At 51.2% G+C, this 55280-nt stretch carries 57 protein-coding genes and 2 pseudogenes (2 of these 59 running past the window's edge); 30 read left to right on the top strand and 29 right to left on the bottom strand.

Annotated features, from left to right (window positions below; genetic code table 11):
- The 8 genes from leuB to leuC all read right to left on the bottom strand — a co-directional run.
- Positions 1–603, bottom strand: partial view of a 3-isopropylmalate dehydrogenase gene (gene leuB, locus H3L95_RS05640; protein WP_003761586.1) — the 5' portion only. Its footprint begins 468 nt before the window's first position; 603 of the gene's 1071 nt are visible here — the first part of the coding sequence; its start codon is at positions 601–603; the stop codon falls past the left edge of the window.
- A gap of 10 nt (positions 604–613) precedes the next feature.
- Complete coding sequence (locus tag H3L95_RS13825) at positions 614–745, bottom strand: hypothetical protein (protein ID WP_003765453.1); 132 nt, start codon at positions 743–745, stop codon at positions 614–616.
- Between the two features lie 102 nt (positions 746–847).
- Positions 848–1309: a NanQ anomerase/TabA/YiaL family protein gene (locus H3L95_RS05635; protein ID WP_003761588.1), complete on the bottom strand. Its 462-nt coding sequence runs from the start codon at positions 1307–1309 to the stop codon at positions 848–850.
- Between the two features lie 35 nt (positions 1310–1344).
- Positions 1345–2070, bottom strand: coding sequence for an SH3 domain-containing protein (locus H3L95_RS05630; RefSeq protein WP_003761590.1), 726 nt, complete (start codon positions 2068–2070; stop codon positions 1345–1347).
- 132 nt (positions 2071–2202) lie between these two features.
- On the bottom strand, positions 2203–2844 hold the full coding sequence (gene leuD / locus H3L95_RS05625) for a 3-isopropylmalate dehydratase small subunit (RefSeq protein WP_003761592.1): 642 nt from the start codon (positions 2842–2844) through the stop codon (positions 2203–2205).
- A 56-nt stretch (positions 2845–2900) separates the two neighbouring features.
- Positions 2901–3266 (bottom strand): VOC family protein, encoded by a 366-nt coding sequence (locus tag H3L95_RS05620; protein WP_003761594.1) that lies wholly within the window; start codon positions 3264–3266, stop codon positions 2901–2903.
- A gap of 108 nt (positions 3267–3374) precedes the next feature.
- Complete coding sequence (locus H3L95_RS05615) at positions 3375–3596, bottom strand: hypothetical protein (RefSeq protein WP_003777842.1); 222 nt, start codon at positions 3594–3596, stop codon at positions 3375–3377.
- A 124-nt stretch (positions 3597–3720) separates the two neighbouring features.
- Entirely contained in the window at positions 3721–5130 is a 1410-nt protein-coding gene (gene leuC, locus H3L95_RS05610; protein ID WP_003761598.1) for a 3-isopropylmalate dehydratase large subunit, read from the bottom strand.
- A gap of 267 nt (positions 5131–5397) precedes the next feature.
- On the opposite strand from leuC, the gene gshA reads away from it, so the two are divergent.
- The 3 genes from gshA (at position 5398) to H3L95_RS05595 (ending at position 10905) form a co-directional block, all read left to right on the top strand.
- Positions 5398–6750: a glutamate--cysteine ligase gene (gshA, locus tag H3L95_RS05605; protein ID WP_003761601.1), complete on the top strand. Its 1353-nt coding sequence runs from the start codon at positions 5398–5400 to the stop codon at positions 6748–6750.
- Between the two features lie 264 nt (positions 6751–7014).
- On the top strand, positions 7015–9789 hold the full coding sequence (gyrA, locus tag H3L95_RS05600; protein WP_003761602.1) for a DNA gyrase subunit A: 2775 nt from the start codon (positions 7015–7017) through the stop codon (positions 9787–9789).
- A 396-nt stretch (positions 9790–10185) separates the two neighbouring features.
- Positions 10186–10905, top strand: coding sequence for an SDR family oxidoreductase (locus H3L95_RS05595; RefSeq protein ID WP_003761605.1), 720 nt, complete (start codon positions 10186–10188; stop codon positions 10903–10905).
- A 246-nt stretch (positions 10906–11151) separates the two neighbouring features.
- Here the strand turns inward: H3L95_RS05595 and hisH are convergent, their stop codons facing one another.
- The 3 genes from hisH to H3L95_RS05575 form a co-directional block, all read right to left on the bottom strand.
- Positions 11152–11796: an imidazole glycerol phosphate synthase subunit HisH gene (gene hisH / locus H3L95_RS05585; RefSeq protein ID WP_003761606.1), complete on the bottom strand. Its 645-nt coding sequence runs from the start codon at positions 11794–11796 to the stop codon at positions 11152–11154.
- A 234-nt stretch (positions 11797–12030) separates the two neighbouring features.
- Complete coding sequence (locus tag H3L95_RS05580) at positions 12031–14196, bottom strand: heavy metal translocating P-type ATPase (protein WP_003761608.1); 2166 nt, start codon at positions 14194–14196, stop codon at positions 12031–12033.
- Positions 14197–14295: 99 nt separating this feature from the next.
- Positions 14296–14505 (bottom strand): heavy-metal-associated domain-containing protein, encoded by a 210-nt coding sequence (locus H3L95_RS05575; protein WP_003674677.1) that lies wholly within the window; start codon positions 14503–14505, stop codon positions 14296–14298.
- Positions 14506–14652: 147 nt separating this feature from the next.
- On the opposite strand from H3L95_RS05575, the gene cueR reads away from it, so the two are divergent.
- From cueR to rpoH, 5 genes and pseudogenes are all read left to right on the top strand, one after another.
- On the top strand, positions 14653–15045 hold the full coding sequence (cueR, locus tag H3L95_RS05570; protein ID WP_003761609.1) for a Cu(I)-responsive transcriptional regulator: 393 nt from the start codon (positions 14653–14655) through the stop codon (positions 15043–15045).
- A 10-nt stretch (positions 15046–15055) separates the two neighbouring features.
- Positions 15056–15430 (top strand): annotated as a pseudogene (locus H3L95_RS05565) (transposase); the annotation flags it as partial.
- A gap of 442 nt (positions 15431–15872) precedes the next feature.
- Positions 15873–16739, top strand: coding sequence for a DUF808 domain-containing protein (locus H3L95_RS05560; RefSeq protein WP_003761613.1), 867 nt, complete (start codon positions 15873–15875; stop codon positions 16737–16739).
- Positions 16740–16820: 81 nt separating this feature from the next.
- Complete coding sequence (lnt, locus tag H3L95_RS05555; protein ID WP_003761616.1) at positions 16821–18362, top strand: apolipoprotein N-acyltransferase; 1542 nt, start codon at positions 16821–16823, stop codon at positions 18360–18362.
- 273 nt (positions 18363–18635) lie between these two features.
- Positions 18636–19499 (top strand): RNA polymerase sigma factor RpoH, encoded by an 864-nt coding sequence (gene rpoH / locus H3L95_RS05550; RefSeq protein ID WP_003744881.1) that lies wholly within the window; start codon positions 18636–18638, stop codon positions 19497–19499.
- An 84-nt stretch (positions 19500–19583) separates the two neighbouring features.
- Here the strand turns inward: rpoH and H3L95_RS05545 are convergent, their stop codons facing one another.
- Both H3L95_RS05545 and hemH read right to left on the bottom strand, forming a co-directional pair.
- Positions 19584–19985 carry a c-type cytochrome gene (locus H3L95_RS05545; RefSeq protein ID WP_182096231.1) on the bottom strand — a complete coding sequence of 134 codons (402 nt, stop codon included), beginning with the start codon at positions 19983–19985 and terminating at the stop codon, positions 19584–19586.
- 213 nt (positions 19986–20198) lie between these two features.
- A complete protein-coding gene (gene hemH / locus H3L95_RS05540) occupies positions 20199–21209 on the bottom strand; it encodes a ferrochelatase (protein WP_003761619.1) in 1011 nt (336 codons plus the stop codon).
- A gap of 150 nt (positions 21210–21359) precedes the next feature.
- Here hemH and H3L95_RS05535 point away from each other — a divergent pair, with 150 nt between their 5' ends.
- The 3 genes from H3L95_RS05535 to H3L95_RS05525 all read left to right on the top strand — a co-directional run bounded on the left by H3L95_RS05535 (position 21360) and on the right by H3L95_RS05525 (position 22443).
- Positions 21360–21635 carry a type B 50S ribosomal protein L31 gene (locus H3L95_RS05535; protein ID WP_009311404.1) on the top strand — a complete coding sequence of 92 codons (276 nt, stop codon included), beginning with the start codon at positions 21360–21362 and terminating at the stop codon, positions 21633–21635.
- Positions 21635–21760, top strand: coding sequence for a type B 50S ribosomal protein L36 (ykgO, locus tag H3L95_RS05530; protein WP_003685279.1), 126 nt, complete (start codon positions 21635–21637; stop codon positions 21758–21760). Before H3L95_RS05535 ends, ykgO begins: the two co-directional genes overlap by 1 nt.
- 272 nt (positions 21761–22032) lie before the next feature.
- Positions 22033–22443 (top strand): MliC family protein, encoded by a 411-nt coding sequence (locus H3L95_RS05525; RefSeq protein ID WP_003761628.1) that lies wholly within the window; start codon positions 22033–22035, stop codon positions 22441–22443.
- A gap of 261 nt (positions 22444–22704) precedes the next feature.
- On the opposite strand, the gene H3L95_RS05520 is transcribed toward H3L95_RS05525, so the two are convergent.
- From H3L95_RS05520 to H3L95_RS05480, 8 genes are all read right to left on the bottom strand, one after another.
- A protein-coding gene (locus H3L95_RS05520; RefSeq protein WP_182096230.1) for an IS630 family transposase occupies positions 22705–23552 on the bottom strand; the annotation gives its coding sequence in 2 pieces (ribosomal slippage) (positions 22705–23237 and positions 23237–23552; 849 coding nt in all).
- A gap of 92 nt (positions 23553–23644) precedes the next feature.
- Complete coding sequence (locus tag H3L95_RS05515; protein ID WP_003758655.1) at positions 23645–24913, bottom strand: DUF945 family protein; 1269 nt, start codon at positions 24911–24913, stop codon at positions 23645–23647.
- Between the two features lie 247 nt (positions 24914–25160).
- Positions 25161–25355: a YbdD/YjiX family protein gene (locus tag H3L95_RS05510; RefSeq protein ID WP_003744600.1), complete on the bottom strand. Its 195-nt coding sequence runs from the start codon at positions 25353–25355 to the stop codon at positions 25161–25163.
- Positions 25345–27426 (bottom strand): carbon starvation CstA family protein, encoded by a 2082-nt coding sequence (locus H3L95_RS05505; RefSeq protein WP_003758652.1) that lies wholly within the window; start codon positions 27424–27426, stop codon positions 25345–25347. Before H3L95_RS05505 ends, H3L95_RS05510 begins: the two co-directional genes overlap by 11 nt.
- A 490-nt stretch (positions 27427–27916) precedes the next feature.
- Positions 27917–28264, bottom strand: a complete 348-nt coding sequence (locus tag H3L95_RS05495; RefSeq protein ID WP_182096229.1) for a hypothetical protein — start codon at positions 28262–28264, stop codon at positions 27917–27919.
- 6 nt (positions 28265–28270) lie between these two features.
- Positions 28271–28702, bottom strand: coding sequence for a transcription antitermination factor NusB (gene nusB, locus H3L95_RS05490; RefSeq protein ID WP_003758641.1), 432 nt, complete (start codon positions 28700–28702; stop codon positions 28271–28273).
- A 145-nt stretch (positions 28703–28847) separates the two neighbouring features.
- Positions 28848–29327, bottom strand: coding sequence for a 6,7-dimethyl-8-ribityllumazine synthase (ribH, locus tag H3L95_RS05485; protein ID WP_003758639.1), 480 nt, complete (start codon positions 29325–29327; stop codon positions 28848–28850).
- A gap of 75 nt (positions 29328–29402) precedes the next feature.
- The gene (locus H3L95_RS05480) at positions 29403–29726 is read right to left on the bottom strand and encodes a DUF2185 domain-containing protein (RefSeq protein ID WP_003765484.1); all 324 of its coding nucleotides are present in this window, start codon (positions 29724–29726) and stop codon (positions 29403–29405) included.
- Between the two features lie 270 nt (positions 29727–29996).
- Here H3L95_RS05480 and rnc point away from each other — a divergent pair, with 270 nt between their 5' ends.
- Both rnc and era read left to right on the top strand, forming a co-directional pair.
- Positions 29997–30716, top strand: a complete 720-nt coding sequence (rnc, locus tag H3L95_RS05475; protein ID WP_003758637.1) for a ribonuclease III — start codon at positions 29997–29999, stop codon at positions 30714–30716.
- A gap of 175 nt (positions 30717–30891) precedes the next feature.
- The gene (era, locus tag H3L95_RS05470; protein WP_040668556.1) at positions 30892–31818 is read left to right on the top strand and encodes a GTPase Era; all 927 of its coding nucleotides are present in this window, start codon (positions 30892–30894) and stop codon (positions 31816–31818) included.
- An 89-nt stretch (positions 31819–31907) separates the two neighbouring features.
- Here era and H3L95_RS05465 read toward each other — a convergent pair whose 3' ends face one another.
- Entirely contained in the window at positions 31908–33263 is a 1356-nt protein-coding gene (locus tag H3L95_RS05465; RefSeq protein ID WP_003758627.1) for a PFL family protein, read from the bottom strand.
- 14 nt (positions 33264–33277) lie between these two features.
- Entirely contained in the window at positions 33278–33550 is a 273-nt protein-coding gene (locus tag H3L95_RS05460; protein ID WP_003758625.1) for an ACT domain-containing protein, read from the bottom strand.
- A 291-nt stretch (positions 33551–33841) separates the two neighbouring features.
- Here H3L95_RS05460 and grxD point away from each other — a divergent pair, with 291 nt between their 5' ends.
- On the top strand, positions 33842–34153 hold the full coding sequence (grxD, locus tag H3L95_RS05455) for a Grx4 family monothiol glutaredoxin (RefSeq protein ID WP_003758621.1): 312 nt from the start codon (positions 33842–33844) through the stop codon (positions 34151–34153).
- Between the two features lie 83 nt (positions 34154–34236).
- Here grxD and recA read toward each other — a convergent pair whose 3' ends face one another.
- Together recA and H3L95_RS05445 are read right to left on the bottom strand one after the other, a co-directional pair.
- A complete protein-coding gene (recA, locus tag H3L95_RS05450) occupies positions 34237–35283 on the bottom strand; it encodes a recombinase RecA (protein ID WP_003758619.1) in 1047 nt (348 codons plus the stop codon).
- Positions 35284–35545: 262 nt separating this feature from the next.
- Positions 35546–35896: a RidA family protein gene (locus H3L95_RS05445; RefSeq protein WP_040668569.1), complete on the bottom strand. Its 351-nt coding sequence runs from the start codon at positions 35894–35896 to the stop codon at positions 35546–35548.
- 237 nt (positions 35897–36133) lie between these two features.
- Between H3L95_RS05445 and ybaK the strand changes: the two genes are divergently transcribed.
- From ybaK to aspA, 4 genes are all read left to right on the top strand, one after another.
- Positions 36134–36616: a Cys-tRNA(Pro) deacylase gene (gene ybaK, locus H3L95_RS05440; RefSeq protein WP_003758611.1), complete on the top strand. Its 483-nt coding sequence runs from the start codon at positions 36134–36136 to the stop codon at positions 36614–36616.
- Positions 36617–36791: 175 nt separating this feature from the next.
- Positions 36792–37403, top strand: coding sequence for a DnaJ domain-containing protein (locus H3L95_RS05435; RefSeq protein WP_003758609.1), 612 nt, complete (start codon positions 36792–36794; stop codon positions 37401–37403).
- 160 nt (positions 37404–37563) lie between these two features.
- Positions 37564–38439: a DMT family transporter gene (locus H3L95_RS05430; protein WP_003758605.1), complete on the top strand. Its 876-nt coding sequence runs from the start codon at positions 37564–37566 to the stop codon at positions 38437–38439.
- Between the two features lie 179 nt (positions 38440–38618).
- A complete protein-coding gene (aspA, locus tag H3L95_RS05425; protein WP_003758603.1) occupies positions 38619–40016 on the top strand; it encodes an aspartate ammonia-lyase in 1398 nt (465 codons plus the stop codon).
- Positions 40017–40091: 75 nt separating this feature from the next.
- Here the strand turns inward: aspA and H3L95_RS05420 are convergent, their stop codons facing one another.
- Positions 40092–40751, bottom strand: coding sequence for a cytochrome b/b6 domain-containing protein (locus H3L95_RS05420; RefSeq protein ID WP_182096228.1), 660 nt, complete (start codon positions 40749–40751; stop codon positions 40092–40094).
- A gap of 233 nt (positions 40752–40984) precedes the next feature.
- Between H3L95_RS05420 and H3L95_RS05415 the strand changes: the two genes are divergently transcribed.
- The 5 genes from H3L95_RS05415 (at position 40985) to efp (ending at position 45213) form a co-directional block, all read left to right on the top strand.
- Positions 40985–41884, top strand: coding sequence for an NAD(P)H-hydrate dehydratase (locus H3L95_RS05415; protein WP_003758595.1), 900 nt, complete (start codon positions 40985–40987; stop codon positions 41882–41884).
- Positions 41885–41955: 71 nt separating this feature from the next.
- Complete coding sequence (locus H3L95_RS05410; RefSeq protein ID WP_003758594.1) at positions 41956–42996, top strand: PD-(D/E)XK nuclease family protein; 1041 nt, start codon at positions 41956–41958, stop codon at positions 42994–42996.
- A gap of 137 nt (positions 42997–43133) precedes the next feature.
- Positions 43134–43412 (top strand): hypothetical protein, encoded by a 279-nt coding sequence (locus tag H3L95_RS05405; RefSeq protein WP_003758590.1) that lies wholly within the window; start codon positions 43134–43136, stop codon positions 43410–43412.
- 48 nt (positions 43413–43460) lie between these two features.
- On the top strand, positions 43461–44612 hold the full coding sequence (gene earP, locus H3L95_RS05400; protein ID WP_040668552.1) for an elongation factor P maturation arginine rhamnosyltransferase EarP: 1152 nt from the start codon (positions 43461–43463) through the stop codon (positions 44610–44612).
- 40 nt (positions 44613–44652) lie between these two features.
- Complete coding sequence (gene efp / locus H3L95_RS05395) at positions 44653–45213, top strand: elongation factor P (protein ID WP_002219406.1); 561 nt, start codon at positions 44653–44655, stop codon at positions 45211–45213.
- A 91-nt stretch (positions 45214–45304) separates the two neighbouring features.
- Here efp and H3L95_RS05390 read toward each other — a convergent pair.
- Positions 45305–45424 (bottom strand): annotated as a pseudogene (locus H3L95_RS05390) (IS5/IS1182 family transposase); the annotation flags it as partial.
- A gap of 256 nt (positions 45425–45680) precedes the next feature.
- Here H3L95_RS05390 and H3L95_RS05385 point away from each other — a divergent pair.
- The 7 genes from H3L95_RS05385 (at position 45681) to H3L95_RS05355 (ending at position 52172) form a co-directional block, all read left to right on the top strand.
- The gene (locus tag H3L95_RS05385; protein WP_003765704.1) at positions 45681–46505 is read left to right on the top strand and encodes an amino acid ABC transporter substrate-binding protein; all 825 of its coding nucleotides are present in this window, start codon (positions 45681–45683) and stop codon (positions 46503–46505) included.
- Positions 46495–47211: an amino acid ABC transporter permease gene (locus H3L95_RS05380; protein WP_040668528.1), complete on the top strand. Its 717-nt coding sequence runs from the start codon at positions 46495–46497 to the stop codon at positions 47209–47211. Before H3L95_RS05385 ends, H3L95_RS05380 begins: the two co-directional genes overlap by 11 nt.
- 9 nt (positions 47212–47220) lie before the next feature.
- Entirely contained in the window at positions 47221–47988 is a 768-nt protein-coding gene (locus H3L95_RS05375) for an amino acid ABC transporter ATP-binding protein (RefSeq protein WP_003758577.1), read from the top strand.
- A 193-nt stretch (positions 47989–48181) separates the two neighbouring features.
- A complete protein-coding gene (locus H3L95_RS05370) occupies positions 48182–50104 on the top strand; it encodes an ATP-binding cassette domain-containing protein (RefSeq protein WP_003758575.1) in 1923 nt (640 codons plus the stop codon).
- A 290-nt stretch (positions 50105–50394) separates the two neighbouring features.
- The gene (locus H3L95_RS05365) at positions 50395–50763 is read left to right on the top strand and encodes a hypothetical protein (protein ID WP_003758572.1); all 369 of its coding nucleotides are present in this window, start codon (positions 50395–50397) and stop codon (positions 50761–50763) included.
- Positions 50764–50913: 150 nt separating this feature from the next.
- The gene (locus tag H3L95_RS05360) at positions 50914–51465 is read left to right on the top strand and encodes a hypothetical protein (RefSeq protein ID WP_039862900.1); all 552 of its coding nucleotides are present in this window, start codon (positions 50914–50916) and stop codon (positions 51463–51465) included.
- A 110-nt stretch (positions 51466–51575) separates the two neighbouring features.
- Entirely contained in the window at positions 51576–52172 is a 597-nt protein-coding gene (locus H3L95_RS05355) for an MlaC/ttg2D family ABC transporter substrate-binding protein (protein ID WP_003758567.1), read from the top strand.
- Between the two features lie 324 nt (positions 52173–52496).
- Here H3L95_RS05355 and H3L95_RS05350 read toward each other — a convergent pair whose 3' ends face one another.
- Entirely contained in the window at positions 52497–53096 is a 600-nt protein-coding gene (locus tag H3L95_RS05350) for a LemA family protein (protein ID WP_003758561.1), read from the bottom strand.
- A 422-nt stretch (positions 53097–53518) separates the two neighbouring features.
- Positions 53519–55280: the 3' portion of a 5-methyltetrahydropteroyltriglutamate--homocysteine S-methyltransferase gene (gene metE, locus H3L95_RS05345; protein WP_003758559.1), read on the bottom strand. 515 nt of this gene lie beyond the right edge of the window; 1762 of the gene's 2277 nt are visible here — the last part of the coding sequence; its start codon lies off the right edge, out of view — the gene reads right to left on this strand; its stop codon occupies positions 53519–53521.

The following is a 55280-nucleotide window of genomic DNA, read 5'->3' as shown; positions in this document are numbered from 1 at the left end:
CCAGAGTTCGGTGGTTTCCAAGACGTTGGCTTTGCCGACGGAGCAGACTTTTTTGCTGCGTTTTTGGGCGGATTGGAAGGCGACGTGGGCGATGCGGCGGATTTCGCTTTCGCTGTATTTCATGGTGTTGTAGCCTTCGCGTTCGCCGTTTTCCAAAACGCGGATGCCGCGCGGTTCGCCGAAGTAGATGTCGCCGGTGAGTTCGCGCACGATGAGGATGTCGAGGCCTGCGACGATTTCGGGTTTGAGCGTGGAGGCGTTGGCAAGCTCGGGATAGAGGATGGCGGGGCGCAGGTTGGCAAACAGGTTCAGGTCTTTGCGGATTGCCAATAGGCCGCGTTCGGGACGCAGCGGGCGGTCGAGATTGTCGTATTGCGGGCTGCCGACCGCGCCGAGCAGGACGGCATCGGCTTTGCGGCAGAGGTTTTGCGTGAATTCGGGATAGGGATGGCCGTATTCGTCGTAGGCTTCGCCGCCTAGTGGGGCGTATTCGTAGCTGGCGTCCAAGCCTTGGGCGATGAGTTTGTCGAGTACGCGGACGGTTTCGGCGACGATTTCGGGGCCGATGCCGTCGCCTCGGAGGATGGCGATATGTTTGGTCATGGCAAAATCCTTATGAGGGTTTGGAAAAGGGGAGGTCGTCTGAAAACGGCAAAGCGTTTTCCATTTGTAAGGATGGTGTTTTCAGACGACCTTTTGTGTCTGTTTGCAGGTCGGTTTGCTTGAACGAGGCTGATTGTACCATTGCGGCATCGAGAAAGCCGCTTGGAAATCATGCGGGCGGATTCTTCGGGAACGCGATGGGCGATGTAGCCGAGTTTTACAGTATTTGCGAAGGCGAAGGAAATCAGTAGCGTTCTGCTTCGATACGGATTTTAAAGACGGCTTTGCGTATGAACTTTTCTTCACCCACCAGCGGAGCATGCGCGTCGTTGGGAAAGAAGAGGGCAAACTCGCCCGGTTGGAGCGTGAGCCAGGTTTCCGGTTCGCAGTCGAAAAATTCGATGTCGCGCTTTTCGTCGTAGCCCAAACCGTTTTTCAGACGACCTCTGTCTATCCAGCCGTAGGTTTCCTCTCCGCTGATGGGGGCTTGGATGTCGATGTGTTTCAAATGCGCTTCGGGCTTGGCTTCGGCTTTGCCCCTCATCGGTTCGCTGCCGACAAAGAGGCGGATATTGGGGTTTGCGCATGGCACTTGTCCGTCGGGCAGGGCGGCGAAATCCAGCGTTTGCAGCAGGTGGACGGCGTCGGCGAAGTCGGGGTGCAACGCGGCGTAGCGTGCGGCGTTGGCGATGGTGTCGGTAATCATGTTTTGCAGAAAGAGATGAAAAGGCCGTCTGAAAATTAAACCTCAGGGTGTAGCGAAGCCAATACGTTCTTCAAGATGCCTTGCCGGAAGACAAATAAGACTTCGGTATAGGCGGCACCATCTCCGATGACGGTCGTTAAGAAAAGGGTGTCGTTTTTAGCGCGGTAGTAACAGTGGCTCAGTTGCGTATTATCGCTTGCCTTTTCAAAATATGGGTTGAACAGGTGGTCATATTGGGCTCGGGGAGCGATTTGTGTTTTACCGTTGCGGAAAAAGGCAATTTCACGATAGTGGCTGAATGGAATTGTACCGTCAGTGCCGAACATTTCTTTTCCGCGATAATGGGAAAGTCCGTATTGATCGTGTGTAAACAGATGTTTTTCTTTCTTATAGTTGAAACGTTCCGATTTAATGCGCACGCCCATGCCGTTTTTTTGGCAGGTAAAGCCGTCGGCAGTAGCCGTAACGGGGATGCTTTCATAACGCGACAACGGAATCAGTCGCGAAGTATGCACCCAGCCATCCAGGCTTTTTTTGCCGCGCAAATCGTAGGTCATCTGCCAACCGTGTTCTAAATGAAGCTTTCCCTCCATCTCGGGGGTATAAACATGGGTACCGTTTGGAATTTTGGTCAGGATTCGGCTTTGGGTGTTCGGTTTTTCGCGTAAGTTACTGTATCCGTCAGGATCTTGAATTTCTGAGAATTCCGCATGTGCGGCGAGGCTGATAAAAAGTATAGGGAGCAGGATAATTTTTTTCATGGTGTTGTGTGTGTGAAATTGTTGGGTATGTTTTTCAAATATGATGGTAAAGAGTAACGACCTGATTGTGTGTTAATAAAAGAGGTCGTCTGAAAATTCGCTACACTTGTTTTCAGACGACCTCATCGTTTATCAACCGTTAAACAGCCAAGGCTGGCTTCGGCGGCGTTTTTCTTCGAAATCGCGGATTTCGTCGGCGTGTTGCAGGGTTAAGCCGATTTCATCCAAACCGTTTAAGAGACAGTGTTTGCGGTGTTCGGTAATGTCGAATTTGAACGTCTCGCCGCTTGGTGTGGTCAGGGTTTGCTCGGCAAGGTCGATGGAGAGCTGATAGCCTTCGTTGGCTTCGACTTCTTTGAAAAGCTGGTCGACTTGTTCTTCGGTCAACACGATGGGAAGAAGACCGTTTTTGTAGCAGTTGTTGAAGAAGATGTCGGCGAAGCTGGGGGCGATGACGGCACGGAAGCCGTAGTCGTCCAATGCCCAAGGGGCGTGTTCGCGCGAGGAGCCGCAGCCGAAGTTTTTGCGCGTCAACAGGATTTGCGCGCCTTGGTAACGCGGCTGGTTCAGCGAGAAATCGGGGTTCAGCGGGCGTTTGCTGTTGTCCATGCCCGGTTCGCCGTGGTCGAGGTAACGCCATTCGTCAAAGGCATTGGGACCGAAGCCGCTCCGTTTGATGGATTTTAAAAATTGTTTGGGGATGATGGCGTCGGTATCGACGTTGCTGCGGTCGAGCGGGGCGACGATGGCGGTGATTTTGGTAAAGGCTTTCATGTCAGGTTCTTATAGGAATAATGTGAAAAAAAATGATGGTTGTTTGGCGGGTTGGATTAACGTGTGCTGTGCAAACCGATTCGGTTGCCCTCTGTATCTTCGATAAAGGCGGCAAAGCCGTTGGCGATGGGAAATTTCCCCTGCAACAATTTTCCGCCTGCCGAAACGGCTTTTTCTGCGGTCTCGGTACAATCCGGACAATTGAAGAAAATGGTCGTACCACCGTGGCCGGATTGGGCGTTGCTGTCGTGCCAAATCATGCCGGCAGTGCCGTGTTGCGTGTAATCGGCTGGGAAAATGATGAAACGGAAGCCGTTACCGCCGATATCTTGCAAAGGTTTGCCGAAGACGGATTCGTAAAACGCTTTGGCTCGATCCAAATCTTGGGCATGTATGCCAAACCAGCTTGACGGGTTACTCATGGTTCTTTCTTTGCATGGAATGCTGAAAATTTCGGTTGTATTGCCAATGTAGGGTTAGAGGTCGTCTGAAAAAAGGGTTTGGATTTTCAGACGACCTCGGCTGCCGGTTTATTCGGTAGCGGCTTCGATTTTGCTGCCTACATTGCTCATTCCGCGGCCTACGGCGTTGCCGCCTTTTTTAACGGCTTCCTCGGTCTTGTCGGCTACGTGCTCGGCAGTTTCTTTGGTTTTATCCCAGTTGCGGCTGGTGTCATCTTTCGCTCCGGACCAAGTGCTGGAACAGGCAGACAAGATGAAAGCTGCGGCAGCCAATGCAAAAAGTTTTTTCATAATGTATTCCTTTCAAGTGATAAATGATTGAAAAGGTTTCAGACGTTTTGCGCAACGATGGGGAGATTTGCTTGAGCAACGTATCGTTTTCAGACGACCTCTATTGATGAGGTCGTCTGAAAGATTATGCCATGGTGCGGATATCGGTAAATTTACCGTTTACCGCAGCGGCAGCAGCCATAGCAGGGCTGACAAGGTGCGTGCGTCCACCGTTGCCTTGGCGGCCTTCGAAGTTGCGGTTGGAGGTGGAGGCGCAGCGTTGACCCGGAGTGAGGCGGTCGGCGTTCATGGCGAGGCACATCGAGCAGCCCGGTTCACGCCATTCGAAACCAGCGTCGATGAAGATTTTGTCCAAACCTTCCTGTTCCGCCTGCCGTTTAACCAAGCCGGAGCCGGGAACGATTAACACGCGCTGTACGTTGTCGGCTTTTTTACGGCCTTTGGCGACGGCGGCGGCTTCGCGCAAATCTTCGATGCGGCTGTTGGTGCAGGAACCGATGAATACGATGTCGACGGGGATTTCGTTCAGCGGTGTGCCGGCTTCCAAGCCCATGTATTCGAGGGCGCGTTCCATGCCGCTGCGTTTGACGGGATCAGTTTCTTCGGCAGGATTCGGTACTTTGCCGCTGATGTCCAAAACCATTTCAGGTGATGTGCCCCATGTTACTTGCGGTTCGATATCTTCGGCTTTGAAACGGTATTCTTTGTCGAATACCGCGCCTTCGTCGGAAACCAGCGTGCGCCAGTATTCGACGGCTTTGTCCCACGCTTCGCCTTTGGGTGCGAAGGGTTTGTCTTTGACATAGTCGATGGTGGTTTGATCGACGGCAACCATGCCGGAGCGCGCACCTGCTTCAATCGCCATGTTGCACAGGGTCATGCGGCCTTCCATCGAAAGGCTGCGGATAGCTTCGCCGCCGAACTCGATGGCGTAGCCCGTACCGCCTGCCGTGCCGATTTGTCCGATGATGTAGAGGGCGACGTCTTTAGCGGTAACGCCCGGTTTCAGACGACCTTCAACGGTAATCAGCATGGATTTGGATTTTTTCGCGGTAATACACTGGGTCGCCATGGTGTGTTCGACTTCGGAAGTGCCGATACCGTGTGCCAGTGCGCCGAATGCGCCGTGGGTAGAGGTGTGCGAGTCGCCGCAGACGACGGTCATGCCGGGCAGGGTCGCGCCTTGTTCCGGTCCCATAACATGAACGATGCCCTGACCTTTATCCATGAACGGGAAGTAGGCGAGTGCGCCGAACTCTTTGATATTTTTGTCCAAAGTATCGACTTGCAACTTGGAAATCGGGTCTTGGATGCCTTTGTCCCAATCGCCGGTCGGGGTGTTGTGGTCGGCGGTGGAGACGACGCTGTCGATACGCCAAAGCTTGCGTCCCGCCATTTTCAGGCCCTCAAAAGCTTGCGGGCTGGTGACTTCGTGTACTAAATGGCGGTCGATATAGAGCAGGACAGTGCCGTCTTCTTCTTCGCGGACGACGTGGCTGTTCCAGAGTTTGTCGTAGAGGGTTTGTGCGCTCATGATGGGTTATCTTTGCTTATTAATAATAGGAGTAGATGGTTTGTTTTGATGGGCGGATTTTAGGCTTTTTGCAGGGGTAGCGCAATAGAAATTTGTCTAATTTCTACTTTTTCACATAAAAATCTAAAAATAACTTTTAAAAATTAGACAAATTGTAGAATTGTTGACAAAAAGAGGTATTTTATTTGAAACAATGCTTGTCGTACCGCCTAAAAAAGCACTATCATTTCCATCCGTATCCCACATCCGACAACAGAGGTATAGAGAATGAAATTACCGGTTATGGCTGCCGAACATCTGTCGCAACTTCAGGCGTTTGAAGCGAAAATCCTGTGCAACCACGCCAAAATCGAAGCATGGTTCCGTTCGCAATGGAACGCGCATCGCCCGCCGTTTTACGGTTCGGTCGACATCCGCAATGCCGGTTACAAAATTTCATCTATTGATATGAACCTGTTTCCCGGCGGTTTCAACAACCTGAATCCGAATTTCATCCCGCTGGCGGCAGTGGCGGCGCAAGACGCGGTACAGCGCGCTTGCGAAACGGCAAAATCCGTATTGATTATTCCCGAAAACCATACCCGCAACACATTCTACCTGCAAAACGTTTACGCACTCAGCGAGATTTTGCGCTCGGCAGGGTATGAAGTCCGTTTGGGCAGCCTGAATCCGGAAGTTACCGAGCCGACCGAGTTTGAAACTGCGCTGGGCGATAAAATCCTGCTGGAACCTTTATTGCGTACCCGCGAGCGCGTCCATCTTGCCGACGGCTTCTCGCCTTGCGTCGTCTTGTTGAACAACGACTTGTCCGCGGGCGTTCCCGACATTCTCAAAGGCATTAGCCAAACCGTATTGCCTCCGCTGCACGGCGGTTGGACGACGCGCCGTAAAACAGAACATTTCAGCGCATACAACCAAGTCGCCGCCGAATTTGCCAAGCTGATTGACATCGACGAATGGCAGATTAACCCGTATTTCGAAAAAATCGGCGGTTTGGACTTCCAAGAGCGCGAAGGCGAAGACGCGTTGGCGGAAGCGGTAGAGCGCGTGCTGGCGAAAATTCAAACCAAATACGACGAATTGGGCATTACCGACCAGCCTTTCGTGATTGTCAAAGCCGACGCAGGTACTTACGGCATGGGCGTAATGAGCGTCAAATCCGCCGACGAAGTGCGCGGGTTGAACCGCAAAAACCGCAACAAAATGGCGAAAGTCAAAGAAGGCTTGGAAGTCAGCGAAGTGATTGTCCAAGAAGGCATTTATACCTATGAAACCATGAACGGCGCCGTGTGCGAACCCGTCGTTTATATGATGGATCGTTTCGTTATCGGCGGCTTCTTCCGCGTACACGAAGGGCGTGGTGCGGACGAAAACCTCAACGCCGGCGGCATGGTGTTCGTCCCGCTGTCCAACAGCATCCCCACCGGCAGCGGCGACAATTCCCAAGAAGCCCCCGAAGCCTGCAAACGCGTATTTGAAGAATGGGACTCGCTCGGTATGCCGCGTTCCGAAAAAGACTGCGACGTGGACAACGAACACAACCGCCTCTACGTTTACGGTGTAATGGCGCGCCTGTCACTGCTTGCCGCCGCGCTTGAATTGGAGCAAACCGCGCCGTAAAGCGCGTTTGGTCTGATTATTTGAAATAGTAAAAGGTCGTCTGAAAACCATAGTTTAAGTTTTCAGACGACCTTTTTATGTGGGCAGGTAGGAATAGCAGGCAACCATTAAAGCAACAAGCCGCAGATGGTACGGACAGTGCGGTAGCTGTGGCGAAAAATCAGTTTATTCGCCATATGATTCAAAAGGGATGCAAAAAGCCCGAAAAGCGCGGTTTTATGCTAAAATTCCCATCTATTTTTGCCATACGAAATAAAGAAAACCATGACCGACGCAACTATCCGCAACGACCATAAATTCGCACTCGAAACCCTGCCCGTCAGCCTTGAAGACGAAATGCGCAAAAGCTATCTCGATTACGCCATGAGCGTGATTGTCGGCCGCGCGCTGCCCGATGTGCGCGACGGTTTGAAGCCGGTGCACCGCCGCGTGCTTTACGCCATGCACGAGCTGAAAAACAACTGGAATGCCGCCTACAAAAAATCGGCGCGTATCGTCGGTGACGTCATCGGTAAATACCATCCGCACGGCGATTCCGCGGTTTACGACACCATCGTGCGCATGGCGCAGGATTTTTCGATGCGCTACGTCTTAATCGACGGTCAGGGCAACTTCGGCTCGGTTGACGGCGACGGCGCCGCGGCCATGCGTTATACCGAAATCCGCATGGCGAAAATCGCTCACGAAATGCTGGCGGACATCGAAGAAGAAACCGTCAATTTCGGCCCGAACTACGACGGCAGCGAGCATGAGCCGCTGGTGTTGCCGACCCGCTTCCCAGCACTGTTGGTCAACGGCTCGTCCGGTATCGCCGTCGGTATGGCGACCAACATCCCACCGCACAACCTCACTGACACCATCAACGCCTGTCTGCGTCTTTTGGACGAACCCGAAACCGAAATCGACGAATTGATCAACATCCTGCAAGCGCCCGATTTCCCGACCGGTGCAACCATCTACGGCTTGAGCGGCGTGCGCGAAGGCTATAAAACCGGCCGCGGCCGCGTCGTCATGCGCGGTAAAACCCATATCGAACCCATAGGCAAAAACGGCGAACGCGAAGCCATCATCATCGACGAAATTCCGTATCAGGTGAACAAAGCCAAGCTGGTGGAAAAAATCGGCGAGTTGGTGCGCGAAAAAACGTTGGAAGGCGTATCCGACCTGCGCGACGAATCCGACAAATCCGGTATGCGCGTCGTTATCGAATTAAAACGCAACGAAAACGCCGAAGTCGTTTTAAACCAACTCTACAAACTCACCCAGCTTCAAGACAGCTTCGGTATCAACATGGTTGCTTTGGTTGACGGTCAGCCGCGCCTGTTGAACCTGAAACAGATTTTGGCGGAATTCCTGCGCCACCGTCGTGAAGTCGTAACCCGCCGCACCCTGTTCCGCCTGAAAAAAGCGCGTCATGAAGGCCATATCGCTGAAGGTAAAGCCGTCGCCCTGTCCAATATCGACGAGATGATTCGCCTCATCAAAGAATCTGCCGACGCGCCTGAAGCCAAAGAAAAACTGCTGTCCCGTGCATGGCGCAGCGGTTTGGTGGAAGACATGCTGAGCCGTACCGACCTCGACCTGCGCATGGCGCGTCCCGAAGGTCTGCCCGCCAATCTCGGCTTGCAGGAACAAGGCTATTATCTGAGCGAAATCCAGGCTGACGCCATCCTGCGCATGAGCCTGCGCAACCTGACCGGCCTTGACCAAGAAGAAATCGTTGGCGACTACAAAAACATCATGGCAAAAATCATCGACTATTTGGACATTTTGGCGAAACCGGAACGCATCACCCAAATTATCCGCGAAGAATTGGAAGAAACCAAAACCAATTTCGGCGACGAACGCCGCAGCGAAATCAACCCGTTCGGCGGCGACATTGCCGATGAAGACCTGATTCCGCAACGAGAAATGGTTGTTACCCTGACCCACGGCGGCTATATCAAAACCCAGCCGACCACCGACTATCAGGCGCAGCGTCGCGGCGGACGCGGCAAACAGGCGGCGGCAACCAAAGACGAAGACTTCATCGAAACCCTGTTTGTTGCGAATACGCATGACTATTTGATGTGTTTCACCAACCTCGGCAAGTGCCATTGGATTAAGGTTTACAAACTGCCCGAAGGTGGACGCAACAGCCGCGGGCGTCCGATTAACAACGTCATCCAGTTGGAAGAAGGCGAAAAAGTCAGCGCCATCCTCGCTGTGCGCGAATTCCCCGAAGACCAATACGTCTTCTTCGCCACCGCGCAAGGCATGGTGAAAAAAGTCCAGCTTTCCGCCTTCAAAAACGTCCGCAGCCAAGGCATCAAAGCCATCGCGCTCAAAGAGGGCGACCACCTCGTCGGCGCCGCGCAAACCAGCGGCTCGGACGACATCATGCTGTTCTCCAACTTGGGCAAAGCCATCCGTTTCAACGAATACTGGGAAAAATCCGGTAACGACGAAGCGGAAGATGCCGACATCGAAACCGAAATTTCAGATGACCTTGAAGACGAAACCGCCGACAACGAAAACGCCCTGCCAAGCGGCAAACACGGTGTGCGTCCGTCCGGTCGCGGCAGCGGCGGCTTACGCGGTATGCGCCTGCCTGCCGACGGTAAAATCGTCAGCCTGATTACCTTTGCTCCTGAAGCCGCGCAAAGCGATTTGCAAGTGCTGACCGCCACCGCCAACGGCTACGGCAAACGTACCCCGATTGCCGATTACAGCCGCAAAAACAAAGGCGGACAAGGCAATATTGCCATCAACACCGGCGAGCGCAACGGCGATTTGGTCGCTGCAACCTTGGTCGGCGAAACCGACGACCTGATGCTGATTACCAGCGGCGGCAAACTCATCCGCACCAAAGTCGAAGAAATCCGCGAAACCGGCCGTGCCGCGGCAGGCGTGCGCCTGATTAATCTGGACGAAGGCGAAACCTTGGTATCGCTAGAACGTGTTGCCGAAGAAGCGGAAGATGAAAATCCCGAAGTAGAAAATCCGGAAGGCAATGAAGCCGAGAACGCCGTATCGGATACTGAAGGTGGCGAAGCGTAAATCAAGTTTCTGAATTAAAGAAGCCAATGGATTGGCAGGGTCGTCTGAAACAATGGGTTTCACGATATTAAGAATATTGGCTGAACGATTGCCTGTTCATCGTTTCTATTTCAATAGAAAGAGTGGGTGAGCAGGCAATAAACCAAATGGTTTTAAAATCGATTTTTAATATACCAGCCCTGTCTCAGCCTTCTTTCAGATTTTCGATAATTTATTGATATAGTGGATTAAATTTAAATCAGGACAAGGCGACGAAGCCGCAGACAGTACAGATAGTACGGAACCGATTCACTTGGTGCTTCAGCACCTTAGAGAATCGTTCTCTTTGAGCTAAGGCGAGGCAACGCCGTACTGGTTTAAAGTTAATCCACTATAAATCTAAAAAATGGAGAAATCATGTCAACTTTATCCGATAAAATCATCATGGTAACCGGCGCATCCCAAGGTTTGGGCGAGCAGGTTGCCAAGGCTTATGCGGCGGCTGGCGCGACCGTCATTTTGGTGGCGCGTCATCAAAAGAAGTTGGAAAAAGTTTATGATGCCATTGTCGATGCCGGCTATCCCGAACCCTTTGCCATCTGCTTCGACTTAATGAGCGCGGAAGAAAAAGAGTTTGACCAATTCGCTGCAACCATTTCCGAGGCGACCGGCGGACGCTTGGATGGTATCGTGCATTGCGCCAGCTATTTCTATGCGCTTTCTCCTTTGGATTTCCAGACCGTATCCGAATGGGTCAACCAATACCGGATCAACACCGTCGCCCCGATGGGTTTGACACGCGCGATGCTGCCTTTGCTCAAAGCTTCTTCCGATGCTTCCGTGATTTTTGTCGGGGAAAGCCATGGCGAAGATCCCAAGGCTTATTGGGGCGGATTCGGCGCGTCTAAAGCCGCATTGAATTATTTGTGCAAAGTCGCTGCCGACGAGTGGGAACGTTTTGATAACCTGCGTGCCAATGTTCTGATTCCGGGACCGATTAACTCGCCGCAGCGCATCAAGTCCCATCCGGGCGAGTCGAAAAGCGAACGTAAAAACTATACCGACGTATTGCCGCAGTTTGTGTGGTGGGCAAGTCAGGAAAGCAAAGGGCGCAGCGGCGAGATTGTGTACCTCTAAGTTTGAACGGTAACGCGGCAAAATCATCATTTGATGAATGCCGCGTTTTGATTTTCAAAACATTATAGTGGATTAAATTTAAATCAGGACAAGGCGACGAAGCCGCAGACAGTACAGATAGTACGGCAAGGCGAGGCAACGCCGTACTGGTTTAAAGTTAATCCACTATACGATTGAAATGTCAGGCAAGCGATGCAAAAGGTCGTCTGAAAAAATTTCAGACGACCTTTTGCTATAAACAGACTGCTAGGGCTGCCAATCCAAGAAGTTACGTAACAGCAACAGACCAGCGTCGTGGCTTTTTTCCGTGTGGAACTGGGTAGCGAACACATTGTCTTTGCCGACGATGCAGGCAAATTCGTGCGGATATTCGCTGGTAGCAAGGATGGTTTCGGGGTCTTCGGGGGCGAAGTAGTAGCTGTGGACGAAGTAAAAGCGCGTTTCTTGCCCGATGTCTTTAAACAGCGGGTGCGGGCGGGTTTGGCGTACTGTATTCCAGCCCATGTGCGGCACTTTCAGACGACCTCCGTGTCCATCGGTTTGATTGGCGGCGAAGCGTTTGACCCTGCCTTTAAACCAGCCCAGTCCGGCAGTATCACCTTCTTCGCTGTGTTTGAACAATAATTGCGCGCCGACGCAGATGCCGAAAAACGGTTTGTTTTTCAATCCGTCTTCCACTGCCTCGCCCAAACCGCTTTGCCGCAGCGCCGCCATACAGTCGGGCATCGCGCCCTGACCGGGGAAAATGATTTTGTCGGCAGCAAGGATGTCTTCGGGGCGGTCGGTCAGGTAAATTTCGGCGGCTTTGCCGGACAAGGCTTGCGCGGCCTGTACGGATTTAAGGACGGAATGCAGGTTGCCCATGCCGTAATCGACAATAGCGGTTTTCATGTTTTCTCCTTGATTTTTGGATAACGGGGCAAGGCGGGGAAGGGCATTGCGATGGTAATGATTTTATAGCAAACCCCGAACGCGGAAAATCGTTGCGTTGCGCGGCGGTGAGGGTGGGGCGGCACTAAAGCCAAGTTTGAAAACTTGGCTCTTTATATCGTTTACAGGATGATGGGTCGTCTGAAATAGGAAATGGAAAGATGAAGCCTTGTTTCAGACGACCTTTTTCACATATTACTCAATCTTTACCCGTTTCAGCCTCAAGGCATTGCCCAACACCGACACCGAGCTTGCCGCCATTGCCGCGCCTGCGATGACGGGATTTAAGAAGCCGAGTGCGGCGAGCGGAATACCCAAGATATTGTAGAAGAAGGCGAAAAACAGGTTTTGCTTGATGTTTTTCAACGTCGCCTGCGACACCAGCAGGGCATCGGCGAGCTGGTTGACCGAATGCTGCATCAGCGTGGCGGACGCGGTGTGTTCGGCAACGTCCGCGCCGCCTTTCATGGCGAAGCTGACGTTGGCGGCGGCGAGTGCGGGCGCGTCGTTGATGCCGTCGCCGACCATTGCCACGGTTTTGCCGGCGGCTTTGAGTTTCTGCACTTCGGCGGCTTTGTCGCGCGGACTCATGTTGCCGAAGGCGTGTGCGATACCCAGTTGTTTGGCGACGTATTCGACCGTGCCTTGGTTGTCGCCGCTCATGATGTAAACGTCGATGCCGTGTTTTTTCAGACGGCCTATGGCTTCGGCGGTGTCGGTTTTCAATGCGTCGGCAAGAGCGAATGCGCCGATGGGTTTGCCGTTGGTGGAAACGGCGACAATGCTTGCGATGCGCCAGACGTCGTCTGAAAGGTTTTCAGGCAACTTTAATTCGGCAAAATCAAGTTTACCCGCTTTCACCAAACCCACGCCTTCGACTTCAGCGGTAATGCCTGCGCCGACAACCGTTTGCGCATTTTGTGCGGCGGGAATGTCCAAACCGCGCGCTTGGGCGGCGGAGACAATGGCGCGGGCGAGCGGGTGGGCGGCGTTTTGTTCGACAGCGGCGGCAATGCGGTACAAAGTGTCTTCGTCAAAACCGCTGTCGGGAACGCAATAAACGGCGGCAACCTGCGGCCTGCCTTCGGTCAGCGTGCCGGTTTTGTCCAACACGACGGCATCGACGTGGGCGGCTTCTTCCATCGCCGCCGCGTCTTTAAACCAAATACCGTGTTTCACCGCCTTGCCCATGCCGACCATAATCGCGGCGGGCGTCGCCAGACCGAGCGCGCACGGGCAGGCAATCACCAAAACGGCAACGGCGTGCATCAGCGCAACCGTCCAATCACCTTTCACCAGCCAAGTGGCGATAAAAGTCAGAAGCGCGATGCCCACAACGGCAGGCACGAACACCGCCGCCGCCTTGTCCGCCACGCGTGCAATCGGTGCTTTACTGCCCTGCGCTTCGGACAGCGCGTTCATCATGTCGCCGAGCAGGGTTTGGCTGCCGAGCTGCGTGGCGCGGTAAACCACGCTGCCCTCGGTCATCAGCGCGCCCGCCAACACTTTGCCGCCTGCCTTTTTCTCTTCGGGATTGGACTCGCCGGTAAGGTGGCTCTCATCCGCCCAACCGCTGCCGCTCTCGATGATGCCGTCGGCGGCAATGCGTTCGCCGTGGTTGGCGCGGATTAGGTCGCCGATTTGCACTTGGTCGATGGGCAGTTGTTTCCATTCGCCATCGCGTTGCACGTTGACTTGGGTCGGCGTGAGTTTGAGCAGCAAGCCCAAGCTGTTCAGGCTGGATTTTTTGGTGCGGTGTTCCAAAAATTTTCCCAGCGACACAAAACCAATCACCATCACGCCTACTTCAAAATACACATGCGCCATGCCGTGCGCCGCGTGCGGGCTGAAAAACAGCATATAAACGGAATACAGGTAAATCGACACCGTGCCGATGGTAACGAGCACGTCCATATTCGCCAGCCCGCCCTTAATGCTTGCCCACGCGCTTTTGTAAAACGGCACCGCCAGCCAAAGCTGCACCACACTCGCCAGCGCAAACTGCCATATCGGCGGAATCATCCAATCGTGTCTGCCGATCATCATGCCCGCCATGCCGATCAGGAACGGAACATTGATGGCGAACAGCAGCCACAACCGCCAGCTTACATGCGCGGTTTCTTCGGGTTGCGGCAGCGCGTCTTCCATCTTCTCCTTCGCGCCGTAACCGGTTTTCTCAATGATTTTGGCAATGTCGGCAGCGGAAGTTTTGCTGTCGTCAAACGTAACCTGCGCCTCCTCGCTGGCGAAGTTCACCCCTGCCGATTCGACAAAATCTTTTTTGTTCAACACTTTTTCAATACGCGAAGCGCAGGCCTGACAGGTCATGCCTTCGATTTGAAAACGGACTTTTTGTTGCATGGTTTCTTCCTTCTGAATGTGGTTGGGCTACCTGAAAAAAGCGGAGCAGGGTTTTCAGGTAGCCTTTGGGGTGTTGCAGTCGATTTGTTGCGATTCGATTTACAAAGCCGCATCAAAGCCGCCGTCTTCCACCGCTTCTATCAGCGCGGCGGGGTTGGTTTGGGCGGGGTCGAATTCCACGACGGCATTCTTGTTTTCCAGGCTCACTTCGGCCTTGTCCACGCCGTTTACGCCTTCGAGGATGCTGGTAACGCTTTTCACGCAGCCGCCGCAGGTCATGCCTTCGATGTTTAATGTGATGGTTTGCATAGGGTTTCCTTTCTGTTGGAATGAGGCTGAGGTTTTAAAGCCCGTTGCAGCCAAAGCTTTCAGGTAACCTGAAATGATGGGTCTGCTCTTGCTTTCCCGCTAAGTGCCGCCACTATAAAGCTTTACCCGAAGTAAAGGTCAAGCATCATGATGAACATCAGCCAGGCCGCGGCCGAGAGCGGCCTTTCCGCCAAACAAATCCGCGACTACGAAAAGCACGGCCTAATCGCCTCGGCCGCGCGCAGCGAAGCGGGCTACCGCCGCTACGGACAGGCCGACCTTGTCCGGCTGTGCTTTATCCGCCATGCGCGGGAAGTGGGCTTTTCGCTGCCGCAGATCGGGCATCTTTTGAGCCTGCAACGCAACCCGCAGCGTACCAGCCGCGAAGTGAAAACGCTCACCGCGCGGCACATCGCCGAGCTGGAAGCCAAAATCGAACGCTTGCAGGGCATGGTGGCCGAGCTGCAACGCTGGCACGATGCCTGCGCGGGAGACGACTGCCCGGATTGTGCGATTTTGGCCGGGCTGGAGGAGCGTTAGGCGGCTTGGGGCCAATACACATGAGTGCAACCACCTGTTGCCTTTGTTGGAAGGGATAGCCGAAGGTACGACCGTCTATGCCGACAAAGGCTATGACAGTAAGGAAAACCGGCAACATCTGGAAGAGCATCAGTTACTGGACGGCATTATGCGCAAAGCCCACCGTAACCGTCCGCTGACGGAAGCGCAGACGAAGCGCAACCGATATTTGTCGAAGACCCGTTATGTGGTCGAACAAAGCTTTGGTACGCTGCACCGTAAATTCCGCTATGCCCGGGCAGCCTATTTCGGGCTGATTAAAGTGAGTGCGCAAAGCCATCTGAAGGCGATGTGTTTGAACCTGTTGAAAGCGGCTAACAGGCTAAGTGCGCCTGTTGCCGCCTAAAAGGAGGCTCGGATGCCTGATTATCAGGTATCCGTGGAGGATTGAGGGGGTATTTGGGTAAAATTAGGCGCAATTAGGGGCGAAAACAGCCGAAAACCTGTGTTTGGGTTCCGGCTGTCAAGGGAAGGGCTTTTTTACAAAGGTCTCTGCTCATAAAAAAACTGCACCTTGTGAGTTGGAGGGGATGTGTCCAACTTTTGGGGTGCAGTTCAAAAGGGGAGGGCGGTTTTCAGACGACCTTTTTGAGTTGGCGAAGTGCTGTCTTGTCATCCGATTCAAATCTTTCCCAAGCGATATCTGGTGCTGAGGCGGCAGGTTTTCAATTAAGCCGCGCCAAATTCCGTTAATTTCCATTAAAGGTCGTCTGAAAGCCTTCGGTGTCATACTTTCTCGGTTATAATAGCCGGCTTCTTCAATCTGACCCTTTTTTCGGAAATATATCATGGCCTTTGCCTCGCTTTTCACCCTTTTGGACGATATTACCGCTGTCTTGGACGACGTTGCCCTGATGACCAAAATGGCCGCGAAGAAAACGGCGGGCGTGGTCGGCGATGATTTGGCGCTCAATGCGAATCAGGTTACCGGCGTGTCGGCGGAACGCGAGCTGCCGATTATTTGGGCGGTGGCGAAAGGTTCTTTGGTGAACAAGCTGATTTTGGTGCCATTGGCTTTGCTGCTGTCTGCCTTTTTGCCGAAGCTGATTACGCCTTTATTGATGATAGGCGGGATTTATTTGTGTTTCGAGGGCGTGGAAAAGCTGCTGCATAAGTTTTTACACCGCCACGAAGCGCATGAAGACGAGGAGGCAGCCGCCGAAACGCTGGATGAAAAAACCAAGATTAAAGGCGCGATTCGTACGGATTTCATCCTGTCTGCCGAGATCATTATTATTGCTTTGGGCGTGGTTGAAAAATACGATCTGATGACCCGTTCGCTGGTGATGACGGCAATCGGCATCGGTATGACCGCTTTTGTGTACGGTTTGGTCGGCGTTATCGTCAAACTCGACGACTTCGGTATGCTGCTGATGCGTCAAAAAAGCACGGGCATCCAAACGGTCGGACGGGGCTTGATTGCCTTTATGCCTTGGTTCATGCGCGGTTTGAGCGTGGTGGGTACGCTTGCCATGTTCCTTGTCGGCGGCGGTCTGATTGCCCACAACTTGGGCTTTTTGCATGATTTCTTACACGCGCAACATTGGGACAGCGGTTTGATGGAGCATATCGCCAACCTTGCCGTCGGGCTGATTGCCGGCGCTATCGCCTGCGCCGTTGCGCTGCCTTTGATGAAGCTGTTTCAAAAACACTAAACAACCGATACGTCGTCTGAAAATGGTTCAACTTTGTTGAGGCTGTATTTTCAGACGACCTCTTATTTTCTTTTCTCTGCAATGAACATTTTCCGCAAACTCGAACAATATTGGCAGCATCCTGTGCTGTACTGGCCGCTGGTGATCCTGATTGCCGCCGCCACGCCCTTGACTTTCGCACCTTATTACCATTTTTGGCTGATGCCTTTGCTGTTTGGCGCATTGATCCGACTGATTGAACTGCGTCCGCGCTTCGCTGTTTCGACCGCCTATCTGTTTGGGCTGGTTGCTTATACGGCGCAGTTTTATTGGATACATACCGCGCTGCACGATGTTTCCGGCCTGCCTAATTTATACGCGGTTCCGCTGACTTTCCTGCTGCCTGCGTTTCTCGCGCTGTATCCCGCCGCCTGTTTTTGGCTGTGGAAGAAGTTTCATCTGCCGCGTTGGGTTAAGGTCGGCATCGTTTTGCCGATTTTGTGGACACTGGCGGAATTTGCCCGCGAACGCCTGTTGACCGGCTTTGGCTGGGGGGCGATCGGCTATTCTCAAATCGTCAAAGAAAGCCCGCTTGCCGGCTTTGCGCCTTTGGGCGGTATTCATCTGGTGACGCTGGCGACGGCATTTGTCAGCGCATGGCTGGTGTTGCTGATTGACAATACGGGTCGTCTGAAACAACGCCTGCTGCCGATGTGCATGATTGTCATGCTGTGTACCGTCGGCTATATCGCCCAGCAAACCGACTTTACCAAACCCGACGGCAGCACCAGTACCGTCGCGCTCGTGCAGGGCAATATCGAACAGAGTCTGAAATGGAATGAAGAACAAGTCGTCCCCACCATTCAGAAATACTACGGTCAAATCAGCAAAACATCCGCCGACATCGTTATCCTGCCGGAAACCGCTCTGCCTGTAATGCGTCAGGATTTGCCGGAAAACATCCTGACCCAGTTTGCCGAGCAGGCGCGCACGAACGGCAGCGCATTGGCCGTCGGTATCGGTCAATACACAGCCGACGGCAGCGGATACGAAAACACCGTAATCAATTTGAGCGACTACGATGATATTTCAGACGACCTCCCGTATTACGCCAAAAATCATCTGGTTCCCTTTGGCGAATACAAACCGCTGCCTTTTTTGACCGAACCGTTGTACAAAATGATGAATATGCCGCTTGCCGATTTCCGTCGCGGCGGAGCGGGGCAGGCTCCCTTGACGATGAAAGATCAAAAAGTCGCCTTCAACATCTGCTATGAAGACGGCTTTGGCGACGAACTTATTGCTACCGCCAAAAACGCTACGCTGCTTGCCAACGTCAGCAATATGGCGTGGTATGGCGATTCCAACGCCATGTACCAACAGCTCCAGCAATCCCAAGCCCGCGCGATGGAGCTTGGACGCTATATGGTCCGTGCTACCAATACCGGTGCAACCGCCATTATTTCTCCCAAAGGAAGCATCATCGCCGAGAGCGAACCCAATACCGATGCCGTCTTGGAAGGGCATATCAAAGGCTATGTCGGCGAAACCCCTTATATGAAGGCAGGCGGTTCGCTGTGGCTGATCGGGGTATTATCAATTATTGCCATCGCACTGTTTTTAATCAGGAAAAAAGCAGATTGAGTTTGAAAAAGCGGTCTTTTTATAAGGCCGTTTTTCTTGAACTTTAATATTTACATACAAGAATGTTTGTAATATACTGAACTTATTCCCAGTAAAACAGTCAAATTTTCAAAATCAATCGAATTTCAAAAAGCAAGAAAATCTACCTATCAAACAGTCTTTTACAGAAAAAGGCATTTGACAGCATACGATAGGGCAACAGGCAGTGATATACTGCACGGCAAACAACAAGTAAACAATAGTCTCTACATCATATAAAGGAAAGCAACTCTCATGAATAACGCCTTTGCATTACCCGTCATCCACAGCGGCAACGGCAGCCTTGAGCAATACATCCATACCGTCAACAGCATTCCCATGTTGACGCCCGAAGAAGAAAGCCAACTCGCGGAGCGTCAGCAAAAAGGCGACCTTAACGCCGCCAAACAACTCATTCTTTCCCATTTGCGTGTCGTCGTATCCATCGCACGAGGCTACGACGGCTATGGCCTGAACCAAGCCGACCTTATCCAAGAAGGCAACATCGGATTGATGAAGGCGGTCAAACGCTACGAGCCCAGCCGTGGCGCGCGCCTGTTTTCATTCGCCGTACACTGGATTAAGGCCGAAATCCATGAATTTATCCTGCGCAACTGGCGCCTGGTACGCGTAGCGACCACCAAACCGCAACGCAAACTGTTCTTCAATCTGCGCAGTATGCGTAAAAACCTGAATGCCTTGTCTCCGAAAGAAGCGCAAGACATCGCCGACGATTTGGGCGTCAAATTGTCCGAAGTCATGGAAATGGAACAACGCATGACCGGACACGACATCGCCATCATGGCGGACAACAACGATGACGAAGACAGCTTCGCCCCCATCGACTGGCTTGCCGACCACGATGCCGAACCCAGCCGCCAACTGTCCAAACAAGCCCACTACGCCCTGCAAACCGAAGGTCTGCAAAACGCGTTGGCGCAACTGGACGACCGTAGCCGCCGCATCGTAGAAAGCCGCTGGCTGCAAGACGATGGCGGATTGACTCTGCACGAGCTGGCAGCCGAATACGGCGTATCTGCCGAGCGCATCCGCCAAATCGAAGCCAAAGCCATGCAAAAACTGCGCGGTTTCCTCGCGGAAGAAGCTGAAGCGGTTTAAAAAACAAACAGTTCAGTAGAAGGAAAAAGGTCGTCTGAAACCCGAAATCTCGGTTTCAGACGACCTTTTTTGTGTATGGATGCCTTATTTTTTCGCTTTAGCCTGTTTGGCGTCTTTTTCGGTAATGGTACCGCCGCCGTTGTTAAACGCATTCATGATATAGGTGGCAACGGCAGCGAGATCGGCATCGTTGATGGCGGTCGCGGGCATAAAGCCGTTGTAAGGTTTACCGTTGACTTTGATGGGGCCGTTGATGCCTTTGGTCATGCTTTGCAGCAATACCTGCGGTTTTTTCATAATATAGTCCGATTGGTAAAGAGGGGGAAACATGGTTCCCCTGCCTTCCCCTTTTTTACCGTGGCAGGCGGCGCAGTTGCTTTCATAAATTTTTTGGCCTTGCGTCATTTGGGCAGCATCGGCGGCAAAGGTGCTGTGGATGGACAGGGTAAAAATTGCAGCCGTCAATATTTTTTTTGTTGTGGTCATGATGTGTCCTTTTTATCGGTATGGTCTGTCTATCGATAATACAATAAAGGTCGTCTGAAAACAGATTTTTCAGACAACCTTAGACTTAAATCAAATGTAACGCTTTCAGTGGAAAACCGCAGATAGGTTTTAAATGAGGATGCTGTCGCAGCTTGGTTTGGGTTTAAAGTCCATCAGTGATCACCAATATCCCTTGTCGGATGATGTATCCGGTTATTGCCAGCCTTGCAGGTTGTTTTTGACCAGTTCGGTCAGGGCGAGAATCCATGCGGGGTGGTCGTTCAAGCAGGGGATGTAGCGGTATTCTTTGCCTCCGGCTGCGTGAAATTGCTCGCGCCCCATGATGGCAATCTCTTCCATGGTTTCCAGACAATCTGCCATAAAGCCCGGACAGAATACATCTAATTTGCTGACGCCTTGTTTGGGCAGTTGGTCAAACAGGGCTTGTGTGCTGGGCGTCACCCATTTTGCTTTGCCAAATTGGCTTTGGAAGGAAACGATGTATTCTTGCTCGTTTAGGTTGAGTGCTTGGGCAAGAAGTTTTGCGGTATGGCGGCATTCGTCGGGATAAGGGTCGCCGTCGTCGTAATTTTTTTGCGGAATGCCGTGAAAGCTGAGCATGAGTTTCTCGCCGCGTCCGTGTTCTTTCCAATATGCTTCAATGTGTTGTTTCATGGCATCAATATAGGCTGCGTCGTCGTAAAAACGCGAAACGGTACGCAGGCTCATTTGGTTGCGCTGCTTCAGCAGTTGTTGGAACACTTTGTCTAATGCCGCGCCGGTGCTGGAGGCGGCGTATTGCGGATATAAAGGGACAATCAGCAATTTGCCTACGCCTTGGGCTTTCATTTCGGCAAGGACGGTTTCGATGCCCGGGTTGCCATAGGTCATGGCATGGCGGACGATGGTGTCGGGCATGGCTTTGGCGAGGGCGTCTGCTTGGCGTTGGGTATAGACGGCAAGCGGAGAGCCTTGTTCAAACCAGATTTTGGCGTAAGCATGTGCGCTTTTCTTGGGACGCAGCGTCAGAACCAAGCCATGCAAAATCGGCTGCCAAAGTAGTTTGGGCAGTTCGACGACGCGTTGGTCCGATAGAAATTCTCGAAGATATGGTTTGACAGCGGCTGCAGTCGGGGCATCGGGCGTGCCGAGATTGAGGAGGAGGACGCCTACACGGTTTTGCTGAGTGTAAGACAGGGAAGGTTCGACGTGAAAAAGCGGCATGATGTGCCTTTGGATTGGAGTGGAAGTCCGTATTGTAGCAATGTGAAGGTCGTCTGAATATGGTCTGCGTTTTCAGACGACCTTTTTTCAGGGTTGTGTTTTAAAGTTTATGATGTATAATGTTATACCATAACATTTATCGGAGGAATGATGAAAGCGAATATCCACCCTGAAAATTACCGTACTGTGCTTTTTTACGACAGTGGTGCCAATGAAGGCTGGCTGATCCGTTCTTGTGCGGATACACACGGCAAAACGATGGTTTGGAACGATGGTAAAGAATATCCCTTATTTTCTTTGGATACGTCTTCTGCCTCGCATCCCGTCTATACGGGCAAACAGCGCAATGTGAATACCGAAGGCCGCGCCAGCAAGTTCAACCAAAGGTTCCAATCTATGATTTCGTCTTTTAGAAAGGATAAATAATGCAGGTTTTGTCTTCATTGAAAACGGCGAAAAAGCGCCATCGCGATTGTCAAATCGTTCGACGCAAAGGTAAAGTTTACGTCATCTGTAAAAGCAATCCCCGCTTCAAAGCCCGTCAGCGGTAATGTTTTCATATTTTGTAATGCTCTCAATGGATTGCCGCTCGCGATGATTTTCGCGGGCGGTTTTTTTGTTTTCAGACGACCTCGGACGGGCGGGTAAGTGTGAAGCAATGGTTGAGGGAAGTTTTAATGTTTGCGAAAAAACTACGGAGCTTTGGAAAAAGCTACATTCGGGGGCGTGCAGGTAAATTAGGGTAAGCTCCCTTGCTAGACTATAAGGATGTTTATAACATGGAACGACTGTTATGCAGTTCCACATTTTCAGGAGTATTAATATGAAACTTAAAGCTGTATTGGCCGTAGCGGCTGTTTTGTCCTTGGGTGCTTGTGCTGCCCCTGATTATGATGATAATGATGCTCCTCGCCACGAGCACCGTCATGACCATGGAGATCGCAACTATGATGATCGTGGTCAGTCTAGCGACCGCCGTTCGCCCCAATCTTTTGAGTGTGAAAACGGTTTGTCTGTGACTGTACGCAATCTGGACACCAACCGCGTCGAGTTGAGCCTGGATGACAAACGCGCTGTCTTGTCTTCTGCGGTTTCCGGTTCCGGCGAGCGTTATGTTTCCAACCGCGGTCTGTTCGGTAAAGGTGCAGAATGGCATCAAAAAGGCAGCCAAGCCTTCTTCAGCTTCGTTGATCCTTATGGCAACAAAGTAGACACTTCTTGCAATCAGCGTTAATGACTGCGTGAATTGTTAGGGGATGGCGGGTTTGCGATGCCTATCTCCGTGAAACCAAAAAGGTCGTCTGAAAATTTCAGACGACCTTTTGCTATGGGTAAATGCGAAACCTGTCGGTATAGTGGATTAACTTTAAACCAGTACGGCGTTGCCTCGCCTTAGCTCAAAGAGAACGATTCTCTAAGGTGCTGAAGCACCAAGTGAATCGGTTCCGTACTATCTGTACTGTCTGCGGCTTCGTCGCCTTGTCCTGATTTATAGTCAATTAAATTTAAAATAGGACAGTAGCGCATCGTCAAATCGGGCGTAATCAGACAATATGGTTCGCAGATACCGCTTAATATTCGCCCACACCTTCTCAATCGGGTTGAGCTCAGGTGAATAAGGTGCAAGAGGCAATACCTTATGTCCCCATTTTTCCGCCATTTCCCGTAAGACACCCATACGGTGAAATCGTGCATTATCTAAAATAATCACCGATTTTTGAGTCAATGCGGGCAGTAGGCATTGCTGAAACCACGCTTCAAAAAAAACTCCGGTCATCGTATCTTGATAAACCATCGGAGCAATCAGCCGGTTGCCGACTTGTGCGGACACCAGAGATAAGCGTCGGTATCTTTTTCCACTTATCTGCGCTTTCACTATTTGCCCTTTCGGGCTGCGGGCATAGGGACGGAACAGGTAGCGGTCAAATCCTGTTTCATCCAAATAAACGCGTTGGTAGTCGGAAAATTCGGCCAGCTGTGTCAAATAATGCGTTACTTTGGCCGGATCTTGTTCTTTGTAAGTGGTGGTCTTTTTTTGCGCGTCATCCCCATCTGTTTGAGTGCATAGCAAACGGCGGCTGGCGTACAATCAAAATGTTTGGCGATTTCATGCAGATAGGCATCCGGGTGTTGCCCAACATATTGAGCCAGTTTTTGCCTATCCAATTTGACGGCATTTAGACCGGTAACTTGATGTTTTAGGCTGCCTGTTTGCTTTTTAAGGCGAATCCACAGGTAAAGCGTGTTTCTTGACAAGTTAAACGTTACTGCGGTTTGGCTGATATTTTTGCATTGTTCGTAATAGTTTAAAGCTTTGTTTCTTAAGTCCGCAGAGTATGCCATGGTTAGACCTTCAAAGTTGAGTATTGTACCATTTTGTTTTTAATTGACTATAAATTTAATCCGCTATATTTTCCAACAGGTTTGCCGGCGGATTATTGGCTGCGTTTGATAATCAGCTTGTCTTCGGTGACTTCGGCATTGAGTGCGGTTGCCATTTCTTTGACGACGTTGTCCAAATCGCTTTCTTTGATATTGGGATCGTATTGAGAAGCCAGTTTGAGCACTTCTCTGATGAAGTTTTTATCGACCTCCGCGTTGATGTTGTATTTCAGCTTACTGAGGAGGTCTTGTTGAAGCTGCTCGTCGTTTTTATATTCGATAGGCGGAATGGAGGCGTCTGCATCGGCTTTGACCGCGCTGTTGTTCAAGTAGATTTGATTGCCTTTTGAGTCGAATTTGATGCCGGTTTTTAAAAAGGTTTTTACGGCTTCCATCAGTTCTTTTTGTGTGTCGGGACTGTTCATATCGACGCACTCTTTACCTTGACGGTCGAAGAATTTATTGATGCGGTCGATACCTTCGCCATTGATATCGCGGAGGTTGAAGTTGTAATGGATGCGGTCGAATTTGATGTTGTTGATGCGGAAGTTTTCGACTTCGCTTTGTCCTTCCATAGCGTATTTGTTGTCTTTTGCAGACTGTTTGCTTCCTGCTTTGATTTTGTCGACAGCGAAATCAAAGGTTTGGTTGCCCATTTTGAATGCGGCAGAGTCTACGGTGAAGAGGGATGTGCCGTTGCGCAATGCAGTGGTGTCACCTTTTTCCATATCGGCCTGATATTTAACGTTTTTCAAGCTAAATTGGTATCCCGGGCTTTCAGGTTTGTCAGGGTGTGAGGCAGTCATGCCGGGCCATTCGAAATTGAAATTATCGAGATGGTACTGATGGTTGGATTTGTGGCCTTTGACAGCCAAAGTCGCCGTTTCCCATTTGACTTCGTCGGAATCGATGTTTAATGAGCCTGCCAGTGCGGTCAGTTTGCCCTCTAATTCACCACCCCAAGAAAGCACGGTATTGCCGTCCAACCGGAATATTTCTTTATTGTCATCTCCAATCAGATAGAGTTTGGTTTGGATGGTGTAGCCGTTCAGACCGCGGGTAATGATGTCCTCACCTCGTATTGAGAATTTTGTGTCCTGATGGCACAAGTCGGGCGTGATGTCGCCCCTCCATGAAGCTTTACCCGAAGTGAGGCCCATGTCGAATTTATCCAGAGTGATTTTCAGGCGTTTGTCGGCATCGGGATTGTTTTGGAAATAGTATTCCTGTTTCAATTTGTTGTCGGCATAAATGCCGCCGCCAACGGTTGCTCCTCCCAGTGCGGCGATGCCGACTAATGTTGCAATGATGCTTTTCTTCATGTCTTGTCCTTAAGCAGGTGGTAAAAATGTAATGGATGGATTGGAATCGGGTAGATTCAAATCAGCTTGGCGGCAAGATAGGGCAGTTTCCTGTCGAGCTCAAACTGCGACGTTGCCGGGTTGCGCCTTGGCGGAAATTGGATCAACTGACGGTATTTGCCTATGCCGATTTTAAAAATGCCAATATTGTAATATAAAAAGGTCGTCTGAAAACTTTCAGACGACCTTTTTTCAACCGTTCAAGCGATTAACAACATCTTCCACCGTTTGCACCGCAGCGGCGTTTGCGGCAGTAGTCTTGAAATTGCAGCTCGGTCATGACGGGGGCGTTGGGATTATGTTTGCGCTGTTGGGCAACGTAGTTTTCATAATCGGGCACGCCTGCCATGAGATTGGCGGTAAGTTTGGCGGTTTTCCACCAAGCGGCGAGTTTACGCTTCACCTTGTGCCTCCGGTTGTTTGCCGTCGCGGTACACTGCCGGAATTTCTTTGGCGGTCGGCCAGCCGACTTTGCGTGCTTTCATGGCAGTACGCACGCCGTAGATGGCAACGATGACGACGACGGAGAGGAACAATGCGGTCAAGCCGGCATTGATTTTGTCGTTGAAGATGATTTGCGCCATTTCGCCGATGTCTTTAGCGGGTGCGAGGACTTCGTTTTTAGCCAATGCGTCGCTGTATTTGCCGGCATGGGCGAGGAAGCTGACGCGCGGGTCGCTGTGGAACAGTTTTTGCAGACCGGCGTAGCAGGTTACAAACAGTACGCCGACGGCGGGAACGAGTGCCACCCAGACATAACGGTCGCGTTTCATCTTAATCAGCACAACGGCACACATAATCAAGGCTACGCCTGCCAGCATTTGGTTGGCGATGCCGAACAAAGGCCAGAGCGAGTTGATGCCGCCCAGCGGGTCGGTCACGCCGGTGTAGAGGAAGTAGCCCCACAATGCCACGGCGAAGAAGGTCGCAATCAGGTTGGCAGGGATGGAGTCGGTGTTGCCGAAAGGTTTGTAGAAGATACTGCCCAAGTCTTGAATCATGAAACGTGCGACGCGCGTACCGGCATCGACGGCGGTCAGGATGAACAAGGCTTCAAACAACAGGGCAAAGTGATACCAGAATGCCATCATGGCTTCGCCCGGAATCAGGCGGCTCATGATGTGTGCCATACCGACTGCGAGGGTTGGCGCACCGCCCGCACGGGAAAGGATGGTGTTTTCGCCCACTTCCTTAGCGGTGTGCAACAGGGTTGCGGCATCAACGGGGAATTGCAGCTTGGTGGTAATCACTTCGGCGGCGGTATTGGCATCTGTACCAATCAGGGCGGCGGGGCTGTTCATAGCGAAGTACACGCCGGGATCAAGCGATGACGCGGCAGCCAAGGCCATAATCGCCACGAAGCTTTCCATAATCATACCGCCGTAACCGATCATGCGGACGTGGGTTTCGTTTTCCAGCATTTTCGGCGTGGTACCGGAAGAAATCAGCGCGTGGAAGCCTGAAACCGCACCACAGGCGATGGTAATGAATAGGAACGGGAACAATGCGCCTGAGAATACCGGACCGGAACCGTCGATAAAGTGGGTTACGGCAGGCATTTGCAGCGCAGGGCTGACGATAAGGATACCGATGGCGAGGGCGACAATCGTACCGATTTTCAGAAAGGTAGAGAGATAGTCGCGCGGAGTCAGCAGCAGCCATACCGGCAATACCGATGCTACGAAACCGTAAATCATAATCGCCCAAGTGAGCTGGATGCCGTCAAGGTCAAACCAATGACCGATGGAGCTGTGTGCCACATTGTCGCCGTAAATCACCGCCAGCATCAGCAGGATAAAGCCGACGATGGAAATCTCGCCGATTTTGCCCGGACGGATATAGCGGGTGTAAATACCCATAAACAGTGCAATCGGCATGGTAGCGGCAATCGTAAACGTACCCCAAGGGCTGTGAACCAGTGCTTTCACCACAATCAGCGCCAACACCGCCATGATGATGACCATAATCATCAAAATACCGATGGACGCGATCACGCCGGGGACGGTGCCGAGTTCTTGTTTTACGATATCGCCCAAAGACTTACCGTCGCGGCGCATGGAGACGAACAAGACCATCATGTCTTGTACTGCACCGGCAAACACTACGCCGAAGATAATCCACAGCGTACCCGGCAGATAACCCATTTGCGCAGCCAGCACGGGACCGACCAAGGGACCTGCGCCCGCAATCGCGGCAAAGTGGTGTCCGAACAATACGCCTTTGTGTGTCGGCACATAGTCCAAACCGTCATTGTGCCGCTCGGCGGGCGTGAGGCGGTTCGGATCAAGCTGCATCACATATTTGGCGATGTAGAGACTGTAAAAACGGTAAGCGATGCAGTACACCGACACGGCGGCGGTGACCATCCATACCGCGCTGACCTGCTCGCCCCGACTGATGGCCAAAGTGGTAAAGGACGCTACGCCGACCAAAACCACAATGCCCCAAATAAGGAACGTTTTGAGCGATTTCATTGTTTAATCCTTAAAATACAAGAGTGAGAATATTCGGGTTCTTATTGTTGCGGGGGGACAAACTGCATCCCGAAGCATTTATGGAAGAAAAAAATGAAGCGATGATGGTGCGGGAACCCTGGCTTGAGATAATTAATAAACAAGGGAACCAAAACCCTAGAATGTTAACTATCATCAAGCCTAGCGTAAGGTTAACACAATCCGATAACGTGCGGGCTAGATTTAACTCAAGCAATCGTCATTCATTACGATATAGTGGATTAACTTTAAACCAGTACGGCGTTGCCTCGCCTTGCCGTACTATCTGTACTGTCTGCGGCTTCGTTGCCTTGTCCTGATTTAAATTTAATCCACTATATTACCGCTTATTTTTTGACAGATTCTTTACACAATATCCTGACGAAGAGAAAGGTCGTCTGAAAACCGATTTTGGGTTTTCAGACGACCTTTTGTATGGAAGAGCGAAAGCAGTGAAGGGGTTGCTTCCGGTTTACGGTTGATGTCGTTTTCTGTCGGCATGTTCCTTGAGGGTGGCACACATGCCGGCAGTGTTGCCGCCGTTCATGAGCATGACCGGTTCGCCGTTGAGGGCATAGCCGCCGCTGCCGTCATCGGAGATGACTGTTTTGTTGTCATCCAGTTTTAGGCTGTTTGGTGTTTTTTGCCAGCGGCCGTTTTTGACCTCGTTTTGCACAGCCATGCAATAGCTGCCATTTGCCAGGATACCGACAAGCTGCGAATCCATGGTCATGTAAACGCCGGGAGGCGGGGTTTTGGCAAATGCCTGTGTCGACAACATCAGAGCGGCGGCGGTTAGAAGTTGGAGGGAAGTTTTCATATTAAATTACGCGTTGCCGCGTTTCGGGTCGTTCGGGCGCAGTTGGGCGGCGAGTTTGTCGAGGATGCCGTTGACGAATTTGTGTCCGTCAGTACCGCCGAAGGTTTTGGTCACTTCAATGGCTTCGTTGATGATGACGGGGTAGGGGGTTTCGGGCATCGCGCTCAATTCGTGGCATGCCATCAGCAGGACGGCGCGTTCGATGGGGCTGAGGTCTTTTTCGTCGCGGTCAAGCAGGGGGCGGATTTGTTGGATGTATTCGGCTGCATGGGTGTGTGTGCCGAAGAAGAGTTTGTTGAACAGCTCTTCGTCCGCTTTGGCGAAGTCGGGCTGGTCTTGGATGTTTTTAGCGATTTCGGGGGCGGCGGTGTTGTTGATGCCGGCTTGGTAGAGGGCTTGTACGGCTAACTCGCGGGCGCGGCGGCGTGGGGTTTTCATGGGGATTCCTTCGTTGGCGGCACGGTGGGTGCGGTAATGAATGTTTCAGACGACCTCTGTCGGATGACGGGTCGTCTGAAAACGGTTTGTCCGACAGACGGGGCGAAACCGGAATGCGGTAAAGCTACGGGTTTCGCGTTCGGGCTTATTCTTCTTCGTCGTCAAACTGCTCTTCGATCAGATAGTTGACGAGGTTGGCGCATTCGACAGCGACTTTGGCGGCGTCGGCGGCTTTTTCTTCAATGCGCGCGACGGCTTGTTCGTCGTTTTCGGTGGTCAGGATGGCGTTGGCGATGGGGATGTTGTAGTCGAGTCCGACACGGGTTACGCCTGAACCGGATTCGTTGGAAACGAGTTCGAAGTGGTAGGTTTCGCCACGGATGACGACGCCGATGGCAATCAGTGCGTCATATTGCTCGGAGGCTGCCATGTTTTGCAGGACGAGCGGTACTTCGAGCGCGCCGGGTACGGTGGCGACGGTGATGTTGTTGTCGGCTACGCCCAATTCTTGCAGGGTGCGGCAGCAGACTTTGAGCATTTCGCTGCCGATTTCGTTGGTAAAGCGGGCTTGTACGATGCCGATGCGCAGGTGTGCGCCGTCGAGGTTCGGGGCGATGATGTTCATGGTGTTTCCTTGTATTTTGAGCGGTAAACGGGTTTTCAGACGACGTGAGGCTTTTCTGAAAACGATATTGGGGATTTATTCCTGCGGCTGCCAGTCGGCAACGGCTTGAAACTCGCCGTCTTCGCCGATTTCCCATGCGCTGCCTTCGGGTTGGGTTATCAGCGCGGCGATGGCGGGATTGGACTGGGTGATTTCGGAAAGGCTGACGACGCTGAAATTGTCGGGATCGTCGGTGTATTCGTCGGTTTCGTCGCCGCTGAAGAAGCGCCAGCCGCTGTCGTTTTCGAAAACGGGGGCTTCGCGGTAGAGGAAGCCGACGGGTTCGCCTTGTTTGGCTACCGTATTGGTCACGATGCAGCGGTCGAGGGCGGCTGAGAGGGCTTGGGCAAATTTATTCATTGCGGTGTGTGCATGCCGTAAAAATTGTGCGGATTTTATCATGATTAGGGCTGGCTCTGCACCGTGTATCTTTATATTTGCCGCTTATGGTTTGATGGTACAATGCTGGTCGTCTGAAACGGGCTGAGCTGTGTTTCAGACGACTGTTGCAGCCCTAAAGTGTTTCCGTATTTGCATGAAGTGCCGAAACGCATTCGGGTTGGTTTGGGAGGCTGAATTTTTGCCGCCTCCCGCCGATATTCCGAAGCAAGAAGAAAGACAAACGTCCTCATGAAAACAGATGTGTTAAAACAGCAGGCGCATGCCGCCATTCAGAATAAACTGGGTTACCATTTCAAAGATACCGCGCTTTTGCAGCAGGCGCTGACCCACCGCAGCTACCATGCGAAAAACAACGAGCGTTTCGAGTTCGTTGGCGATTCGATTTTGAACTACACCGTCGCCAAAATGTTGTTTGACGCGTTCCCCAAGCTGACCGAAGGCGAGTTGTCGCGTTTGCGCGCGAGCTTGGTCAATGAAGGCGTGTTGGCGGAAATCGCTTTGGAAATGAATGTCGGTGACGGGCTTTATTTGGGCGCGGGCGAGTTGAAAAGCGGCGGATTCAGACGACCCTCCATCCTTGCCGATGCTATGGAAGCGATGTTTGCCGCCGTCAGCTTTGATGCGGATTTCGCCGAGGCGGAGAAAGTGGTGCGGCACTTGTTCGCCGAACGCGTCAAACGTGCCGATTTCAAAACGCAGGGCAAAGACAACAAAACCGCCCTGCAAGAAGCCCTCCAAGCCCGCCGCCTTGCCTTGCCCAAATACCGCATCGAGGAACAAATCGGTCATGCCAATGACAGTATGTTCCTGATTTCATGCGACTTGGGCGAACTCGGTTTTATCTGCAAAGCACAAGGCAGCAGCCGCAAAGTTGCCGAGCAGCAAGCTGCCAAAGAAGCGCTGCAATGGCTCGAGCAACACCACCCTTTGAAAAAAGCGAAAAAATAGCCGATTTATTTTTCAGACGACCTAGGGTCTGACGACATTCAATAGTTTCCATGTTTTTTTATCGCCAAAGCGGCATCTTCCGCTTTGCGAACAAAAATCCACTTGGACAATTAAATCTCGACAGCCCCTATGACAAGACAAAAAGGTCGTCTGAAACGTCAAACAGAAAGCCATCATGGACATCGAAACCTTCCTGCAAAACGAATCCAGCCACCCCGCCGACTACCGCTGCGGCTTCGTCGCTATTGTCGGCCGCCCCAACGTCGGCAAGTCCACGCTGATGAACCACCTCATCGGGCAAAAAATCAGCATCACCAGTAAAAAAGCCCAAACCACGCGCAACCGCGTTACCGGCATTTACACCGACGACACCGCCCAATTCGTTTTCGTCGATACCCCCGGTTTCCAAACCAAACACCGCAACGCCCTGAACGACCGCCTCAATCAAAACGTCACCGAAGCGTTGAGCGGCGTCGATGCCGTTGTTTTCGTCGTCGAAGCCATGCGTTTTACCGATGCCGACCGTATCGTGATGAAACAACTGCCGACAAACACGCCCGTCATCCTCGTTATTAACAAAATCGACAAAAACAAAGCGGGCAGCAGCGGTTTGCAGGAATTTATCGACCAAATCAGCGCAGAATTCAAATTTGCAGGACATGAAACCGTCAGCGCCAAACACGGATTGGGCATCGCCAACCTGCTCGCGCGCCTCAGACCTTACCTGCCCCAAAGCGTGCCGATGTATCCGGAAGAAATGGTGACCGACCGTTCCAGCCGTTTCCTCGCCACCGAAATCGTGCGCGAAAAACTGTTCCGTTACCTCGGCGAAGAGCTGCCCTACGCCATGAATGTGGAAATCGAACAATTCGAAGAAGAGGAAAACGGACTCTACCGAATCTACATCGCCGTATTGGTCGATAAAGACAGCCAAAAAGCCATCCTGATCGGCAAAGGCGGGGAAAAACTGAAAAAAATCTCCACCGAAGCCCGTCTCGATATGGAAAAACTGTTTGATACTAAAGTGTTTTTAAAGGTTTGGGTCAAGGTCAAATCAGGCTGGGCGGACGACGTGCGCTTCCTCAGGGAATTGGGTTTGTAGGTTGTCTGAAAATACAGTCTCAAATAAACAAAGGTCGTCTGAAAACAAGCATTGCAAGTTTTCAGACGACCTTTTTCATGGTCAAGCCATTAGTTCTTCATCGACTGCACCGGCGCGGGAATTCTGCCGCCCCGGTTGACGAACACTTCGCACGAACCTTCTTTAACCGGCATCACGGGCGCGTAGCCCAACAGGCCGCCGAATTCGACGTTGTCGCCGACGGTTTTGCCCGTTACCGGAATGATGCGCACGGCGGTGGTTTTGCTGTTGATCATGCCGATGGCGGCTTCGTCGGCGATGATGCCGGAAATCGTGTGCGCGGGCGTGTCGCCGGGAACGGCAATCATGTCCAGACCGACCGAGCAGACGGCGGTCATCGCTTCGAGTTTGTCCAGCGTCAGCACGCCTGCTTCGGCGGAGGCAATCATGCCTTCGTCTTCGGAAACGGGGATAAACGCGCCGCTCAAACCGCCGACCGCGCTGGAAGCCATCATGCCGCCTTTTTTCACGGCATCGTTCAGCAATGCCAAGGCAGCCGTCGTGCCGTGCGTACCGCAAACGCTTAAACCCATTTCTTCAAGGATACGTGCCACCGAGTCGCCGACGGCGGGGGTCGGTGCCAGCGACAAATCGAGAATACCGAACGGGATGCCCAGTATTTTCGAGGCTTCGCGGCCGATGAGTTCGCCCACGCGGGTGATTTTGAAGGCGGTTTTCTTCACGACTTCAGCGACTTCGGTCAGGCTGACTGCGTCCGAATTTTCCAGCGCGGCTTTGACCACGCCCGGCCCCGATACGCCGACGTTGATAACGGCGTCCGCTTCGCCCGACCCGTGAAACGCGCCCGCCATAAACGGATTGTCTTCCACCGCATTGCAGAACACGACGATTTTAGCGCAGCCGAAACCTTCGGGCGTGATTTCAGCCGTGCGTTTGATGGTTTCGCCCGCCAGTCTGACCGCATCCATATTGATGCCCGCGCGCGTGCTGCCGATATTGATGGAGCTGCACACAATGTCAGTGGTCTTCATCGCTTCGGGAATGGAGCGGATTAACACCTCGTCTGAAGGCGACATGCCTTTTTGCACCAGCGCGGAAAAGCCGCCGATAAAAGACACGCCGATGGCTTTGGCTGCCTTGTCCAAAGTCTGCGCCACGCTGACGTAAGAATCGGCTTTGGTTGCCGCCGCGATTTGGGCAATCGGCGTGACGGAAATACGCTGATTCACAATCGGCACGCCGTATTTGGCGGAAAGGTGTTTCGCAGTAGCGACCAAATCTTTGCCGACAGTGGTGATTTTGTTGTAAATGTTTTGGTTCAACACGTCGATGTCGGTGCTGATACAGTCGTGCAAATCAATGCCTATGGTAATGGTGCGGACGTCGAAATGCTGGTCGGCAACCATTTTGACGGTTTCTAAAATTTCGCCGGATTGGATACTCATCACATTCCTCCGACTCAAATGCGATGCATGGCTTGGAAAATTTCTTCGTTTTGCATACGGATATCGAGCGCGAGTTTTTTGCTCTCTTCCGCAAACAAATCCAGCATTTCTTGCCGCGATTTGGGGCATTTTGAGGTATCCACCAAGATAATCATGGTGAAGAAATCGTCCATCAGCTGCTGGCTGATATTGAGGATGTTGATTCGGTTTTCCGCCAAAATTCTGGAAACGTCGTACACGATGCCGACGCGGTCTTTGCCGATCACGGTGATGACTGAATTGTTCATAAGTCAGGGTCCTTGTAGGGGTCATCTGAAAAATCTGGTTCGGGAATTATAGCACCGCTTTAAAATAAGATGGCTTGGATTGTTGACAATTTTTAGGTTCTGTCGGTTGGGGCGGCTGCGTATTGAATAGGATGGGCTGAGGATGATCGGCAGGTTTGCGATTTGGGGATTTTGGGTAAACCGATATTAATTTGTTCAAATATCCATGCAAACAGGCGTACCCAAACACGTCAATTTGCGTATAATGGCGCAAATTCCGATTAACCGATTCATGTAAATAAGGATTAAACCATGACATCTATCCACGACCAAATCAAAGAAGTTGTTACCACCCACCGCGTTGTTTTGTTTATGAAGGGTACGAAGCAGTTTCCGCAATGCGGCTTCTCTTCACGCGCCGTACAAATCCTCAGCGCCGCAGGCTGCACTGATTACGTTACCGTGAATGTTTTGGAAAACGATGCTGTCCGCCAAGGTATCAAAGAATACAGCGATTGGCCGACCATCCCGCAACTCTACGTAAACGGAGAGTTTGTCGGCGGTTCCGATATTTTGATGGAAATGTATGAAGCAGGTGAGCTGCAAGAATTGCTGAAAGCTTGATTTGCCCGATACGGAATCATGAAGAGGTCGTCTGAAATATTTCAGACGACCTCTTTTCATTTTAACCAAGACTCAAGAGGGGTTTATTCCTCGGGACGTTCGCCGTCGGTGTCGTCCAGTTTGCCTTCGGTGATATCGATGTTGATGCCCACGGCGGCACGGATTTTGGCGTCGATTTCGTTGGCGATTTCGGGGTTTTCTTTCAACCATACGCGGACGTTGTCTTTGCCTTGTCCGATTTTGGCGCCGTTGTAGCTGTACCATGCGCCTGATTTTTCAACGATGTCGTATTTGACACCGAGGTCGATCAGTTCGCCTTCCCAGCTTACGCCTTCGCCGTACAGGATATCGAATTCGGCTTGGCGGAACGGAGGGGCGACTTTGTTTTTGATGACTTTGACTTTGGTTTCGTTGCCGATGACGTCGTCGCCTTTTTTGATTTGTCCGGTTCGGCGGATGTCGAGGCGGACGGAGGCGTAGAATTTGAGGGCGTTACCGCCGGTGGTGGTTTCGGGACTGCCGAACATCACGCCGATTTTCATACGGATTTGGTTGATGAAGACGACCAGTGTGTTGGTGCGTTTGATGTGGCCGGTCAGTTTGCGCAGGGCTTGGCTCATCAGGCGGGCTTGCAGGCCGACGTGGCTGTCGCCCATTTCGCCTTCGATTTCGGCTTTGGGTACGAGGGCGGCTACGGAGTCGACAACGACCATGTCCACGCCGCCGGAACGTACCAGCGTGTCGCAGATTTCCAGAGCCTGCTCGCCGGTATCGGGTTGGGAGAGGTAGAGTTCCTCTACTTTAACGCCGAGTTTGCGGGCGTAAACGGGGTCGAAGGCGTGTTCGGCGTCGATAAAGGCGCAGATACCGCCGTTTTTTTGGCATTGGGCGATGGCTTCGAGACAGAGCGTGGTTTTACCGGATGATTCGGGGCCGAAGATTTCGACGACGCGGCCGCGCGGCAGACCGCCGACGCCGAGCGCCAAGTCCACACCGAGCGAGCCGGTGGAGATGACGTCAAGGTTTTCTTCTTGCTGGCTGCCGTCCATTTTCATGATGGAACCTTTGCCGAAGTTTTTTTCAATTTGGGCAAGGGCGGCGGCTAGGGCTTTGCTTTTTTCGTCTGACATAGTGTTGTTCTCGTTTGATGTTGATGAAGTTAGCTAAGAATTTGTTTAGCTATTATCTCATAAATTAAGAAAAAGTATAGTTTATTTCGATTTTATTTTGACGTGCAGGCGGGCTTACTTGAAAAATTTTAAATAACTATTTGTTTCTAATAAAATTAAATGTTTTCTAATTTTTGAGCGTATCGGTGTTGCAGATTTTATTTGTTACAGAGGTCGTCTGAAAAATCGACTGTGGTTTTCAGACGACCCTTGTCCAATCCAATTACTTGCACACGGCGGATACTTTGATTTCGACCGCCCATTCCGGTTTGGCGAGTTTGGCTTCGATACAGGCGCGGGCAGGGGTGCGGCCGAGGGCTGTCCAGGCATCCCAGGCTTCGTTCATGGCGGCGTAGTCGTTCATATCGGTCAGGAAGATGGTGGCTTCGAGGATGTGTGCTTTGTCGGAGCCGCATTCTTCAAGCCAGCGGTCGATTTGTGCCAAGACGTTTTCGGTCTGGGCTTTGGCATCGGCTTCGGGATTTTCGGGAACCATGCCTGAGAGGAAGACGAATCCTCCGGCGCAGACGGCTTCGGAGTAGCGTTCGGTGGTACCGAGGTATCGGATATTCATTTGATATTCCTTGAGGTTGGGCGCACGGGGCATTCTGTCCTGTTGTCGGATTTCAGTTTGCCTGATGGGGTCAGAACGAGACGGCGGATGTTGGGCAGGGGCTTATGGTAACATTCAGCTTGATTGTCTGCCACAGCAGGCGGGCGGTTTTGTTGTTTTTGAAAAGATGCGGAAACTATTTTTACGCGTCATTGTCATATTAATTTTAGGTCGTCTGAATATTATTGGAACTGCATCATGAGCAAAAATACCGATTATCCGGTTACTCCTGCCGTCCGTTTCTTGCGTACACATCAAATTGATTTTGAGCCTTATATTTATGTTTATGAAGAACACGGCGGGACAGGGCAGTTTGCACAGTTGTTCGGCGTGGACGAGCATCAGGTAGTCAAAACCATCGTGCTGCAAAACGAAGCGAAGAAAGGGCTGGTCGTCGTGATGCACGGCGACAAGCAGATTTCCACCCGCAATCTGGCTCGCGATTTGGGCATGAAACACATCGAGCCTGCCGATCCGAAACAGGCAAACAAATGGACGGGCTATCTGGTGGGTGGGACGACGCCTTTCGGTATGAAAACCCGGTTGCCTGTTTATGTTGAAAAAAGTATTTGGGATTTGGAGAAAGTTTATATCAACGGCGGCAAGCGCGGATTTATCATCGGTGTCAGTCCGCAGGCTTTGCGGACTTTGAATCCGCAGGATGTACAGGTCGCCGTCTAAAGGGATGCAAAACGGTTTTTAAGTCGGGAAACGCAGATTCGGGCAAATTTGAAGGTTTTATAAAAAGAACACAATGCCTGATTTTATATCTGTTTTCATTCTGTCAAACAGCCTGTTGCCATGATTTCACGGTATCGGGCTTTGGCAAACACAAACCAAAGAGGCACACCCTAATATGGAAAACCGTAATTTTTATGAAATTCTCGGCATTTCGGCGGATGCGGACATTGCAGAAATCAGAAAAGCCTATCGCGATTCGGCAATGAAATACCATCCCGATCGTAATCCCGGCAATCCCGAAGCGGAAGAGCGTTTTAAGGAAATCCGTCAGGCTTACGATACGCTGGTCGATCCCGAACGTCGGGCATGGTACGACGAGTCGCTCCGTGAATTCAGCGGTAGAAGCGGGCAGACCGCCAGCCAGCAGACCGGTAGCGAACATACGGCGGAAGCGCCGCGCCAAGACGGCGACCGGACTTATGTGATGGCGATGTATGCCTTGTTTGCCTTGGCATTTGCGACCTTCGTGATGCCTGTAGCCGGCATTGTTTTGGCGTATGTAAAACGTGGCGATATGGGAGACTCGGTTTATAATAACCACGCAGACTATCTGATTAAAACCTTCTGGGGCGGTCTGGCGGGGTTTGTTTTGAGTAAAATCACCGCGTTTATCGGCATCGGCTCTGTGTTGCTGTTTTTGGTATCGGTTTGGTTTGCTTACCGTCTGGCGGCAGGTTTCGTCAGACTGACGGATAACAAGCGTATGTCTTTGGATACTTGGTTCTAAGCGCAACCGCCCGCCTTGTTTTCAGACGACCTTCGCATCTCGGGGTCGTCTGAAATTTTTGTATGGGTCGTTTGCGGGAAACTAAATATCAAAACAGGACACCAACAAGGTCGTCTGAAAATTTGTCCACGCATCCGACACATTCAATCAAAGGAAAAACATGATTTATTTATTAGCAAGCATACTGTGCAGCGTGTCTGTGTCGGTATTGCTCAAATTGGCGCGTAAGAACAAAATCGACGTCGCGCAGGCGGTGGCGGTGAACTACATCGTCGCAGTGGCGTTGACGGCTTGGGTGTTGAAACCCGATTTGAGCAATCCGAAAGCCTTTTTGCCGACTTGGTGGCTGTTCGGCGCGCTGGGTGTGCTGCTGCCTTCGGTGTTTGTGATTATGGGCAAGGCGGTCGATGCTGCGGGTATCGTCAAGTCTGATGCGGCGCAACGTTTGTCTTTGATATTGCCGATTATTTCCGCGTTCGTCATTTTTGGCGAAGCCTTGACCGAAGGCAGGCTGATAGGCATCGTTTTGGCGTTTGTGGCTTTGTTCTGCCTGTTGTGGAAAGCCGACGGCGGCAAGAAATCGGGCGGATTGGGTACGCAAATCATGCTGCTCGCGGGCGTTTGGGCGGGCTACGGCATCATCGACATCCTCTTCAAACAGCTTGCCAAAAGTGGTACGGCGTTTTCCGGCAACCTTTTGGTCGCCTTCAGCCTCGCCGGTATTTTGATGTTCGGCTACCTTTTCTCCCAATCGACCAAATGGACGAAAGAAGGCATTATCGGCGGCATCGTTTTGGGCGGTTTGAACTTCGCCAACATCGTTACCTACATCACCGCCCACCAAATGATGAAAGACAACCCGGCGCTGGTCTTCGCAGGCATGAACATCGGCGTCATCGTCTTGGGTACACTGGTCGGCGCGATGGCGTTTAAAGAGAAAATCAGCAGCATCAACGCCGCAGGCATCAGCGTCGCCGTCTGCGCCATCGCCTGTTTATTTTACTGGCCGCAGATACGGGGGCTGGTCGGGATGTAAGCATGTAAAAGGTCGTCTGAAAAAGGTTTCAGACGACCTTTTACCTTTCGGGTGGGAGTGTTTTTTCTGCTTTGATAACAACGGCGCATTTGCAGCTAGACAACCCATGCAAAACGGTCTAATGTTCCGCCTGCATATGCACATTACTTGATAAACCAACGAATGAGAAGGTAAGAGAAATGACTGTCCGTATCGAACACGATTTGCTGGGCGACCGCGAAATCCCCGCCGAGGCGTATTGGGGCATCCATACTTTGCGCGCGGTGGAAAACTTTAAAATTTCCAATCAAAAAATTTCCGACGTGCCGCAGTTTGTCCGCAGCATGGTGATGGTGAAAAAAGCGACTGCGCAGGCAAACGGTGAGCTGGGCGCGGTGAAGCCCGAAATCGCCGCCGCCATCGAAAAGGCTTGCGATGAAGTGTTGCTTAAAGGCCGCTGCCTCGACCAATTCCCGTCCGACGTGTATCAGGGCGGCGCAGGGACTTCGGTCAACATGAACACCAACGAAGTCATCGCCAACCTTGCTTTGGAAGTGTTGGGCTACGAGAAAGGCCGCTACGACATCGTCAATCCGATGGACCATGTGAACGCCAGCCAGTCCACCAACGATGCGTATCCGACCGGCTTCAGGCTGGCGGTGTATTACAGTGTCGGCGAACTGCTGGAAAAACTGGCGTTGCTGAAAGACGCGTTTGCCGCCAAAGCCGATGAGTTTAAAGATGTTTTGAAAATGGGGCGCACCCAGCTTCAAGATGCCGTACCGATGACGGCGGGGCAGGAGTTTCAGTCTTTCCAAGTGTTGCTGGAAGAAGAGATTTTGAATCTGGACCGCACGCGCGCCCTGCTGTTGGAAGTCAACTTGGGCGCAACCGCCATCGGCACGGGCGTGAACACGCCGAAAGGCTACGCGGCTTTGGCGGTGAAAAAATTGTCCGAAGTCAGCGGCTTGGATTGCAAACTGACCGAAAACCTGATTGAAGCGACTTCCGACTGCGGCGCGTATGTGATGGTACACGGCGCATTGAAACGCACGGCGGTGAAATTATCGAAAATCTGTAACGACTTGCGCCTCTTGTCGTCCGGCCCGCGCGCCGGTTTGAAAGAGATTAACCTGCCGGAAATGCAGGCAGGCTCGTCGATTATGCCCGCCAAAGTCAACCCCGTGATTCCCGAAGTGGTCAACCAAGTCTGCTTCAAAGTCATCGGCAACGACACCACCATCACCTTCGCCGCCGAAGCGGGGCAGTTGCAATTAAACGTGATGGAGCCGGTCATCGCGCAATGTATGTTTGAAACCATTTCTCTCTTGGGCAACGCTGCGGTAAACCTCGCCGAAAAATGCGTCAAAGGCATTACCGTCAACCGCGAAATCTGCGAACGCTATGTGTTCAACTCCATCGGCTTGGTCACTTACCTGAACCCGTATATCGGCCATGAAAACGGCGATTTGGTCGGCAAAATCTGCGCCCAAACCGGCAAAGGCGTGCGCGAAGTCGTACTCGAACGCGGCCTCTTGAGCGAAGCGGAACTCGACCGCATCCTGTCACCCGAAAACCTGATGAACCCGCATTTGTAAGATAGGGCATAAAGAAAAGGTCGTCTGAAAACGGAATTGCCGTTTCAGGCGACCTTTTTCTATTTGTTCAAATTCTTATTTCAACATCAAAATCGCAGCCACCGCCGCAGCCGTGAATACTAAGGCGGCAATCAGTTTGGCGGCGGAAGCAAATTTCAAGGCAACGGTTTGCCCCTCGATATACTTGTAGCCGCTGATCATCGGGCGGATCAAATCTTTTTTCTTCAAAAACTTATACGCCAAGACCGTAACGATGTGTAGTCCCGCCAATGCCGCCAGCAGGTTGAAGAAATTGACGTGGATTTTGCGCATCAGGCTGCCCGTGTCCGAGCTGACCAGATGGTTCAGATAGCCGCTGTCGGTAAACGTGTTTTCATCGGCGGCAAACAAGCCCGTCGTCGCTTGCAGCAAAACCGCCGCAATCAGCGCAATGACCATCAGCGCGCCCAAAGGGTTGTGTCCGGGCTGTTCGTTTTCCGTCAGGCTGCCTTGCAGGTAGCGGCGGATGGACGACGGACCGCGCACGAATTGCGAAAACCGCGCCGTATCGCTGCCCCACAAGCCCCAACACAGGCGGAAGACAATCAGCCCCGCCACCAGCAGCCCGCAGCGCAAGTGCCAAACCAGCATCCCGCCGCCAGCCTGCGCGCTGTACCACATAAATCCGACCGACAAGACCAAGAGCCAGTGAAACAGGCGCGTCGGCAAATCCCAGACTTTGACTTTTTGTTTCATTAAATATTCCTTGTTGTGCGGTTGTAGTGTTCCTATACGGGGCGGTAGAATCGTGAAAACAACAGTCGATATAGTGGATTAACTTTAAACCAGTACGGCGTTGCCTCGCCTTGCCGTACTATCTGTACTGTCTTCGGCTTCGTCGCCTTGTCCTGATTTAAATTTAATCCACTATAAAAGACATCTTCTTTTCGCCACGCATCCGCTATTTTATCCCAAACTCAGGCAGATTGATGATGAACCCGTCCTATAAGCTCCCCGACACGCCCGATTTTTTTCAGACGACCTCGCAATTTCCCGACGTATTCACCCCGCGCCAAGCGGAGTCGCACAAAGGGACATACGGCACGCTCGCCGTCGTCGGCGGCGCATCGGGCATGAGCGGAGCCATTGTTCTCGCTTCCACCGCCGCGATTTATCAAGGCAGCGGCAAAGTGTGGGCGGGCTTCAATCAAACCGCCTTGCCCTTTGCCGTCATCCCCGAACGCCCCGAAATCATGCTGGCAACTGCCGAAGACCTGCTGAAACGCAAGGACATCAGCGCATGGACGGTCGGCTGCGGCATGGGTTTGGACGAAACCGCCAGCCAAATCTTAAATACCGTGTTGACGCAAAATCAGGATGCGCCGCTGCTGCTCGATGCCGACGCACTGACTTTGCTGGCAAGGTCGCATTCCGAAACCCGCGAAGCCGCACAAAAACGCAGCAATCTGGTTCTGACCCCACATCCCGCCGAAGCCGCCCGCCTGCTCGGTACATCCACCCAAGCCGTTCAGCAAGACAGAATGTCCGCCGTCCAAACCATCAGCGCAACATTCCAAGCCGTAACCGTCTTAAAAGGACACCGCACACTGGTCACCGCGCCCGACGGCACGGTCTATACCAACCCAAGCGGCAACGCCGGACTTGCCACCGCAGGCAGCGGCGACGTTTTAAGCGGCATCATCGGCAGCCTGCTCGCTCAAGGCATCCCGCCGTTCCAAGCCACTTGCGCCGGCGTATGGCTGCACGGCGCAGCGGCGGATGTCATCAAACACTCGACAGGCGTGGAAGCCGGTATGCTCGCAGGCGAAATCGCACCTGCGGCCAGATGGTTGAGGAATCGGCTCGTGACGGATAAAACAAAAAATTGAGCAGGAAGGAGGTCGTCTGAAAACGGCTTTCAGACGACCTATGTGTTGTTATTAGATAAAAAAGGGAAAAAATGAAACCGAATATTTTTGATATTGCGACTAAAGAGCTGAGTCAGGATGCTTTTATTACTTGGCTATTGATGTTTGCCGATGAGGGATGCAAACGAGAAGATGAGGTTTTAAATGAATGTGCGCGGGAATTTGTTACAGAATTAATCAAATCACACTATCCGAATTTTGATGAAAAAATTACTTCTGTGAAAGCAGGGAGGCAAAGGGAAAATATTGATATATGGGCTGAAGTGAATGATAAATATTTTATTGTAATTGAAGACAAAACCAATACTAAGGAGCATTCCAATCAGCTAAACCGGTATAGGGAAGCAGCGGAGAGAATGGCGGAAGGCAAAAGCATTGTCTGCATTTATATAAAAACCGGTAATGAAAACAAAGCCAGCCTGACAAGAGTGGAAAATAAAGGGTTCAAGGTTTTCGACAGGAAAAACCTTATTCGTATCCTCGAAAAATATACGGATCTTATAAAGAATAATATCTTTATAGATTTTCTCGAGCGGATTAAAAGGCTGGAGGACAAAAATAATCAATTTGGAAAGATAGCCATTACGGAATGGCAGGGTATTGATTGGCAGGGATTTTTTCAATTTCTAGAAAATGAATTACCAGCGGCAGATATGTGGTGGGATTATGCAAATAATCCCAGTGGCGGTTTTTGGTGGTATGCCTTTTCTAAATTGCCGCTGACAGACAAAAATTTTATTTATATGCAGTTGGAGCAAAGTAAGGCAAGGCTTTGCTTTAAGGTCAATATATCTGACGAGAGTGTTGAAAACGATAGAAGACAAATACGAAATAAACTTTTTAAGTTGTTTATATCGGAAGCTCGTAAAGAAGGTTTCTTCGAGATTAAAAAACCGGAAAAGTTTGGGAAGGGGAAAACCATGACGTTTGCCGTGGTTGAAAGAGAGGGGTGGTTTGGTAACGATAAGTTGGATAGGGAGGGTGTTATTAAAAATATTTTGAAATATCAAGAATTTTTCATAGAGTTTCAGAAAAAATTCAAAGCTGATACGCAGTCTTCAGAACAGGCATAAATACCTAGTTTACGTTTTAAAAAACAATACATACAGGATTTCAGACGACCTCCCCATCCGTTTGAAATCCTCCCCCGTACCGATTAAACTGCCGACTTGCTCTTTTACCATCATCCTTATTTTGTCCATCACACACCATGTCCAAACCGCTTATCATCCGCTGGCTTGCCGTCTGCCTGATACCCTTGGCGACGCTTGCCGTTTTCGCCGTCAATCCGCCCGAAGACGCGGCGCAGCACTTAATCAACGGCATCATCCTTGCTTGCGAAGCGACGTTTCTGTTCAAATTCGTCCTTTTCGACACCATCAAGCATCATCTTAAGCAAGAGTTTGATTTGAAACGTCAAACCATGCTGCTGTTTATTCCAATCGTTTTGCTGATTGTGTATTTGTTCCACTATTTCGGCGCGTTTTAGTTTTGAAAAGGTCGTCTGAAACCGATTTCAGACGACCTCGAGTCTTTTATGAATACACACGCTTTTCCTGTTTGTTGGATTTTTTGCAACGTCATCGACAATTTCGGCGACATCGGCGTTTCCTTGCGGCTTGCCTGTGTTTTGCACCGTGAACTTGGTTGGCAGGTGCATTTGTGGACGGATGATGTGTCCGCCTTGCGTGCGCTTTGTCCCGATTTGCCCGACGTTCCCTGCGTTCATCAGGATATTCATGTCCGTACTTGGCATTCCGATGCGGCAGACATTGATGCTGCGCCCTTTCCCGATGTTGTCATCGAAACTTTTGCCTGCGACCTGCCTGAAAATGTGTTGCACATCATCCGCCAACACAAGCCGCTTTGGCTGAATTGGGAATATTTGAGCGCGGAAGAAAGCAATGAGAGGCTGCACCTGATGCCTTCACCGCAGGAGGGTGTTCAAAAATATTTTTGGTTTATGGGTTTCAGCGAAAAAAGCGGCGGGCTGATACGCGAACGCGATTACCGTGATGCCGTCCGTTTTGATAGCGAAGCCTTGCGAGAGCGGCTGATGTTGCCCGAAAAAAATGCCCCTGAATGGCTGCTTTTCGGCTATCAGAGCGATGTTTGGGCAAAATGGCTGGACATGTGGCAACAGGCAGGCAGCCCGATGACCCTGCTGCTGGCGGGGACGCAAATCATTGACAGCCTCAAACAAAGCGGCGTCATTCCGCAAGATGCCCTGCAAAACGACGGCGATGTTTTTCAGACGACCTCTGTCCGTCTCGTTAAAATCCCTTTCGTGCCGCAACAGGATTTCGACAAACTGCTGCACCTCGCCGACTGCGCCGTGATACGCGGCGAAGACAGTTTCGTCCGCGCCCAACTTGCCGGCAAACCCTTCTTTTGGCATATCTATTCGCAAGATGAAAACGTCCATCTCGAAAAGCTCCACGCCTTTTGGGATAAGGCACACGGCTTCTACACGCCCGAAAGCGCCTCGGCACACCGCCGCCTTTCAGACGACCTCAACGGCGGAGAGGCATTATCCGCCACGCAGCGCCTTGAATGTTGGCAAATCCTGCAACAACACCAAAACGACTGGCGGCAAGGTGCGGAGGACTGGAGCCGTTATCTTTTCGAGCAGCCTTCCGCCCCCGAAAAACTCGCCGCCTTTATTTCAAAGCTTAAAAAAATACGCTAGAATAGCGTGTTTATTTACAACCGATTTGATTGGACAATACATGAAAACAGCACAAGAACTGCGCGCCGGCAACGTATTCATGGTCGGCAACGATCCTATGGTCGTTCAAAAAACCGAATACATCAAAGGCGGCCGCTCTTCCGCCAAAGTCAGCATGAAACTGAAAAACCTGCTGACCGGTGCCGCTTCCGAAACCATTTACAAAGCCGACGACAAATTCGACGTCGTCATCCTGTCCCGCAAAAACTGTACTTACAGCTACTTTGCCGACCCTATGTACGTCTTCATGGACGAAGAATTCAACCAATACGAAATCGAAGCCGACAACATCGGCGATGCGTTGAAATTCATCGTTGACGGCATGGAAGACCAATGCGAAGTAACTTTCTACGAAGGCAACCCCATTTCTGTCGAACTGCCTACCATCATCGTACGCGAAGTTGAATACACCGAGCCTGCCGTTAAAGGCGATACTTCCGGCAAAGTGATGAAAACCGCGCGTCTGGTCGGCGGCACTGAAATCCAAGTGATGTCTTACATCGAAAACGGCGACAAAGTCGAAATCGATACCCGTACCGGCGAATTCCGCAAACGCGCTTAAGCATCAGCTGCGGTTCAAGATAAAAGGTCGTCTGAAAAGTTTCAGACGACCTTTTGCCATCTCTGCGTCTTAATTCAAGGCGCGAATCTTATAGTGGATTAACTTTAAACCAGTACGGCGTTACCTCGCCTTGCCGTACTATCTGTACTGTCTACGGCTTCGTCGCCTTGTCCTGATTTAAATTTAATCCACTATAAATAAGATGGGATAATGTTCCCTTTGAATCTGCACTCAGCACCATTATTACGAATATCAAGCCGAATCATGATGCGGACGATAAAGAGGGTCGTCTGAAAACAGAAAAGGGGGTATCAAGGCTGTTTTCAGACGACCTTTGCTTGATGGATGGAGGTTTTACGGCTTCCTTTATCCGTTTCGGAATAAGCAATATAAAAAAGTATTCTTTGTGTTTGCCGCAATTTCACTTAGAATGCGGCTCTTGCACACTTTTTCTTCAGGAGAGGATTATGTTGAAAAAATTCGTACTCGGCGGCATGACCGCATTGGTTTTGGCGGCCTGCGGCGGAGAGGGCGGTAGCGCGTCTTCTTCTGCTCCCGCCCAATCTGCCAACGCTTCCGGTTCTTTAATCGAGCGTATCAATAATAAAGGTACGATTACCGTCGGTACCGAAGGCACTTACGCGCCGTTTACCTACCACGACAAAGACGGCAAGCTGACCGGCTACGATGTAGAAGTGACCCGCGCCGTTGCCGACAAACTGGGCGTCAAAGTCGAATTTAAAGAAACGCAATGGGATTCGATGATGGCGGGTTTGAAGGCGGGACGTTTCGACGTGGTGGCAAACCAAGTCGGTTTGACCAGTCCCGAACGCCAAGCGACATTCGACAAATCCGAACCTTACAGCTGGAGCGGTGCGGTTTTGGTTGCGCGCAAAGACAGCAACATCAAATCCATCGACGACATCAAAGGCGTCAAAACCGCGCAATCCCTGACCAGCAACTACGGCGAAAAAGCCAAAGCTGCGGGTGCGGAACTCGTACCGGTGGACGGTTTGGCGCAATCGCTGACCCTGATTGAACAAAAACGCGCGGATGCGACGTTGAACGATGAATTGGCAGTTTTAGACTATCTGAAGAAAAACCCGAATGCCGGCGTGAAAATCGTTTGGTCTGCGCCTGCCGATGAAAAAGTCGGTTCCGGCCTGATTGTCAATAAAGGCAATGACGAAGTCGTGGCGAAATTCAGCACGGCAATCAACGAGCTGAAAGCCGACGGTACGCTGAAAAAACTGGGCGAACAATTCTTCGGAAAAGACATCAGTGTTAAATAATTTTCTTGCTTCGCTGCCGTTTATGACGGAAACACGCGCCGATATGATTGTCAGCGCGTTTTTGCCTATGGTCAAAGCCGGTTTTATGGTCTCACTGCCGCTGGCGGTGGCGTCATTCCTGATCGGGATGGTGATTGCCATCGCCGTGGCTTTGGTGCGGATTATGCCTTCGGGCGGCATCGTGCGGAAAATCCTGCTGAAACTAGTGGAAACTTATATTTCCATCATTAGGGGGACGCCGCTGTTGGTGCAGCTTGTGATTGTGTTTTACGGGCTGCCGTCCGTCGGTATTTTCATCGATCCGATTCCCGCCGCCATCATCGGTTTCTCGCTCAATGTCGGCGCATACGCTTCCGAAACCATACGCGCGGCGATTTTGTCCGTGCCGAAAGGACAGTGGGAGGCGGGTTTCTCCATCGGTATGACCTATATGCAGACTTTTCGCCGCATCGTCGCGCCGCAGGCATTCCGCGTTGCCGTGCCGCCTTTGAGCAACGAGTTTATCGGCTTGTTCAAAAATACCTCGCTCGCAGCGGTGGTGACGGTAACGGAATTGTTCCGCGTCGCTCAGGAAACGGCAAACCGTACCTACGACTTCCTGCCCGTCTATATTGAAGCCGCTTTGGTTTACTGGTGTTTCTGCAAAGTACTGTTCCTGATTCAGGCGCACTTGGAAAAACGCTTCGACCGCTATGTCGCCAAATAAGGGGAAGCCATGATTAAAATCCGCAATATCCGCAAAACCTTCGGCGAGAACACCATTTTACGCGGCATCGATTTGGATGTGGGCAAAGGGCAGGTGGTCGTCATCCTCGGACCTTCCGGCTCGGGTAAAACGACGTTTCTGCGCTGCTTAAACGCGCTGGAAATGCCCGAAGACGGACAAATCGAGTTCGACAACGAGCGACCGCTTAAAATCGATTTTTCCAAAAAAACGACAAAGCACGACATCTTGGCGCTGCGCCGCAAATCCGGCATGGTGTTCCAACAATACAACCTTTTTCCGCACAAAACCGCGTTGGAAAACGTGATGGAAGGTCCGGTTGCCGTACAGGGTAAGCCTGCCGCCCAATCGCGCGAAGAAGCTTTGAAATTGCTGGAAAAAGTTGGCTTGGGCGACAAGGTTAACCTTTATCCCTACCAGCTTTCCGGAGGTCAGCAACAGCGCGTCGGCATCGCCCGCGCATTAGCAATTCAGCCCGAGCTGATGTTGTTTGACGAACCCACTTCCGCGCTGGATCCCGAATTGGTGCAAGACGTATTGAACGCCATGAAAGAATTGGCGCAGGAAGGCTGGACGATGGTTGTCGTGACCCACGAAATCAAGTTTGCGCTGGAAGTCGCTACTACCGTCGTCGTCATGGACGGCGGCGTCATCGTAGAGCAGGGCAGTCCGAAAGAGTTGTTCGACCACCCTAAACATGAGCGCACGCGGAAATTTCTGCAACAAATCCGTAAGGATTCGGCAGATTATCAACATTAAGCCGTTTCGTTACATCAAAGGTCGTCTGAAAACGGATATAGCGGGTTTCGCTCAAACATCCTCCGTTTTCAGACGACCTTTTTCCATCATGGATTCACGTTGAAACGCTACGGCACCAACGAACGGCGACATAATGCTGTTTTCACTATAAAATACCGCCTTTCCCATTTTTCCGCCCGTCCATTATTACATCATGATTGAAATCAAAAACCTCACCCTGCAACGCGGTTTGAAAGTCCTGCTCGACAAAGCCAACGCCACCGTCAATCCCGGTCAGCGCGTCGGTTTGATCGGTAAAAACGGGACGGGCAAATCCAGCCTGTTTGCCTTAATCAAGGGGGAAATCACTCAGGACGGCGGCGATGTCTCGATTCCGAAGAATTGGCGGATCGCTTCCGTTTCCCAAGAAACGCCCGACTTGGACATTTCCGCATTGGACTACGTTTTGCAGGGCGATGCCGAGTTGCAGGTTTTTCAGACGATCTTGGCGCAGGCGGAAGCACAAAATGACGGCATGAAGCAGGCGGAATACCATGCCAAATTGGAAGAAATCGACGCTTATACCGCGCCGGCCCGTGCGGCGAAATTGCTGAACGGACTGGGTTTTTCGCAAGAAGAACACAGCCGTCCCGTCAAATCCTTTTCCGGCGGCTGGCGTATGCGCCTGAATCTTGCGCAAGCCCTGATTTGCCGCGCCGATTTGCTATTGCTTGACGAACCGACCAATCACTTGGATCTGGAAACCGTCTTGTGGCTGGAAAACCACCTTGCCTCTTTACCCTGCACGCAAATCATCATTTCCCACGACCGTGACTTCCTCAATGCGGCCACCACCCAAACCATCGAATTGTCCCAGCAAAAGCTCACGCAATACGGCGGCAATTACGATTTTTACCAAAACGAACGTGCACAACGCCTGGCGCAACAACAAGCCGCCTATGTCAAACAGCAGGCGCAAATCAAACATCTGCAATCCTTTATCGACCGCTTCAAAGCCAAAGCCACCAAAGCCGTTCAAGCGCAAAGCCGCATGAAGGCGTTGGCGAAGCTCGAGCGCATCGCTCCCGCGCATTTGGACAGCGAGTTTTCCTTTGAGTTTTACAATCCCGACCATCTGCCCAATCCCTTGCTGAAGCTGGAGCACGCTGATTTGGGTTACGAAGGAAAAACCGTCCTGCACGACATTACCCTGTCGCTGGAGAGCGGCGCACGTTACGGGCTATTGGGTGTCAACGGCAGCGGTAAATCTACGTTTATCAAAGCTTTGGCAGGCAAAATCGATTTGCTCTCCGGCAGCATCGTCCGTTCCGAAAAACTCAATATCGGCTATTTCGCCCAACACCAGCTCGACACCATCCGCGCCGACCAAAGCCCTGTTTGGCATATTCAGCAGCTTTCTCCCGAAGTGCGCGAACAAGAAATCCGAAATTTCCTCGGCGGCTTCAACTTTGTCGGCGATATGGCGTTGCAGAAAACCGAACCCTTTTCCGGCGGAGAAAAAGCCCGCCTCGCCCTTGCCATGATTATCTGGCAAAAACCGAATTTGCTGCTGCTTGACGAGCCGACCAACCATTTGGACTTGGATATGCGCCACGCTCTGACGCTCGCGCTGCAAAGTTTCCAAGGCGCCTTAATCGTCGTATCGCACGACCGCAGCCTGCTTGAAGCCACTACCGACAGCTTCCTCCTGATTGACAAAGGTCGTCTGAAAAACTTTGACGGCGATTTAAACGATTATCGTCAATGGCGGTTGGCGCAGGAAAACGCCACAGCCGCGCCTGCCGCTTCCGCGCAAAGCCAAAACCGCAAAGATACCAAGCGTATCGAAGCACAAATCCGTCAAGAAAAAGCCCGACGCGGCAAGCCGATACAGCAGAAAATCGACAAAGCCGAAAAAGAAATGGCGCAGCTTTCCGAAATTCAAACAGCATGTGAAACATTTTTGGCACAAGAAGAAGCCTATTCGGACGAAAATAAAACAAAATTACAACAAACCCTCGCACAATTAACAGAAATTAAAGTAAAATTAACACAAATAGAAGAAAACTGGCTTTTGTGGCAGGAAGAGCTAGAGCAAATCCTGACGGAAATCGACGCAGAATTTACACAACTATAAATACTTCGCAGCGAGGGTTTCCGTACTTGCCTTCAGAAGCCGCCAAAAAAATACAGTTCGGCATGGTCATTTCAGACCGTCGGACTGTATATAGTGGATTAACTTTAAATCAGGACAAGGCGACGAAGCCGCAGACAGTGCAGATAGTACGGAACCGATTCACTTGGTGCTTCAGCACCTTAGAGAATCGTTCTCTTTGAGCTAAGGCGAGGCAACGCCGTACTGGTTTAAAGTTAATCCACTATAAAAACAAAAATAGGTCGTCTGAAAACTCAAACTACGGAAAACACATGCGTTCACGAATCAAGCAAGGGGCACTTATCGTCGCATCCTCCCTCATTTTGGGCTTATCCCTCCACACCGCAGCAGCCGTCTTCAGCTGCCATTCCGGTAACAGCAAAACCTACACATCCGAACCATCTGGAAACTGCACAGGCGCGGATCTGCCCAAAATCAGCAGCCACCAAGGCGGTGCATACCGTCTGAAAATCAACAAATTAAGCAGCGATACCGAAGAAAAAGCGGCCAAGCCCAAGAAGGTGCGTTCAAAAGAAAAATCGCGGGAAAAGGCGCAAGAGCAAGAGACAAAGAGCAAAAACGCCAAATCACGCGCCAAAAAATCGGATAAAGCCGCAAAAACGTCGTCTGAAAACGAGTGAGGCAATTTTCGCTATAACGAATGAGACGGTTTGATTTGAAATTAAAAAAGTCAGCCGTCCTATTTGAGAGAATATGCTGGCATTGTTATACTATTACAGTTGAATGCAATATCTATCGAACAATTACTTATTTCACATTACGACCTTACCATGAAACAATCATTCCACGCATTGGCAGCTTCATTGCTGATGTTTGCCGCCGCATCAGGTGCACAAGCTTCCTCTAAAATCTATACCTGCACAGTCAATGGCGAAGTTGTCTACACTTCGCGCCCATCCGGAAACTGCCATTCGGCAGATTTACCGACCATCGGCAAATACAGCAGCACGCGCTACGATGCTCCCGCTTTAGAAATGCCCGAGCCTGCTGCCGAAGCTCCGTCAAAACGAGCCGGCAACGCAAAACCTGCCCCTAAAAATACCGCTAAGGCAAATCCCGCACCTGCGCCCATCCGTCCGGCTCCTGAAGTCGCAGCAACGCCTGCGCCCAAATCTTCCGGCAGTGCTAGCCGCCGTTCGATTTTGGAAACAGAGTTGAGCAACGAGCGTAAAGCGCTGGGCGAAGCGCAAAAATCTCTGGCGCAAGCCCGTGTAGCCAAAGGCGGTCATGTCAACCAACAGGAAATCAACAGCCTGCAAAGCGCGGTACTCGACCGCCAGCAAAACATCCAAGCCCTGCAAAGGGAATTGAGTCGGATGTAGGCTGTTCCTACCTTCTTTACCTGCCTTTCTTGGTTTTACATTACGTTAAATATTTCTAAAATATAAAGTTTTACAATTAACCTTTAAAACTTTTAGAAATAGGTACGTATATGGCATCCTATTTGTCCGCTTTTGTACTGGCTGCACCTATGGTGCTTGCCGCCCCGTATGTTGCCGCTGCACATCCTGCACAAGAGCAGATGCAGCAAAATATCGATACTGTTTTGAAAATCGCACGCAATACTTCCTTGAGCGAGCCGCAGCGTGTCAAACAAATACAGCAGTATGCCGACCGTTATTTGGATTATGAACGCATTTCCGCTTTGGCTGTCGGCGCGCCTTGGCGCAATTTCTCAGCACAGCAGAAAACAGATTTTATTCAGGCATTCAAAGAGATGGTGGTTTCGATGTATTCCCATTCCGCTTTGGTGGGCGCTGCCGATGCGAAGGTTAAATTGCTGCCTAAAATGACTGAAAACGGCAATAAGTTTGATGTGTTTTCAGAGCTTCAAACGAAGAGCGGTAAGAAATACGAAGTAGCGTATCAGCTTTATCGGGTAGGTTCTGCTTATAAAATCTACAATTTCCGTCTGGATGGCACAAGTTTAGTGACGGTATACCGCAATCAATTCAATGAGTTGATTAAGCAAAAAGGTATTGACGGTACTATTGCCGTCGTTAAAGCCAAAGGTTTGAAGAAGCAATAATTTGATTGATAATTTTCCTGTTTTCTCAAGAGAAGGATTGGAATGGTTTTTCCATTTGAGGATAAGGGATATCATAGTAGATTAAATTTAAATCAGGACAAGGCAACGAAGCCGCAGACAGTACAGAACCGATTCACTTGGTGCTTCAGCACCTTAGAGAATCGTTCTCTTTGAGCTAAGGCGAGGCAACGCCGTACTGGTTTAAAGTTAATCCACTATAGTAAAGCACAGAATGGATGGATTCTGTGCTATTTCTATGGCTTGTGATATTCAGATTAAGACCAAATTACAACGTTACATCCTGATCTATTTGCGCCACGTTTATCAAGCCATCAAGTGTTTGCTCATTTGCGGAACGCTGTTGTCCTCAAATTTAATCAGGCTGGCTTTCGCGTGATAACCCAATACTTTGGCAACAAGTCCACTCATGGTTTTTCTCAACATGCGGTTGTAGCGTTCTGCAGATCGATTGTAGGCGCGTCGTGCAGATACAACATCGGTTTCGGCGGCGTCCAGCATTTCAAGCTGGCTTTTCAGACCTTGATCGGGGCGTTGTTTCAGGCTTTTTTCTAAAACTTCTTGCAGGGCGCGGAGTGAGTTGTTCAAGCTTGCTTCTGCGTTGCACAAGCGCGAAAGGGATTCAGGTGAAAATGATTTGGATGCTTGGGTCAATACGGCTTCGGCATCGCCACATGAGGACAATAAATTGCTGTCGACATTGTCATCTTCTCGCCCCAGATAAATTTTTGAAGCATCCAAAACATGTCTGACTGCCTGATGGCGGCATGCTAGGGCGATACGGAGTGCAACAAAAGATTCTTGATAATCTCTTTTGCAACGGTCTAATTTTTGTTTGAAGTTGAGCAGTAATACGGTCAGTATTACGGCGATGAAGATAAGACTGATGATTCCCATAGCGTGCATCCTTATTGTTTGTTGCTGTAATGTGTTGTTTGATATAGTGGATTAACTTTAAACCCGTACGGCGTTGCCTCGCCTTAGCCCAAAGAGAACGATTCTCTAAGGTGCTGAAGCACCAAGTGAATCGGTTCCGTACTATCTGTACTGTCTGCGGCTTCGTCGCCTTGTCCTGATTTAAATTTAATCCACTATATATGCGGATTTTGCTGTTTGTGAGTAGATACAGTTAGCCGCTGTTTTAATTTAGTTTCGTGTAATTATACCCCAAATAAATTATTTTGCCCATTAGTCATAAAAGATTATTGTGGAAGACAATAGGGAGGATAGGCTATGGAGGCTCAGTTTGATGGAAAAATGAAATATTAATTTGGCAAAAAGGTCGTCTGAAAATTTTCAGACGACCTTTTGATTACGCTAGTTCAAAATTATTTCGCCAATTCGGCACGCAGTTTGTGGGTAACGTTCATCATCACTTGGAGTTGTTCCAGAGTTTCTTTCCAACCGCGTGTTTTCAGACCGCAGTCCGGGTTCACCCACAGGCGTTCAACCGGTACGACTTCGATGGCTTTGCGCAACAGGTGTTCCACTTCGGCTTCTGTCGGTACGCGCGGGCTGTGGATGTCGTAAACGCCCGGGCCGATGTCGTTCGGGTATTTGAATTCGCCGAACGCGGTCAAGAGTTCCATGTCGGAACGTGAAGTCTCGATGGTAATCACGTCGGCGTCCATAGCTGCGATGGCGGGCAGGATGTCGTTGAACTCGGAGTAGCACATATGAGTGTGGATTTGTGTGCTGTCTTCGCAACCGGTAGAGGACAGGCGGAAGGATTCGCCGGCCCAGTTCAGGTAGGCATCCCAATCGGCGCGTTTCAAAGGCAGACCTTCACGGATGGCAGGTTCGTCGATTTGGATGACTTTGATGCCTGCTTTTTCCAGATCCAATACTTCGTCGTTCAGAGCCAGTGCGATTTGTTTGCACACGGTAGAGCGTGGAATGTCGTTGCGGACGAAAGACCATTGCAAGATGGTGACCGGACCGGTCAACATGCCTTTCATCGGGCGTTTGGTCAGGCTTTGTGCGTAAGTGGACCAAGCGACAGTCATGGCTTCAGGACGGCTTACGTCACCGAAGATGATCGGTGGTTTCACGCAGCGTGAGCCGTAGCTTTGTACCCAGCCGTATTGGGTGAATGCAAAACCGCTCAACAATTCGCCGAAGTATTCGACCATGTCGTTACGCTCGGCTTCGCCGTGTACCAGTACGTCTAAGTCCAGTTTTTCTTGCTCTTCAACCACCAAGGCGATTTCTTTTTTCATCGCAGCTTCGTAATCGGCGGCAGACAGTTCGCCTTTTTTGAAGGCTGCGCGTGCTTGACGGATTTCGGTGGTTTGCGGGAAAGAACCGATATTGGTAGTCGGCAGCAGAGGCAGGTTCAACCATGCTTGTTGCGCTTTGATACGGTCGGCAAATGGAGATTTGCGTTGGTCTGCGTTGGCAGGCAAATCAGCCAGACGTTTGGCAACGTCTGCGCGGTGGATTTCGCTGCTGTTGGCGCGTGAATCGGCGGCAGCTTGGCTGGCGGCGAGTTCTTCGGCAACGGAATCACGACCTTCGTTCAATGCGGCTTTCAGAACGCGCAATTCTTGGGTTTTTTGCAGGGTAAATGCCAACCAAGAGTAGAGGTCGGGTTTGTTGGCTTTCAGTTTTTCTTCAACTGACAAGTCAAATGGGGTGTGCAACAGCGAGCAAGAGCTGGAAATCCACAAACGCTCGCCCAGTTTGGCTTTCAGAGGCTCGACAGTTTCCAAAACTTTGTTCAGGTTGGCGCGCCAGATGTTGCGGCCGTCGATAACGCCGGCAGACAGGACTTTGTCGTAGTCGGCGAACGCATCCAGTTGTTCAGGAGCGCGTACCAAGTCGATGTGCAGACCGTCAACGGGCAGGGCTTTCAACAATGCGGCGTGTTCGGCAACAGAACCGAAGTAAGTGCTCAACAGGATTTTGGCGTTTACTTTGCTCAAAGTGGCGTAAACGTCTTTGTAGGCTTCCACCCATTCTTTAGGCAGGTCAACAGCCAAAGCAGGCTCGTCGATTTGAATCCATTCGGCACCGGCTTCAACCAAAGCGTTCAGGATTTCAACGTAAACGGGCAGCAGTTTTTGCAACAGGCTCAGGCGGTTGAATTCG

Origin of the sequence: Neisseria sicca (assembly GCF_014054945.1) — a bacterium.
GTDB lineage: Bacteria > Pseudomonadota > Gammaproteobacteria > Burkholderiales > Neisseriaceae > Neisseria > Neisseria sicca.
This window is presented reverse-complemented; position numbering and strand designations above follow the sequence as displayed.

Excerpts from the sequence above, each read along its gene's own strand:
- H3L95_RS13825 (WP_003765453.1), bottom strand. The coding sequence starts at position 745 with ATGGTACAATCAGCCTCGTTCAAGCAAACCGACCTGCAAACAGACACA.
- H3L95_RS05635 (WP_003761588.1), bottom strand. The coding sequence starts at position 1,309 with ATGATTACCGACACCATCGCCAACGCCGCACGCTACGCCGCGTTGCAC.
- H3L95_RS05630 (WP_003761590.1), bottom strand. The coding sequence starts at position 2,070 with ATGAAAAAAATTATCCTGCTCCCTATACTTTTTATCAGCCTCGCCGCA.
- leuD (WP_003761592.1), bottom strand. The coding sequence starts at position 2,844 with ATGAAAGCCTTTACCAAAATCACCGCCATCGTCGCCCCGCTCGACCGC.
- H3L95_RS05620 (WP_003761594.1), bottom strand. The coding sequence starts at position 3,266 with ATGAGTAACCCGTCAAGCTGGTTTGGCATACATGCCCAAGATTTGGAT.
- H3L95_RS05615 (WP_003777842.1), bottom strand. The coding sequence starts at position 3,596 with ATGAAAAAACTTTTTGCATTGGCTGCCGCAGCTTTCATCTTGTCTGCC.
- leuC (WP_003761598.1), bottom strand. The coding sequence starts at position 5,130 with ATGAGCGCACAAACCCTCTACGACAAACTCTGGAACAGCCACGTCGTC.
- gshA (WP_003761601.1), top strand. The coding sequence starts at position 5,398 with ATGAAATTACCGGTTATGGCTGCCGAACATCTGTCGCAACTTCAGGCG.
- gyrA (WP_003761602.1), top strand. The coding sequence starts at position 7,015 with ATGACCGACGCAACTATCCGCAACGACCATAAATTCGCACTCGAAACC.
- H3L95_RS05595 (WP_003761605.1), top strand. The coding sequence starts at position 10,186 with ATGTCAACTTTATCCGATAAAATCATCATGGTAACCGGCGCATCCCAA.
- hisH (WP_003761606.1), bottom strand. The coding sequence starts at position 11,796 with ATGAAAACCGCTATTGTCGATTACGGCATGGGCAACCTGCATTCCGTC.
- H3L95_RS05580 (WP_003761608.1), bottom strand. The coding sequence starts at position 14,196 with ATGCAACAAAAAGTCCGTTTTCAAATCGAAGGCATGACCTGTCAGGCC.
- H3L95_RS05575 (WP_003674677.1), bottom strand. The coding sequence starts at position 14,505 with ATGCAAACCATCACATTAAACATCGAAGGCATGACCTGCGGCGGCTGC.
- cueR (WP_003761609.1), top strand. The coding sequence starts at position 14,653 with ATGATGAACATCAGCCAGGCCGCGGCCGAGAGCGGCCTTTCCGCCAAA.
- H3L95_RS05560 (WP_003761613.1), top strand. The coding sequence starts at position 15,873 with ATGGCCTTTGCCTCGCTTTTCACCCTTTTGGACGATATTACCGCTGTC.
- lnt (WP_003761616.1), top strand. The coding sequence starts at position 16,821 with ATGAACATTTTCCGCAAACTCGAACAATATTGGCAGCATCCTGTGCTG.
- rpoH (WP_003744881.1), top strand. The coding sequence starts at position 18,636 with ATGAATAACGCCTTTGCATTACCCGTCATCCACAGCGGCAACGGCAGC.
- H3L95_RS05545 (WP_182096231.1), bottom strand. The coding sequence starts at position 19,985 with ATGACCACAACAAAAAAAATATTGACGGCTGCAATTTTTACCCTGTCC.
- hemH (WP_003761619.1), bottom strand. The coding sequence starts at position 21,209 with ATGCCGCTTTTTCACGTCGAACCTTCCCTGTCTTACACTCAGCAAAAC.
- H3L95_RS05535 (WP_009311404.1), top strand. The coding sequence starts at position 21,360 with ATGAAAGCGAATATCCACCCTGAAAATTACCGTACTGTGCTTTTTTAC.
- ykgO (WP_003685279.1), top strand. The coding sequence starts at position 21,635 with ATGCAGGTTTTGTCTTCATTGAAAACGGCGAAAAAGCGCCATCGCGAT.
- H3L95_RS05525 (WP_003761628.1), top strand. The coding sequence starts at position 22,033 with ATGAAACTTAAAGCTGTATTGGCCGTAGCGGCTGTTTTGTCCTTGGGT.
- H3L95_RS05515 (WP_003758655.1), bottom strand. The coding sequence starts at position 24,913 with ATGAAGAAAAGCATCATTGCAACATTAGTCGGCATCGCCGCACTGGGA.
- H3L95_RS05505 (WP_003758652.1), bottom strand. The coding sequence starts at position 27,426 with ATGAAATCGCTCAAAACGTTCCTTATTTGGGGCATTGTGGTTTTGGTC.
- H3L95_RS05495 (WP_182096229.1), bottom strand. The coding sequence starts at position 28,264 with ATGAAAACTTCCCTCCAACTTCTAACCGCCGCCGCTCTGATGTTGTCG.
- nusB (WP_003758641.1), bottom strand. The coding sequence starts at position 28,702 with ATGAAAACCCCACGCCGCCGCGCCCGCGAGTTAGCCGTACAAGCCCTC.
- ribH (WP_003758639.1), bottom strand. The coding sequence starts at position 29,327 with ATGAACATCATCGCCCCGAACCTCGACGGCGCACACCTGCGCATCGGC.
- H3L95_RS05480 (WP_003765484.1), bottom strand. The coding sequence starts at position 29,726 with ATGAATAAATTTGCCCAAGCCCTCTCAGCCGCCCTCGACCGCTGCATC.
- rnc (WP_003758637.1), top strand. The coding sequence starts at position 29,997 with ATGAAAACAGATGTGTTAAAACAGCAGGCGCATGCCGCCATTCAGAAT.
- era (WP_040668556.1), top strand. The coding sequence starts at position 30,892 with ATGGACATCGAAACCTTCCTGCAAAACGAATCCAGCCACCCCGCCGAC.
- H3L95_RS05465 (WP_003758627.1), bottom strand. The coding sequence starts at position 33,263 with ATGAGTATCCAATCCGGCGAAATTTTAGAAACCGTCAAAATGGTTGCC.
- H3L95_RS05460 (WP_003758625.1), bottom strand. The coding sequence starts at position 33,550 with ATGAACAATTCAGTCATCACCGTGATCGGCAAAGACCGCGTCGGCATC.
- grxD (WP_003758621.1), top strand. The coding sequence starts at position 33,842 with ATGACATCTATCCACGACCAAATCAAAGAAGTTGTTACCACCCACCGC.
- recA (WP_003758619.1), bottom strand. The coding sequence starts at position 35,283 with ATGTCAGACGAAAAAAGCAAAGCCCTAGCCGCCGCCCTTGCCCAAATT.
- H3L95_RS05445 (WP_040668569.1), bottom strand. The coding sequence starts at position 35,896 with ATGAATATCCGATACCTCGGTACCACCGAACGCTACTCCGAAGCCGTC.
- ybaK (WP_003758611.1), top strand. The coding sequence starts at position 36,134 with ATGAGCAAAAATACCGATTATCCGGTTACTCCTGCCGTCCGTTTCTTG.
- H3L95_RS05435 (WP_003758609.1), top strand. The coding sequence starts at position 36,792 with ATGGAAAACCGTAATTTTTATGAAATTCTCGGCATTTCGGCGGATGCG.
- H3L95_RS05430 (WP_003758605.1), top strand. The coding sequence starts at position 37,564 with ATGATTTATTTATTAGCAAGCATACTGTGCAGCGTGTCTGTGTCGGTA.
- aspA (WP_003758603.1), top strand. The coding sequence starts at position 38,619 with ATGACTGTCCGTATCGAACACGATTTGCTGGGCGACCGCGAAATCCCC.
- H3L95_RS05420 (WP_182096228.1), bottom strand. The coding sequence starts at position 40,751 with ATGAAACAAAAAGTCAAAGTCTGGGATTTGCCGACGCGCCTGTTTCAC.
- H3L95_RS05415 (WP_003758595.1), top strand. The coding sequence starts at position 40,985 with ATGATGAACCCGTCCTATAAGCTCCCCGACACGCCCGATTTTTTTCAG.
- H3L95_RS05410 (WP_003758594.1), top strand. The coding sequence starts at position 41,956 with ATGAAACCGAATATTTTTGATATTGCGACTAAAGAGCTGAGTCAGGAT.
- H3L95_RS05405 (WP_003758590.1), top strand. The coding sequence starts at position 43,134 with ATGTCCAAACCGCTTATCATCCGCTGGCTTGCCGTCTGCCTGATACCC.
- earP (WP_040668552.1), top strand. The coding sequence starts at position 43,461 with ATGAATACACACGCTTTTCCTGTTTGTTGGATTTTTTGCAACGTCATC.
- efp (WP_002219406.1), top strand. The coding sequence starts at position 44,653 with ATGAAAACAGCACAAGAACTGCGCGCCGGCAACGTATTCATGGTCGGC.
- H3L95_RS05385 (WP_003765704.1), top strand. The coding sequence starts at position 45,681 with ATGTTGAAAAAATTCGTACTCGGCGGCATGACCGCATTGGTTTTGGCG.
- H3L95_RS05375 (WP_003758577.1), top strand. The coding sequence starts at position 47,221 with ATGATTAAAATCCGCAATATCCGCAAAACCTTCGGCGAGAACACCATT.
- H3L95_RS05370 (WP_003758575.1), top strand. The coding sequence starts at position 48,182 with ATGATTGAAATCAAAAACCTCACCCTGCAACGCGGTTTGAAAGTCCTG.
- H3L95_RS05365 (WP_003758572.1), top strand. The coding sequence starts at position 50,395 with ATGCGTTCACGAATCAAGCAAGGGGCACTTATCGTCGCATCCTCCCTC.
- H3L95_RS05360 (WP_039862900.1), top strand. The coding sequence starts at position 50,914 with ATGAAACAATCATTCCACGCATTGGCAGCTTCATTGCTGATGTTTGCC.
- H3L95_RS05355 (WP_003758567.1), top strand. The coding sequence starts at position 51,576 with ATGGCATCCTATTTGTCCGCTTTTGTACTGGCTGCACCTATGGTGCTT.
- H3L95_RS05350 (WP_003758561.1), bottom strand. The coding sequence starts at position 53,096 with ATGCACGCTATGGGAATCATCAGTCTTATCTTCATCGCCGTAATACTG.